The sequence below is a fragment of the Moraxella sp. 179-F 1C4 NHS genome (assembly GCF_045370505.1).
GTDB lineage: Bacteria > Pseudomonadota > Gammaproteobacteria > Pseudomonadales > Moraxellaceae > Faucicola > Faucicola tetraodonis.
Genome location: NZ_JBIQEC010000017.1, coordinates 1 through 56,567, shown reverse-complemented (window position 1 = coordinate 56,567; position 56,567 = coordinate 1). Strand labels below are relative to the sequence as shown.

General features: G+C 44.3%; 50 protein-coding genes and 2 pseudogenes. 20 read left to right on the top strand and 32 right to left on the bottom strand.

Going from position 1 to position 56,567, the window contains the following annotated elements; genetic code table 11:
• Positions 1 to 77 precede the first annotated feature (77 nt).
• A complete protein-coding gene (locus ACH0AB_RS08770) occupies positions 78 to 824 on the top strand; it encodes an NAD-binding protein (RefSeq protein WP_406877937.1) in 747 nt (248 codons plus the stop codon).
• 62 nt (positions 825 to 886) lie between these two features.
• Positions 887 to 1,414, top strand: a complete 528-nt coding sequence (locus ACH0AB_RS08765; protein WP_095355714.1) for an O-acetyl-ADP-ribose deacetylase — start codon at positions 887 to 889, stop codon at positions 1,412 to 1,414.
• A gap of 124 nt (positions 1,415 to 1,538) precedes the next feature.
• Here ACH0AB_RS08765 and ACH0AB_RS08760 read toward each other — a convergent pair.
• The 3 genes and pseudogenes from ACH0AB_RS08760 to ACH0AB_RS08750 all read right to left on the bottom strand — a co-directional run.
• Positions 1,539 to 1,625, bottom strand: a pseudogene (locus tag ACH0AB_RS08760) (hypothetical protein); the annotation flags it as partial.
• 86 nt (positions 1,626 to 1,711) lie between these two features.
• Positions 1,712 to 1,996 (bottom strand): YbdD/YjiX family protein, encoded by a 285-nt coding sequence (locus ACH0AB_RS08755; RefSeq protein WP_007115971.1) that lies wholly within the window; start codon positions 1,994 to 1,996, stop codon positions 1,712 to 1,714.
• A gap of 89 nt (positions 1,997 to 2,085) precedes the next feature.
• Positions 2,086 to 4,176, bottom strand: a complete 2,091-nt coding sequence (locus ACH0AB_RS08750) for a carbon starvation CstA family protein (RefSeq protein WP_406877939.1) — start codon at positions 4,174 to 4,176, stop codon at positions 2,086 to 2,088.
• Positions 4,177 to 4,683: 507 nt separating this feature from the next.
• Here ACH0AB_RS08750 and ACH0AB_RS08745 point away from each other — a divergent pair.
• The 6 genes from ACH0AB_RS08745 to scpB all read left to right on the top strand — a co-directional run bounded on the left by ACH0AB_RS08745 (position 4,684) and on the right by scpB (position 9,466).
• Positions 4,684 to 5,673: an LpxL/LpxP family acyltransferase gene (locus tag ACH0AB_RS08745; RefSeq protein ID WP_313421398.1), complete on the top strand. Its 990-nt coding sequence runs from the start codon at positions 4,684 to 4,686 to the stop codon at positions 5,671 to 5,673.
• A 127-nt stretch (positions 5,674 to 5,800) separates the two neighbouring features.
• Positions 5,801 to 6,880: a tryptophan--tRNA ligase gene (trpS, locus tag ACH0AB_RS08740; RefSeq protein ID WP_406877936.1), complete on the top strand. Its 1,080-nt coding sequence runs from the start codon at positions 5,801 to 5,803 to the stop codon at positions 6,878 to 6,880.
• 10 nt (positions 6,881 to 6,890) lie between these two features.
• On the top strand, positions 6,891 to 7,505 hold the full coding sequence (locus ACH0AB_RS08735) for an O-methyltransferase (RefSeq protein WP_406877935.1): 615 nt from the start codon (positions 6,891 to 6,893) through the stop codon (positions 7,503 to 7,505).
• 7 nt (positions 7,506 to 7,512) lie between these two features.
• The gene (locus ACH0AB_RS08730) at positions 7,513 to 8,139 is read left to right on the top strand and encodes a nuclease-related domain-containing protein (RefSeq protein ID WP_076774466.1); all 627 of its coding nucleotides are present in this window, start codon (positions 7,513 to 7,515) and stop codon (positions 8,137 to 8,139) included.
• On the top strand, positions 8,136 to 8,924 hold the full coding sequence (locus ACH0AB_RS08725) for a segregation and condensation protein A (protein WP_406877934.1): 789 nt from the start codon (positions 8,136 to 8,138) through the stop codon (positions 8,922 to 8,924). The genes ACH0AB_RS08730 and ACH0AB_RS08725 overlap by 4 nt, the downstream gene beginning before the upstream one ends.
• Positions 8,921 to 9,466 carry an SMC-Scp complex subunit ScpB gene (scpB, locus tag ACH0AB_RS08720; RefSeq protein WP_406877933.1) on the top strand — a complete coding sequence of 182 codons (546 nt, stop codon included), beginning with the start codon at positions 8,921 to 8,923 and terminating at the stop codon, positions 9,464 to 9,466. Before ACH0AB_RS08725 ends, scpB begins: the two co-directional genes overlap by 4 nt.
• 62 nt (positions 9,467 to 9,528) lie before the next feature.
• Here the strand turns inward: scpB and ACH0AB_RS08715 are convergent, their stop codons facing one another.
• Positions 9,529 to 10,227: a DUF805 domain-containing protein gene (locus tag ACH0AB_RS08715; protein WP_239741754.1), complete on the bottom strand. Its 699-nt coding sequence runs from the start codon at positions 10,225 to 10,227 to the stop codon at positions 9,529 to 9,531.
• Between the two features lie 234 nt (positions 10,228 to 10,461).
• On the opposite strand from ACH0AB_RS08715, the gene rluB reads away from it, so the two are divergent.
• Positions 10,462 to 11,325, top strand: a complete 864-nt coding sequence (rluB, locus tag ACH0AB_RS08710; RefSeq protein WP_036591148.1) for a 23S rRNA pseudouridine(2605) synthase RluB — start codon at positions 10,462 to 10,464, stop codon at positions 11,323 to 11,325.
• A gap of 97 nt (positions 11,326 to 11,422) precedes the next feature.
• Here the strand turns inward: rluB and ACH0AB_RS08705 are convergent, their stop codons facing one another.
• From ACH0AB_RS08705 to ACH0AB_RS08685, 5 genes are all read right to left on the bottom strand, one after another.
• Positions 11,423 to 12,145, bottom strand: a complete 723-nt coding sequence (locus tag ACH0AB_RS08705; RefSeq protein ID WP_406877932.1) for a hypothetical protein — start codon at positions 12,143 to 12,145, stop codon at positions 11,423 to 11,425.
• A 199-nt stretch (positions 12,146 to 12,344) separates the two neighbouring features.
• A complete protein-coding gene (locus tag ACH0AB_RS08700; protein ID WP_007115494.1) occupies positions 12,345 to 12,665 on the bottom strand; it encodes a hypothetical protein in 321 nt (106 codons plus the stop codon).
• Between the two features lie 96 nt (positions 12,666 to 12,761).
• Positions 12,762 to 13,070, bottom strand: a complete 309-nt coding sequence (locus ACH0AB_RS08695; protein ID WP_188875439.1) for a hypothetical protein — start codon at positions 13,068 to 13,070, stop codon at positions 12,762 to 12,764.
• 35 nt (positions 13,071 to 13,105) lie between these two features.
• Positions 13,106 to 13,858: a ribulose-phosphate 3-epimerase gene (gene rpe / locus ACH0AB_RS08690; protein ID WP_406877931.1), complete on the bottom strand. Its 753-nt coding sequence runs from the start codon at positions 13,856 to 13,858 to the stop codon at positions 13,106 to 13,108.
• A gap of 481 nt (positions 13,859 to 14,339) precedes the next feature.
• Positions 14,340 to 15,470: an endonuclease/exonuclease/phosphatase family protein gene (locus ACH0AB_RS08685; protein WP_406877930.1), complete on the bottom strand. Its 1,131-nt coding sequence runs from the start codon at positions 15,468 to 15,470 to the stop codon at positions 14,340 to 14,342.
• 312 nt (positions 15,471 to 15,782) lie between these two features.
• On the opposite strand from ACH0AB_RS08685, the gene asd reads away from it, so the two are divergent.
• The 4 genes from asd to ACH0AB_RS08665 all read left to right on the top strand — a co-directional run bounded on the left by asd (position 15,783) and on the right by ACH0AB_RS08665 (position 20,708).
• Positions 15,783 to 16,925: an aspartate-semialdehyde dehydrogenase gene (gene asd / locus ACH0AB_RS08680; RefSeq protein WP_406877929.1), complete on the top strand. Its 1,143-nt coding sequence runs from the start codon at positions 15,783 to 15,785 to the stop codon at positions 16,923 to 16,925.
• 102 nt (positions 16,926 to 17,027) lie between these two features.
• The gene (locus ACH0AB_RS08675) at positions 17,028 to 17,159 is read left to right on the top strand and encodes a hypothetical protein (RefSeq protein ID WP_406877928.1); all 132 of its coding nucleotides are present in this window, start codon (positions 17,028 to 17,030) and stop codon (positions 17,157 to 17,159) included.
• A 206-nt stretch (positions 17,160 to 17,365) separates the two neighbouring features.
• Entirely contained in the window at positions 17,366 to 18,817 is a 1,452-nt protein-coding gene (locus tag ACH0AB_RS08670) for a type IV pilus assembly protein FimV (protein WP_406877927.1), read from the top strand.
• A 145-nt stretch (positions 18,818 to 18,962) separates the two neighbouring features.
• The gene (locus ACH0AB_RS08665; RefSeq protein WP_406877926.1) at positions 18,963 to 20,708 is read left to right on the top strand and encodes a hypothetical protein; all 1,746 of its coding nucleotides are present in this window, start codon (positions 18,963 to 18,965) and stop codon (positions 20,706 to 20,708) included.
• 112 nt (positions 20,709 to 20,820) lie between these two features.
• Here the strand turns inward: ACH0AB_RS08665 and ACH0AB_RS08660 are convergent, their stop codons facing one another.
• From ACH0AB_RS08660 to ACH0AB_RS08645, 4 genes are all read right to left on the bottom strand, one after another.
• Positions 20,821 to 21,357: a gamma carbonic anhydrase family protein gene (locus ACH0AB_RS08660; RefSeq protein WP_099807751.1), complete on the bottom strand. Its 537-nt coding sequence runs from the start codon at positions 21,355 to 21,357 to the stop codon at positions 20,821 to 20,823.
• 104 nt (positions 21,358 to 21,461) lie between these two features.
• Positions 21,462 to 22,557, bottom strand: a protein-coding gene (prfB, locus tag ACH0AB_RS08655) for a peptide chain release factor 2 (protein WP_159374384.1) whose coding sequence is annotated in 2 segments (ribosomal slippage) — positions 21,462 to 22,484 and positions 22,486 to 22,557 — 1,095 coding nt in all. Because the reading frame shifts where the segments join, the coding sequence is not laid out codon by codon here.
• A 101-nt stretch (positions 22,558 to 22,658) separates the two neighbouring features.
• A complete protein-coding gene (locus tag ACH0AB_RS08650; RefSeq protein WP_138019195.1) occupies positions 22,659 to 23,363 on the bottom strand; it encodes an HAD family hydrolase in 705 nt (234 codons plus the stop codon).
• Positions 23,364 to 23,393: 30 nt separating this feature from the next.
• The gene (locus ACH0AB_RS08645; protein WP_406877925.1) at positions 23,394 to 24,230 is read right to left on the bottom strand and encodes an energy transducer TonB; all 837 of its coding nucleotides are present in this window, start codon (positions 24,228 to 24,230) and stop codon (positions 23,394 to 23,396) included.
• 392 nt (positions 24,231 to 24,622) lie between these two features.
• On the opposite strand from ACH0AB_RS08645, the gene ACH0AB_RS08640 reads away from it, so the two are divergent.
• Positions 24,623 to 25,339, top strand: coding sequence for a hypothetical protein (locus ACH0AB_RS08640; protein WP_219298900.1), 717 nt, complete (start codon positions 24,623 to 24,625; stop codon positions 25,337 to 25,339).
• A gap of 87 nt (positions 25,340 to 25,426) precedes the next feature.
• Here the strand turns inward: ACH0AB_RS08640 and ACH0AB_RS08635 are convergent, their stop codons facing one another.
• The 17 genes from ACH0AB_RS08635 to rplU form a co-directional block, all read right to left on the bottom strand.
• Entirely contained in the window at positions 25,427 to 26,266 is an 840-nt protein-coding gene (locus ACH0AB_RS08635) for a ferredoxin--NADP reductase (protein WP_201664515.1), read from the bottom strand.
• A gap of 94 nt (positions 26,267 to 26,360) precedes the next feature.
• Positions 26,361 to 27,881 carry an NADH-quinone oxidoreductase subunit N gene (locus ACH0AB_RS08630; protein WP_406877924.1) on the bottom strand — a complete coding sequence of 507 codons (1,521 nt, stop codon included), beginning with the start codon at positions 27,879 to 27,881 and terminating at the stop codon, positions 26,361 to 26,363.
• Positions 27,882 to 29,468, bottom strand: coding sequence for an NADH-quinone oxidoreductase subunit M (nuoM, locus tag ACH0AB_RS08625; protein WP_007115478.1), 1,587 nt, complete (start codon positions 29,466 to 29,468; stop codon positions 27,882 to 27,884). It lies immediately after the preceding gene.
• A gap of 5 nt (positions 29,469 to 29,473) precedes the next feature.
• Positions 29,474 to 31,375, bottom strand: coding sequence for an NADH-quinone oxidoreductase subunit L (nuoL, locus tag ACH0AB_RS08620; protein WP_007115477.1), 1,902 nt, complete (start codon positions 31,373 to 31,375; stop codon positions 29,474 to 29,476).
• Between the two features lie 7 nt (positions 31,376 to 31,382).
• Positions 31,383 to 31,706 carry an NADH-quinone oxidoreductase subunit NuoK gene (gene nuoK / locus ACH0AB_RS08615; protein ID WP_007115476.1) on the bottom strand — a complete coding sequence of 108 codons (324 nt, stop codon included), beginning with the start codon at positions 31,704 to 31,706 and terminating at the stop codon, positions 31,383 to 31,385.
• Positions 31,706 to 32,350, bottom strand: coding sequence for an NADH-quinone oxidoreductase subunit J (gene nuoJ, locus ACH0AB_RS08610; RefSeq protein WP_406877923.1), 645 nt, complete (start codon positions 32,348 to 32,350; stop codon positions 31,706 to 31,708). Before nuoJ ends, nuoK begins: the two co-directional genes overlap by 1 nt.
• Positions 32,347 to 32,898 carry an NADH-quinone oxidoreductase subunit NuoI gene (gene nuoI, locus ACH0AB_RS08605; protein WP_007115474.1) on the bottom strand — a complete coding sequence of 184 codons (552 nt, stop codon included), beginning with the start codon at positions 32,896 to 32,898 and terminating at the stop codon, positions 32,347 to 32,349. The genes nuoJ and nuoI overlap by 4 nt, the downstream gene beginning before the upstream one ends.
• A 15-nt stretch (positions 32,899 to 32,913) precedes the next feature.
• Positions 32,914 to 33,969: an NADH-quinone oxidoreductase subunit NuoH gene (nuoH, locus tag ACH0AB_RS08600; protein WP_007115473.1), complete on the bottom strand. Its 1,056-nt coding sequence runs from the start codon at positions 33,967 to 33,969 to the stop codon at positions 32,914 to 32,916.
• On the bottom strand, positions 33,969 to 36,971 hold the full coding sequence (gene nuoG, locus ACH0AB_RS08595; protein WP_406877922.1) for an NADH-quinone oxidoreductase subunit NuoG: 3,003 nt from the start codon (positions 36,969 to 36,971) through the stop codon (positions 33,969 to 33,971). Before nuoG ends, nuoH begins: the two co-directional genes overlap by 1 nt.
• 9 nt (positions 36,972 to 36,980) lie before the next feature.
• Positions 36,981 to 38,453 (bottom strand): NADH-quinone oxidoreductase subunit NuoF, encoded by a 1,473-nt coding sequence (gene nuoF / locus ACH0AB_RS08590; protein ID WP_138019187.1) that lies wholly within the window; start codon positions 38,451 to 38,453, stop codon positions 36,981 to 36,983.
• On the bottom strand, positions 38,450 to 38,959 hold the full coding sequence (nuoE, locus tag ACH0AB_RS08585; RefSeq protein WP_007115470.1) for an NADH-quinone oxidoreductase subunit NuoE: 510 nt from the start codon (positions 38,957 to 38,959) through the stop codon (positions 38,450 to 38,452). Before nuoE ends, nuoF begins: the two co-directional genes overlap by 4 nt.
• 13 nt (positions 38,960 to 38,972) lie before the next feature.
• Complete coding sequence (nuoC, locus tag ACH0AB_RS08580) at positions 38,973 to 40,775, bottom strand: NADH-quinone oxidoreductase subunit C/D (RefSeq protein ID WP_406877921.1); 1,803 nt, start codon at positions 40,773 to 40,775, stop codon at positions 38,973 to 38,975.
• A 127-nt stretch (positions 40,776 to 40,902) separates the two neighbouring features.
• Positions 40,903 to 41,565, bottom strand: a complete 663-nt coding sequence (locus tag ACH0AB_RS08575) for a NuoB/complex I 20 kDa subunit family protein (protein WP_406877920.1) — start codon at positions 41,563 to 41,565, stop codon at positions 40,903 to 40,905.
• Between the two features lie 93 nt (positions 41,566 to 41,658).
• Positions 41,659 to 42,192, bottom strand: a complete 534-nt coding sequence (gene ndhC, locus ACH0AB_RS08570) for an NADH-quinone oxidoreductase subunit A (RefSeq protein ID WP_135889006.1) — start codon at positions 42,190 to 42,192, stop codon at positions 41,659 to 41,661.
• A gap of 497 nt (positions 42,193 to 42,689) precedes the next feature.
• Positions 42,690 to 43,379, bottom strand: a complete 690-nt coding sequence (lolA, locus tag ACH0AB_RS08565) for an outer membrane lipoprotein periplasmic chaperone LolA (protein WP_406877919.1) — start codon at positions 43,377 to 43,379, stop codon at positions 42,690 to 42,692.
• Between the two features lie 359 nt (positions 43,380 to 43,738).
• Positions 43,739 to 44,002, bottom strand: a complete 264-nt coding sequence (gene rpmA / locus ACH0AB_RS08560) for a 50S ribosomal protein L27 (protein ID WP_036591251.1) — start codon at positions 44,000 to 44,002, stop codon at positions 43,739 to 43,741.
• A 40-nt stretch (positions 44,003 to 44,042) separates the two neighbouring features.
• Entirely contained in the window at positions 44,043 to 44,354 is a 312-nt protein-coding gene (gene rplU, locus ACH0AB_RS08555; RefSeq protein WP_007115464.1) for a 50S ribosomal protein L21, read from the bottom strand.
• Between the two features lie 440 nt (positions 44,355 to 44,794).
• Here rplU and ACH0AB_RS08550 point away from each other — a divergent pair, with 440 nt between their 5' ends.
• Both ACH0AB_RS08550 and ACH0AB_RS08545 read left to right on the top strand, forming a co-directional pair.
• The gene (locus tag ACH0AB_RS08550) at positions 44,795 to 45,715 is read left to right on the top strand and encodes a polyprenyl synthetase family protein (RefSeq protein WP_406877938.1); all 921 of its coding nucleotides are present in this window, start codon (positions 44,795 to 44,797) and stop codon (positions 45,713 to 45,715) included.
• Positions 45,716 to 45,905: 190 nt separating this feature from the next.
• Positions 45,906 to 47,015: an alpha/beta fold hydrolase gene (locus ACH0AB_RS08545; RefSeq protein ID WP_406877918.1), complete on the top strand. Its 1,110-nt coding sequence runs from the start codon at positions 45,906 to 45,908 to the stop codon at positions 47,013 to 47,015.
• On the opposite strand, the gene ACH0AB_RS08540 is transcribed toward ACH0AB_RS08545, so the two are convergent.
• Positions 47,012 to 47,590, bottom strand: a complete 579-nt coding sequence (locus ACH0AB_RS08540; RefSeq protein ID WP_406877917.1) for a TetR/AcrR family transcriptional regulator — start codon at positions 47,588 to 47,590, stop codon at positions 47,012 to 47,014. The genes ACH0AB_RS08545 and ACH0AB_RS08540 overlap by 4 nt on opposite strands.
• 287 nt (positions 47,591 to 47,877) lie before the next feature.
• Here ACH0AB_RS08540 and ACH0AB_RS08535 point away from each other — a divergent pair, with 287 nt between their 5' ends.
• The 3 genes and pseudogenes from ACH0AB_RS08535 (at position 47,878) to ACH0AB_RS08525 (ending at position 54,217) form a co-directional block, all read left to right on the top strand.
• The gene (locus ACH0AB_RS08535) at positions 47,878 to 49,260 is read left to right on the top strand and encodes an efflux RND transporter periplasmic adaptor subunit (RefSeq protein WP_216635099.1); all 1,383 of its coding nucleotides are present in this window, start codon (positions 47,878 to 47,880) and stop codon (positions 49,258 to 49,260) included.
• Positions 49,261 to 49,274: 14 nt separating this feature from the next.
• A pseudogene (locus ACH0AB_RS08530) lies at positions 49,275 to 52,548 on the top strand (efflux RND transporter permease subunit).
• 76 nt (positions 52,549 to 52,624) lie between these two features.
• Positions 52,625 to 54,217 (top strand): efflux transporter outer membrane subunit, encoded by a 1,593-nt coding sequence (locus ACH0AB_RS08525; RefSeq protein ID WP_406877916.1) that lies wholly within the window; start codon positions 52,625 to 52,627, stop codon positions 54,215 to 54,217.
• A 113-nt stretch (positions 54,218 to 54,330) separates the two neighbouring features.
• On the opposite strand, the gene ACH0AB_RS08520 is transcribed toward ACH0AB_RS08525, so the two are convergent.
• Complete coding sequence (locus ACH0AB_RS08520; protein WP_082168224.1) at positions 54,331 to 54,939, bottom strand: thioesterase family protein; 609 nt, start codon at positions 54,937 to 54,939, stop codon at positions 54,331 to 54,333.
• Positions 54,940 to 55,089: 150 nt separating this feature from the next.
• On the opposite strand from ACH0AB_RS08520, the gene hemB reads away from it, so the two are divergent.
• Positions 55,090 to 56,094: a porphobilinogen synthase gene (gene hemB, locus ACH0AB_RS08515; protein WP_278932168.1), complete on the top strand. Its 1,005-nt coding sequence runs from the start codon at positions 55,090 to 55,092 to the stop codon at positions 56,092 to 56,094.
• The last annotated feature ends 473 nt before the right edge of the window (positions 56,095 to 56,567 follow it).

Below are 56,567 nucleotides of genomic sequence, written 5' to 3'. Positions count from 1 at the left end.
GGATAATACTGTGCTTTATCAACCCAATTCTATCTTAATTTTATGATTATTTGGTCTAGACATTGGGGAGTACCTTAATGACACCACTGGCATTTTTATTACTGGAAAAAATTGGTAATCCGATATTTGCCAAAGCTAAGCCCAGTAAAGAATACGACAAAATACCCAACCATGAGCACGCAGTGGTGATTGCAGGATTTGGACGTGTCGGGCAAATCATCGGCCGTGTGCTACGCATGCACAATATTGAATTTACCGCGATTGAAAAATCTGCCAACCAAGTCGATTTCGTCCGCAAATTTGGTAACCAAGTATACTATGGCAATCCCCAAAATCCTGAAATCCTACGCGCAGCAGGGCTTCAACGAGCCAAAGTTTTTATTATTGCCATTGGCGATATTGAACTATCTGAGACGGTCGCCGATTATGCCGTACGCAATTATCCGCATCTGACCATCTTGGCACGTGCCAAAAACCGTGAGCATTATTATCGTTTGCGCGATGCGGGGGTTAAGTATATTTGGCGAGAAACCTACCTATCTTCGCTGGATATGTCACGCGAAACCTTGGAAGTATTGGGCATGGCACCACAAACTGCCCGAAAAACCGTGCAAATGTTCCGCGATTATGATGACGCGTTGATTGAACGGCAGCGCGCCATCTATGAAGATGAAGCAGAGATGATTGCCTCAGCACAATCAGCGATTCAAGAACTCGAAAGCTTATTTGATAGCGATATGACCACCGCGAAACATGAACTCAATAAAGAAAAAGAGCGGTTTGAAAAATTGGCCGAGGAATCCTACTCGCAAACAAAAAAATAACCCAAAAAAACCATCAAAAGAAACGAACATTTAAAATGTTAAAAATCATAAGGAGTACAAGCATGCAAATCCGTGTCGTACAACAAGATATTACGACCCTAGCTGTTGATGCGATTGTCAACGCTGCCAACAATTCATTGCTCGGTGGTGGCGGGGTTGATGGCGCTATTCACCGTAAAGCAGGCACGTCACTGCTTGCGGCTTGTCGAGTGATTCATGATGAGCAAGGCGGTTGTCCTACTGGCAAAGCCGTGATTACCCCTGCAGGGAATTTGCCCGCCAAATATGTGATTCACACCGTCGGACCTGTTTGGCATGGCGGACAGTCAAATGAGTCAGCGCTACTAGCAAGCTGTTACACCGAATCGCTGAAACTTGCTGAGCAAAACGGTGTTAAAACCATTGCTTTTCCCAATATTTCAACGGGTGTGTATCGTTTTCCAAAACAACAAGCCGCACAAATTGCGGTAAACACCGTAAAAGATTTCGTCAAGCAAAACGAAAATCATGAATTTGAAGACATTATCTTTGTCTGTTTTGATGCAGAAAATTATCAGCTTTATCTAAATTTAGTCCAACCCGAAAATTAAAATATGCAAATTTTACATGATGGCGAAGCCTTAACTATCGCAAAGCAGTATCTGAACGCAATGTCCAAATCCATGGGCGACTGCCAACTTGCAATCATGAAAAATGAAACAATAAACCGCCTTAAGGGTGCATGATATGAGAGCCTACACACACTGCCACCAGACCTGCCAACGGGCGATTGTGTATAAATCTTGGGTCATTTTTGCCGACAATCATTGGCCATATTTACAAAAATTAACAATTCAATTTTGATAAAAAACAGCCTAATTTTAGACTGTTTTTTTAATGTTTTTTGATTAACAAGGGCATCGCTTCATGCCACCGCCATTACTCGGGTAGCGCGCATCGACGCAGTAGCGAAAAAAGGTCTTTTCATCCATCGGCTCTAGATCAGGATGCTGCTCCTGCATATGGCTGACGTAGGTCGCATAATCAGGGACACCGACCATCAAACGAAAGCTTTGTTGCATCCGTTTGACCAGCGTGATTAGGCGGGTCATATTTTTTGGGCTAAAAATTACCTCCTTTTGCGCCTTTAAGGTCATTTTAATCAAGTTAGCGATTAACGCGTTATTACTCATGTGACTCTCCTTCTATCTGCCCAGCATGGTTTTGGTGAAATCAAAGCAATTGCACAATACAATATTGTGCAATTGCTGGTAATTTTTCACTAATGCGGTGCAGAAATATTCAAGGGTTTTGGATCTTCATAAATCGCCTCACCTTCAACCACGGTAGGTTTATCACTTGCCAAGGCTTTTGTTAATGCGCGAATCGTACCAACCATCATCACAATTAACACAATCATAAAGAAGCCACAAAGCACGGCATCCACATAGTTTGAGAATACGATGGTTTGCATCTCATCCAAGGTTTTGGCAGGTTTTAACACTTCACCTTTGGCAATCGCGGCACTGTATTTGTGCGCTTGCGCCAAGAAACCAATCGCTGGGTTTTCATGGAAGATTTTTTGCCAACCCGCTGTCAGACAGGTAATCAATAAGAAAACCGTGGGTGCCACAGTGACCCAAGCATATTTTTGTTTTTTCATTTTAAATAAAACTGCGGTACCTAGTGTCAATGCCATGGCTGCCAAGATTTGGTTACCGATGCCAAACAGTGGCCACAATGAGTTAATTCCCCCAAGCGGATCAATCACGCCTTGGTAGACAAAGAAGCCCCAAGCGGCTACTGCAATCAAGGTCGCAAGCAAATGCACGCCAAGATTGGTTGAACCACGTACCGATGGCACCACGATGCCGATAGTGTCTTGTACCATAAAACGACAAGCACGCGTCCCTGCATCGACTGCAGTCAAAATAAACAAGGCTTCAAATAAAATCGCAAAGTGATACCAAAAACCCATCATCGCCGTACTACCAAAGATAGACGATAGGATATGCGCCATCCCAATGGCAAAGGTCGGCGCGCCGCCTGTCCGTGAGATAATAGAGCTCTCACCCACTTGCTGCGCTAGTGTGGTAAGCGCATCGGGGGTAATCACAAACCCCAATTTTTGGATAGCGGCTGCCGCGGTCTCTGGTGTTGTACCTAAAAGTGCTGCTGGGGCATTAATCGCAAAATACATACCAGGGTCAAGAATGGTGGCACAGATCATTGCCATGATACCAACCATCGACTCCATGAGCATAGCACCATAACCAATGGCGCGAGTATCTACTTCATTATCTACAAGTTTTGGGGTCGTACCACTCGATACCAACGCGTGAAAACCAGAGATAGCACCACAAGCAATGGTAATAAACAAGAACGGAAATAACCCGCCTTTAAATACGGGGCCTGTACCATCGATAAATTTGGTAACCGCAGGCATTTTTAACTCTGGCATGGTAAAAATAATCGCCAGTGCCAAACCTACAATCACCCCTATTTTTAAAAAAGTTGATAAATAATCACGCGGCGCAAGCAGCAGCCACACAGGCAATACCGAGGCTACCACACCATAAATCATCAATGCCCAAGTCAGCTGGGTACCGCTCAAGGTAAACAATTCAGCCATCGCAGGGTCTTTGGCAATATCGCCACCAAATACAATTGCCGCCATCATCAACACAAAGCCAATGATAGACACCTCCATGATTTTACCCGGGCGTAAATAACGCATGTAGATGCCCATCAGTAGCGCAATTGGAATCGTTGCCGCGATGGTAAATAGCCCCCAAGGACTGTGCGCTAGCGCCTTCACCACCACCAGTGCCAGTACGGCAAGAATAATGACCATCACGCCGAGTGCACCGAGCATCACCGTAATACCCGTAAAAGTACCCAGCTCGTCTTTTGCCATTTCACCCAGTGATTTGCCATCACGGCGAGTGGACAAAAATAGCACAGTAAAATCTTGTACCGCACCTGCAAATACCACCCCAATGATGAGCCATAGCGTACCTGGCAAATAACCCATTTGTGCCGCTAAGATAGGACCGACTAAAGGACCTGCCCCAGCAATCGCAGCAAAGTGGTGACCAAATAAGACGTATTTATTGGTAGGAACATAATCTAAGCCATCTTTTAGGCGATGAGCCGGTGTCACGCGGCGGGGATTGAGTTCAAAGACTTTTTTGGCGATAAATAAACTATAGTAGCGATAAGCAATGCTATACGAACACACGGCAGCGGCGACGAGCCACACCGCATTGATACTTTCGCCGCGGTGCAGAGCGATTGTCCCTAATGCCACTGCGCCAATAATTGCAACAAGTAACCATACTATCTTTGATAGCATGGGGGAGTTACTTGTCATTGCGGAATTTGTCTGCATGTCAACTCCTTTTTATATAAGGTCATCCTGGGGTAGAGATAAAAGCAATTATCTTCAACTGAACTAAATTAACATGTAATTACGTTAAAGCATTATTGCTTCTTTTTTGTAATATTTTGCAAATTGTAACATGGATTGGTGGTCTTTCGTCATTGAAAGTATCACTGTTACCCAATATATACCAAATTTACTGGCTTTAGCCTGAGTCGTTGTTTGGTATAATGACCCAATCAGCTTAAAAGCCTGTAAATTCTAGCGTATATTTTTTGACCAGTTTTACAAATTTAATCGTCCAAGTCGCTGCTACAGCATTTATTTTTGCATTTTTATGTATTTTTTTATGCTTTTTTTAATGAAACATACCCTATGAAACCAACCCAAAATCATAAGCCTCAAATGTTTGACCCAGCAGCCAAAATGACTTCAGTTGATACTGCCAGTAATGCCGATGCCAAGCTGCTGCATCAGTCAACTGTAACACTTGAAGGCATGCCAAAGGTGAGCGAGTTGCAAAAACTGCAATCAGCGACCCGTACAGCGCGCAAGCCTTTTCAGTGGCAGTTTTTATTGCCGCAATATTGGGGGATTTGGCTTGGGGTCGCGCTGATTTTGCCATTGATTTATTTGCCGTTGCGCTATCAATTTAAAATCGGTCATTTTTTGGGGAAATTGTTATTTGGACTGATTAAAAGCCGCCGAGCCGATACTTTGACCAATCTGTCATTGGCGTTTCCAGAGCTCAGCGAAGATCAGCGTTTAGAGATGGCAGAGAAGATTTTTATCAATGCCGGTGTGGGTGTGTTTGAAAGCCTGTGTGCGTGGTATCGACCGGATGTATTTACCCGCTGCGTCACTGTATCAGGGCTGCAACATGTCAAAAACGCCCAATCGCAAGGTAAAGCGGTGATTTTACTCGGTATCCATTCGACTTTGCTCGATTTGGGTGGACGGCTGACCACCATGTTCACCCCGCTGGATGTGGTGTATCGACCGCAAAACAATGCGCTGCTTGATTGGTTCATTTTTAATGCTCGCTCAAAAGTTTATAGCGACCAAATCAGTCATCGCGATATGCGCCATTTTGCCAAAAACCTTAAAGATAATCATGTGGTATGGATCACCCCCGACCAAGATTTTGGGCTTAAACAAGGCGTGATGGCAGACTTTTTTGGGGTACCCGCTGCCACTTTGACTGCACCACGTCGTATGGCAAAACTGGGCAATAAAGCCAATCCGCCTGCCGTGATGATATTGCATTTCTATCGGGAAACCCCGGATGAGATGCCAAAAGGTCGCAAACCGCATTATCACATCATCTTCTCGCCTGTCATTGAGAACTACCCAACCGAAGATGAATTAGCGGATGCCAATCGCATCAATCAGCTATTAGAAAATTATATCCGTATCGACCCGACCCAATACATGTGGTTTCATCGGCGCTATAAAACTCAGCCTACTGGTATCCGCTATTACCGCTAATATTACTCATTTGGCTCATGGGGCTTAGCCAATTTTTGGCATGAATTTGTAGTCAAAAACCGCTATACTAACGGACAATTTTTTTGCCTATTTTGTACTTTTTTTGCTTTTGTTTGGAATTTTGAACATGAATGATAAAACAGCCGCGCCGCGCCGCATTTTAACCGGTATCACCACCAGTGGTATTCCCCATCTTGGCAACTATGTCGGTGCCATTCGCCCAGCCATACAATCGGCGATACAAGGCGCCAGTATGGGAGAAAGCGACGCTTATTTTTTCTTGGCGGATTTGCACGCACTCATCAAATGCCATGACCCTGAGGCGATTCATGCATCGACCAAGGCAATTGCCGCGACGTGGCTTGCGTGTGGTCTCGACCCTGAGCGAGTGGTGTTTTACCGCCAGTCGGATATTATCGAAATTCCAGAGCTAACTTGGGTACTCAACTGTAACTGTGCTAAAGGTTTGATGAACCGTGCGCATGCCTACAAAGCCGCCGTAGATGCTAACCGTGAAACGCCAGACACTGACCCTGATTTTGGCATTTCGATGGGATTATTTAGTTATCCTGTGTTAATGGCTGCGGATATTTTGATGTTCAATGCCACCCATGTCCCTGTGGGGAAAGACCAAATCCAGCATATCGAGATGGCACGTGATATCGCAGGTACTTTTAACTTCCGCTATTGCGACCCAGAAAAACCGATTTTTGTATTGCCCGAAGCCATGGTAGATGATGACACGCCGCTACTGACGGGGCTTGATGGTCGTAAAATGTCAAAAAGCTATGGCAATACCATTCCGTTATTTGGCGACGACCCACAAATAGATGGTGAAAAAGCGCTGCGAAAAGCCATCATGCGTATTGTCACCAATTCACAATTGCCAGAAGAACCCAAAAACCCCGATGAATCCACGATTTTTGAGATTTATCGTGCATTCGCTAGCGCGGAAGAACAACAACTACTGCGTCAACGTTTTGAGCAAGGTATCGCTTGGGGGGATGCCAAAGAAGTGTTGTTTGAAAAAATCAACAGCGAAATTGCCCCTTTCCGGGCTCGTTACAATGAATTGATGGCGAATCCAAAAGAATTGGAAGAAATCCTACAAATGGGCGCAGAAAAAGCCCGCCGTGACGCGCGCAAACGCCTAGAAAAAGTACGAAAAGCCATTGGTATCAAACCCCTTGCCAAACTCAAAAAATAACGAGTCACTCATGACATTTGCACACTTTAAAGCCTATACCGATAGGCTTTATCAAACCGATAAAGCCTTTGACGATGCGCAGCCCAACCGTCTTAACCGACATCGCCACCTTGAGCCTGATTCAGCCGAGTTTCTTGCCAGTCTGGTTATCAGCAAACGGGCTAAAAATATGTTAGAAATTGGTACATCAACGGGCTATTCTACGCTATGGCTAGGCTATGCGTTAGCCCAAATCAATCGAGCCAATACCGCGGATAGTGCCACATTGACCTCAATTGATATCGATGAATGGCGATTACTAACTGCTCGCAATCACCTGCGTACCTTGCAGTTTGACCACAATATCACGCTACAACAAGTCGATGCGAAGGATTTTTTACGTCAGTCGACCGCCCATTTTGATGTGATTTTCTTGGATGCAGAGCGTAGGTTTTATGGCGACTATGTGGCTGACTTTAAGCGGTTACTGACCTTTGGCGATATGCTGATTGTCGATAATGTCATTTCTCATGCCGATGAAGTAGCAGCGTTTTTGTCAGCCTTTGAACAGGACAACAACTATCTGTGCTCTACCCTATCAATTGGGGCAGGATTGTTTTTAGCAGTTAAACAATCAAAGGATTAAAAACAAAATGCTATGGGAATTATTAAAACAAATTTGGTGGTTAATTCCTCTTTTCCTTATCATTAGTTTTTTAAAATCGCCTACTTTTAAAGGTTGGTTTGGCGAAAAAATGGTTGAAAAAGCTGCTAATCGCAAGCTGCCACATGATAGCTACCATGATTTGCAAAACGTCACTTTAGCAACTGATGAAGGTTCTACGCAAATTGACCATATTTATGTGTCGCGTTTTGGTATTTTCGTAGTTGAAACTAAAAACTATAAAGGGTGGATTTATGGTAAAGTCAAAGATGCCAAATGGACGCAAAACATTTATGGCAAAAAACATCTTTTCCAAAATCCGTTACGACAAAATTATAAACATATCAAAACATTAGAGAATTTATTAGAGTTACCGAATGACGTTTTTCATTCAGTTATTGTATTTACAGGTGAATGTGAATTAAAAAGTAATTTTCCAGCCAATATTTGCCGCTTGGGAAACTTCACAGATTATATTTTGTCATTTGACCAACAAAAACTCAGCGACATACAAGTTCAGCGAATCTGCCAATTATTGGCTAAAAATCGTCTTGATAATACGCTTAAAACTCGCCATCAGCATATTCAAAACCTAAAAAAACAACATCACAAATGACCAATTTAGCCATTCGAATTTTTGAGACGCCTGTTCAAAGTCTGCCCGAAGACCTCTATATTCCGCCTGAAGCCTTTGCCATTTGGCTGGAGCAGTTTGAAGGCCCGCTGGATTTTTTGCTGTACTTAGTCAAAAAAAATAACTTTGATATCACCACCACAGCGATTTTGCCGATTACCGAGCAGTACCTGACTTATATTGAGGAATTGGATGACAATCATTTTGAGTTGGCAGGTGATTATTTGCTGATGGCAAGTACCTTGATTGCTATTAAAAGCGAATTGTTACTACCAAGCCCGCAACGGCCAGAGGATGAAAAAAACCCCACCAAGCAGCTGATTGACAGACTTGAACAATACGCCCAAATCAAACACGCCAGTCAGCGTATCGATGCATTAATGCGGCTTGAGCGCGATGTGTTTTTGGCATACGCCAGTTTGCCAAACCCTGATATATTAGCCAAAGAGATGGCACCCTATCCTGCCACCATGCTTGCCGACAGTTTAATCAAAATGCAGCTAAAGCCCGATTACCAAATGCACCACGTCAAAGCCGATATCGTGCCTTTGGCAGAGCGTATGGCAAGTATTAGTCGTATATTGGCAAGTCGGGGTCAAGGCACTTTCCACGACATATTAGATAAATCACAAGGCAAACTGGGTGTGGTGGTGAGTTTTGTCGCCATTTTGGAATTAGCAAAACAGCGGATGCTAAAGTTTGTCGCAAAAGAGGATGACAACGCTTCTGATGTAAGCGAACTAACCTTGATATGGGCATCGTCATGACCGATTTTAACCAACAACATCAGCTTGCCCAGCAGCATAGCAAATCTATTGAAGCGATTTTACATGCTTCAGAAACCCCGATTACTGCCAAGCAGCTGTGTCACTGGCTATCGATTAATCCAAACCAACTGAGCATGGCGCTCACGGTCTTGCAGCAGCGTCTATCACAAGGCGCGTTAACCTTAGCGGATACCGCAAGCGGCTACCGATTGCAAATCGCCAATGACTTTAGCCCACTTATTCAGCAAGTTTTTCCCCAGCGTCAAGAAACCTTAAGCCAAGCGTTATTAGAAACGTTAAGTGTGATTGCTTACAAACAACCAGTGACGCGTGGCGATATTGAGCAAATTCGTGGTGTGACTGTATCGAGCAATATCTTACGGCAACTATTTGATAAAGGCTGGATTATTGAGCAAGGCTTTCGCGATACGCTGGGACGTCCTGCACTACTGCATACCACCGCAGCGTTTTTAGCCGCCTTTGGGCTTAAAAGCTTGCAAGATTTACCAAAGCTAGCTGATGTGCAACAGCTTGAGCTATAAAAAAGCTACCGACTGGGCAGCTTTTTAAAGAACCTGTTTAAAGACCCTGCATCAAGAATGTATTAAGGCAAGCGGCGAGCAGGGACGCCCCACTGGTTGACATTTGGCTTGGTATCTGTGCAATACCACACCAGCAGCACAATTCCGCCAATGATGGGGATAAAGGCAATCAGCATCCACCAACCTGATTTATTAACATCATGTAAACGGCGAACAGCTACTGCGATATTGGGAATCACCAACGCCAAAGCAATAAGCCCCGCCACAATGCCATCGGTGCCAATCATATAATCAATGATTGCCCCACCCAGATACAACATGAGCCACGCCAAATAAAAATACCAATATTCTTTACGTCTAGCGCGCCCTTTAAAATTGGCATAATTGCTGAGACTTTTTTTGACCCAATCAAAAAAACCATAATTTTCTTCAATTGCCCATGCTGGATTGACAGTATTCATGCCCGCTGTGTGAGTAACTTGACCATAGTTGGCAGTTGTAGGGTTGTCTGTATAGCCGTGAGGGATGGGCGCAATTGTGCTATCTATCGGTTTGTTCAGATTAATAGCATTGCCTGTGGCAAGACCGACAACTGCCACTGCATTACCCTGCGCATCGACACTAAATTCTACTTGTTGTCCTGCCATCGGTGCCGTGGCTTGTTGCCATTGTTGACTAGTAAATGGGTAATTTTTGCCGTCCTCCGCCATGATGATACCTTGGCCATGTTGCGGCGAGAAATTGGCTATTTGCCCTTTCATTGTTATTATTCCTTATAGTTGTATTAATTTACTTATGTCGATGATTATAACCTAAAATAATTTTTACAATGTGACATTATTTATGTTAACTTTTTGGCTAAAATACTGGTTAAAATTTAGCCACATGACTTTATACTAGCATTCAACCATCGCTTGTCCTACAATAGGCACAAGCATGAAGTTTCATGCTAGCACAACATTGTGAAATGTTGCTACCTATTAAAGGATTATTGAATGAAAGACGAAAAACTGCAAAAAGCGCTCGCCCGTCTAGGCTTAGGTTCGCGCCGCCAAATGGAAGATGTGATTCGCGAAGGTCGCGTCAGTGTTAACGGGACTGTCGCTACCATTGGTGACCGTGTCGGACAGGGCGATGAAATCCGAGTCGATGGACGTTTGCTACGCTATACCGCAGAAAACGAAAAACGCCGCCGTATATTGATGTATTACAAGCCAGAAGGCGAAATTTGCTCAGCCCATGACCCAGAAGGTCGTCCCACGGTGTTTGAGCGCCTGCCACCACTGAACCATGACCGCTGGGTAATGGTGGGTCGGTTGGACATCAACTCAACAGGTTTATTGCTATTTACCAATGATGGTGAACTGGCTCACCGTCTGATGCACCCATCAAATGAAATAGAGCGCGAATACGCGGTGCGTGTGATGGGCGAAGTCACCCCTGAGATTATCTTAAATCTCAAACGTGGTGTCATGCTAGAAGATGGTATGGCACAATTTGATGACATCGTTGAAAAAGGCGGTGAAGGTATCAACAAATGGTACCAAGTCAAACTCAAAGAAGGTCGCAATCGTGAAGTACGCCGCTTATTTGAATCACAAGGCTTAAAAGTAAGCCGATTACTGCGTATCCGTTACGGCTCTGTCAGTCTGCCAAGGGAACTTCGCACGGGTCGTTATCTTGAGCTAGATCGCCGTGAGATTGACACCTTAGCAGGACTTGTCAACATTCGCCCGCGCCAAGGCACAGGGCTTTACGGCATTGCCAAACGCCGCCAAGAACGCTTTGAGAAAAAACCGCTAAAAGCGCGTCGTGGTGGTCATCACTTACGCCGCGATAAAGAAAAAAGAAGCAGCTAACCGCTATAAAATTTACACAAAAAGCAACTTACAAAAAAAGCGTATCAATTTGATACGCTTTTTTCATTTTAATATACCAATGTTAATCTACCATCGACTACGTTCGATTTTTGACATAGCGGTAAGTTGACGCAAATTGCTGGCTGACTTCATAAAACATCTCATTGAGCAATTCATCTAATTGCAGATTGACCCGAGCCAATACCTCAATGAGCATATCGCCTGCGGTCATCTCCCCCTGAATTTTTTGATTGAGCTGACTGGGATGATATTTGGCAATTTGGTCATACTGGTGTACAGCTTCAGGAATCGTCTGCTCAATTAAGCGATTGACCACAAACTTATTTTCAGTCAACCATTGGGTTTGCGGGTGGTCTGGTTGGTTGACTGACTGACTTTGGTCGCGTTGCCACTCCTGATAACGAATGAGTTTGTCATGGATGGTGTCAAGCAGCATTACGGCAGCTGTTGGCATACGTTCAATTGATGCGCCATCAATACCCAAAATCGAAGGTGAAGATAATCGCGGTTGTTGATTTTTTGCTTTAAACCATTTTTTATTGCTTGCATGTTTGCTAGCACGTGGCATTAAGTTAAAACGGCTATCACTACCGAAGGTATTGGGAATTGGCAGGTTTGATTGGTACGCCAAGCGCATGGTTTCTGGTTTTGCCGGCGATGCTGTGGGCGGCACAGAATATTGAGACATACCGACCTCAATATCTGCCATGTCATGTAGTTTATACCAAGCCAACCTTATCCATCGATACACCAAAAAGCTTATCAATACAGTTAACAATATACCGAGCAAAATATTCATCTATACGCCCTAACAGCTTGTCTATCAATAACAGCCTGCCTATAAAAAGCAAATATAGCACTACTATGATTGCAACTGTTTAAAAATTCAAGCATGTTAGCGTTGGCTAAGCCTAAAAATTCATCGGTCAAAAAAAAGTATTGCCCAGAAATTTTAGCGATTACTTTTAGCTATTAACTATTGTCCTAAATCGTCATGTTCACATGGTATGCCAATAGCGAAGTTTATTGATTTCAAATAAGAATGCCACAAACATGCCGAGATAATACGCCAATTTAAGCTCAAAGCTGTCATCCCGCAACTTAAAAGGTAATGCGCAAAGGGTGACGGCAAGCGGAATCCACAATAGCATAAACACCCAATTTTCGATGACATTGAGCCAGCCTTGCATTCCCTTGCTACTGCGTAAAGCCGCCAAGCCTAACAGCAAGCAAGCAACGATCAGTGTGTTGATTAAGCCTTTTGGAAGATTGCTGGGATAAATCGATAATTCTTGCTTAGTATAATGTGGCAATGCCATTCAATAAATTCCTAAATAATTACTAAGGATTGGTGTTATGTGTAGCATCAATTTGTGACGTTAATGTCTTGGGGTGCCGACTCGCCGAACGAACCGTTACGAATATGCCGCCATCATCCATAGCATCGCCACACAGCTAAATAACAAACCCAAGGTTAACGCATTGCGATTTTGAATCGGTGCACGCCCTGAGTAGCGATTTAACACCTTTGAGCCCACGACAAAAGCCAGTGGAATACCGAGCCAAAAAATAGCAATGGTACTTACCAGTGAGGGCAGCATTGATGATAAACTATCGCCAAACATCAACCTAAACCCAAAACCTGCCAACCCTAGCAACACCGCAAATATTGCCAGTCCAATTGTCAGCCCTTTGGGTACTAAAGACGGGGATTGAACGTCCATACCAATTTCCTTGTGTATCATTCCTTGTGGCGCATTTACGCTGGCACGTGACCAACCAAAGCCAGTTCAGCACGCATTGCATCAATCGCTTGGCGATAATCAGGTTGATTAAATATCGCTGAACCTGCGACAAACATATCAGCCCCTGCTTCGGCAACCGCACGAATATTACTGGCTTTGATACCGCCATCGACTTCAAGGCGAATATCGCGACCCGATAGCCTAATCATTTCGCGCACCGCTTCAATTTTTTTGAGGGTGCCATCAATAAATGCTTGCCCACCAAACCCTGGGTTGACACTCATCAATAAAATCTGGTCAACTTTATCCATCACATAGTCTAGATAGTGTAGCGGCGTGGCAGGATTCAGCACCAGTCCACAATCAGCGCCCCCATCTTTGATGAGTTGTAACGAGCGATCGACATGTTGCGTGGCTTCTGGGTGAAAGGTAATGATGCTAGCGCCCGCCTTTAAGAACTGCTCAATCATACTATCAACCGGTGATACCATCAAATGCACATCTATCGGCGCAGTTACCCCATAATTACGCAGCGCCTGACAAATCATGCTCCCAAAGGTCAAATTTGGGACATAATGATTGTCCATCACGTCAAAATGCACTACATCTGCACCTGCGGCGATAACCTTCTCGACGTCCTCGCCTAGACGGGCAAAATCTGCCGACAAAATCGAAGGGGCAATCAAAAATTGGCTATCATTGTTGGGATGGGCAAATTTATTAGGGGCTTGTTTAAGTGAGTCTTCAAGAATTTCAGACTGGTTCATCATCATTATCCGTCAGCTTTGATTAAAAGTTGCGGATATTTTAGCAAAGATTATTTTAAAAAACTTCGACTATTTGGTGACTATTACTTGGTGGCTATAATTTGTTAACTGGGACTATTGAAAGCGACTATTTGCTGCCCGTGAAAATAAACACCGCCATAAGGCTTGTAGAATTTGTATTTATTAAATAGTCAAAACAAGGTAGCTAGACTATGCTAGATTATGATTAATAAGTACCAAAAAAGATAAAACCCAAGTCTTAGGGCAATAGACTTGGGTTTTAGGGCACTTCATGTCAACTATGTTATTATTATTGGCTTTCCATGATATTACTCATCCTGAGCGTCTCAACACTACCATTCCTTGGTATCATCCTTGTGTTGATGAGTTCATTGTAGTTTGTTGCACGGTTGGTTACTAGCCGCAAAAGGCGGAATCTGTTGTAAGCAAATGCTTACATGCGGTTTTAGATTGCCCGCTGTTAGCTTTCTAATGCGCCTTTCAATAATTTGCTAGCATCACTAGCGCTATCACGCTGAGCTTCCGATAGCTTCTCACCTTCTGTGACCCCTTCTTTGATGGTTTCTTTCGCCTCTTGGTGATCGGCGATGCTTGGCAAAGGTTCAGGCTGCTCATCCATGACTTCAGGTTCATATTGTAAAGTAGTGAGCACGGGAAAATGGTCGGAGCCAATGTTCGGCATACGCGCCATCGATACCAGGGTGAAGTGATTGCTGTGAAAAACATGGTCAAGCGCCCAGCGCAAAAATGGGTAGCTGGCATGAAAGGTATTGATGAATTTTCGCCCAATGCGGGGGTCTAGTAGCCCTGAGATACGCTGGAACATGCGGGTGGTATGCGACCAAGCCACATCGTTAAGATCACCTGCAACAATCACCGTCAAATCGTTGGCGTTGATGTGTTTGCCTACCATTAACAGCTCAGCATCCCGTGTCACCGATTTATCGGCTTCGGTTGGACTCGGTGGCATGGGGTGCAAGCAGTATAGCCAAACGACCTTCCCCATGGCTAGACGAACTTGGGTATGAATCGATGGAATATCATCGACCACCAGATATTTTACTTGGGGATTGATAAGCTCAAGCTTTGAGTACAAATGCATACCATACAAGTTATCGAGTGGCACTTTTACATTAAATGGATAGTCAGCCTCAATGGGGCTTAAAGCGTCTTGCCATGCTTGGTCAGTTTCGAGTGTCAATACAATATCGGGTTGATGGGTATGGATAAGGTCAATCAAAGCTTGTTTATTTGGATTGGTCGTCAACACATTGGCAACCAACAATTTCACTTGATAATCGCGTGATTTTGGCTGTGCCGTTTGCACTTGTTTCTTCCACAAAAACGTATAAGGCAACACCATGTACGCTTGCATAGCCAGCGCAATAAGCAGCAGCAAAATCAATCCAATTTGCCAACGACTGTCAAAAGCGCCCAGCCAAAGTAAGCCAATGAGCGCCACCACCCCCAAAAAAATCAATTGATTTCTGGGAAAATCAGCAACCCTAAACCACCATTCAAACCTAGGGATGGTTGCCCAAAAAGTTGCAAAAACCACAAAACCTGCTAGCAACTGTAACAACAGCGTCATTGTCTATCCTTTCATGTTATATTGCGGTTCACGTTGGTCAATATTAGCTTGTTATCATTATCTTGTGATCATTAGTATGGCGATATAGTAGCCGCAAAAATACGGCTGATAAATTGCAGTTGTGTTGCCAAACGCTATTTTTCACCGTGACATCGCTATCAGCATATTACCTATAGCCAAATAGATGCCCCATCTAAAAAAAAATTCACTTGCAAAATCTTACAAATACAGGCAAGGTAACAGGTTACTAATTGAAAAATCAATGTGGATTTTCTGCACTATTTATTTTGTTTACAGTAAGGAAGGGTTATCATGAGTCAGCTACGCGTAGGTTTGGTCGGATGGCGTGGAATGGTCGGTTCGGTATTAATTCAACGTATGATAGATGAAAACGACTTTGAAGGGATTACCCCCGTGTTTTTCTCTACCAGTAATGCCGGTGGCGATGCCCCTACCCCAAATGGCATTGCCCCTAGCAAGCTTGAAGATGCGCATGACTTAGCGGCTTTAGCGGCTTGTGATGCCATTATTACCTGTCAAGGCGGTGACTATACTAAAGAAGTCCATCAGCCGCTACGTGATAAAGGCTGGACCGGTTATTGGATTGATGCAGCAAGCACCCTGCGTATGACTGAAAATAGCATCATCGTCCTAGACCCGGTCAACCGCAATGTCATTGATGACGCTATCAAAAATGGTCAAAAAGACTTTATCGGTGGTAACTGTACGGTATCCTTGATGTTGATGGCGATTGGCGAGTTGTTCAAACGTGATTGGGTTGAATGGGTATCTGCGATGACTTACCAAGCGGCAAGTGGTGCGGGCGCCAACAACATGCGTGAGCTTATCAAAGGCATGGGCTACATCCATGATGGCGTCGCAGACGAACTCAATAACCCCGCAGGCGCAATTTTAGAGATTGACCGTAAAGTAGCCGAATTACAACGTAGCAGTGAGTTCCCAAAACAATACTTTGGTGCGCCGCTTGCTGGTAGCTTAATTCCTTACATTGATGTACAACTAGAAAACGGTCAATCAAAAGAAGAATGGAAAGGCTGTGTTGAAACCAACAAAATCTTAGGCAATGATGCAGACAAGACTAATGCCAACATTGTGCCGATTGATGGTATCTGCGTGCGTATCGGTGCTATGCGTTGTCACTCACAAGGCTTGACCATCAAACTAAAAAAAGACATCCCTCTAGAAGAAATTGAAGCTGCGCTTCGTAACAGTGGCAATGAGTGGCTAGATGTGGTAGAAAATGACAAAGCAGCAAGCGTTGAGCGTTTAACCCCTGTGGCGGTCACTGGCACCCTTAAAGTTGCCGTAGGTCGTCTTCGTAAGATGAATCTAGGTGGCGAATATTTATCCGCCTTTACCGTGGGCGATCAGTTGTTATGGGGCGCGGCAGAGCCATTACGCCGCACACTTGCGATTATCCGCAATCAATTATAAGCCCAAGGTTTTATAAAAAACACGCTGACTAGGGCGTGTTTTTTTATGCCTGAGTAGATAAACCTGATAGTGTTAATCCCTTATTTATCCCTAAAAAACGCCATGACCAGTAAACAGGGATTGCCGTTATCAGGGTATTATCAGGGTATTGTCAGGGTATTGATAGTACAGCGTCATTATCCAAGCATCAATCCACGCTCAAATTGCTATCAACAGCGGGCTTTATGCCAATAATAAGCGAGCCAGACTATTGAGAGTTTTGGACAAAAAGTGTAAAGTTGAGCAGATAATTTGACTGAAACTTTTGTCAAGTTGTTGGACTATCGATTAATTTGATATTTGAATATTGCCTGTCGGTATATTGACTACCATGCGATCACACAAGTAGGCATTTTTTAACACCCATAACTATACTGTGATACCTTCAGCAAGGATTTTTTATGTCTTGGCAAAAATACTCTGTACAATTGGTATTGGGTTTTCCCTTATCGCTTCCCATTGTCGCTTATGCCGTCAATATTGGCGATACTTATGTACAAACCCAACAAAACCAACCTTTAAACGCCAGTATTAATGTCAGTGATATCAATCCAAGAACTTTTTCTGTCACAGTCGCCCAAGCTGATGTGTATCGCCAGCTAGGCTTGTCAAAAGATGCCGATATTCAAATCAAATTTCTCCCAACCAGTAGCAATGGCGGTCAGATTGTATTGACCACCAAACGTGCGATTAATGCCCCATTTACCGATGTGGTGCTCAATATCACGGAAAATGGCGTGACCAAAACACTGCCAAAAACCTTGTTGATGCCCATCGACAGCGCGCAAAAAATCACCACGCAAGCCAATACCACGGCTTTGCAATCACCTGCGCAAAACATCGTCATAGGTTCGGCTAATCCTGTGCAGTTGCCTGTTATGTCGCCCGACCCTATACCCATGCAGCCGATAACGTTGCCATCAACTACCATCAACCAGCTGCCTAATTTACCTACAACTGGTATGCCCGCTGGCGCCGCCCCAATGACGCAAGCTAGCGAAAACAGTGACTACCTGCGTATTCAAGAGACGCGAACGGTTCGATCTGTTCAGCCAAATGGCGCTGTCTATACGCAAGCCGTGCCACAAACGCAAAACCCTATCCAAACAAACGCCGCTGATAATCAATTGCCAAGCCCAGCAGCTAGTTATGGCAATCAACCTTTAGACAAATCTAAGTCCAAGTATAGCGCCAAAAACCGACAAATCATTGGCGAGACAACCACTTATACACTACAGCGCAATGACAACCTTTGGACCATCGCCAGTAATATCGCAGCGGCAAACCGCAAAGATGTCGACCAAGTGATGGCAGATATCATGGCAGCCAACCCGACCGCGTTCCCCGGTAATGACCCAACTAAACTTGTCGCCAATACCCAATTACAAATCCCAAAATACAAAGTAGTCCCTTCACAAATTGGGATAAAATCAGCCAATAAAGCGCGACAACAATATCGTCAAAACAAAAAACGTATCGCAAGCAAAAAATTTGTCATCGCAGCAAAATCTGCTGCTAAGCAACCAGCCACCCTAAAAACGACAAAAAAGACACTTAAAGCACAAAAAACACCGCGGCCATATACAGCGACTAAAAAATCTGAAATGACCATCATCGCACCTAATCATACCAATGGTTCAGTACAAGGTCAGAGTACCAAGAACAAGGTAGGCAAAGGGATGTCATCCCAAGTAGCGGCTCAAGTGCAGCAAAAACGCCAAGCCACCGCCCAGCAAGCCACTAAAGTTAACAAACTCAATCAAGACTTAGTGGGCGCTGAAAATCGCTTGAAAATACAAAACACCAAGCTTGCCCAATTAGAAAAACGCTTAAAAGAGTTAAACAAAAAATAATACAGCGCGTGGATGATATTGCCTATGTGCTGTATCATTTCATACTGTACAACAAATTTGTGGTGATTCATTAGTCGCATAAAGCGGTAGCTTATATCTTGCTATGCCCTAATGATCACTATCTACCGTAACGATGAGGTGAAAGATGGATCCGATAATGATGGGTATCGCAGCAGTAGTGATTTTGGTGATTATTGCTGGCGTTTTCTTGATGAAAAAAGGTAAGAGCCAGACAACGGTTGATACTCAGACCCAAGTCAAACGTCCAAAAACCTTGGCTGAGCAGCAGCGCGAACTAGAACTTCAACGTCAATCGCAGATGCCAAGCCCAGCTGCCCCTGACATATTGCAAACGACTTTGCAGACTGCTCAAACCCTCAATACCGCCGAGAGTGCGCAGCATGAGTTACAAGCGGCTGAGCAATTGATTCAAACCCAAGACTATGATGGCGCTATCACAACGTTACGTCGTGCGCTAAAAAATCACCCCTCACATAGCGGGTTGAATTTTACTTTACTTAATAGCTATGCCTTGGCTAAAGATTATCAGCACTTTAATAACTTCTACACAGAGGTATTGGCACTGAACGATGCTGATCTCACTACCCAAGCCAATAACCTAAAAATGCTGGTAGATGAAGAACAATCGATAACTGCACGCAGCACAGCGATGACCCATACCGCTGAAGCGGTTGAATCAGATGGACTTGATTTTGATTTGCCAGGCTTTAAACAAGACAATGATAAGCCAGCCGTCAACATCACCTCACAGGTTACCATGCCGAGCGTCACTGAAGTGGCACAGCCAGCACCCCCGGTTGATAGTGTTAGCAGCAATGCCGATAATGAATTAGATTTTGACTTTGCACTCGATGTGCCTGAAACCAAAATTGCACCTGTCCCGCCTGCAACTAAGCCTACTACCGAGACTACAGCGGCGCAATCACAATCAAATGAGTTTACTTTTGCCGATTTTGATTTTGATCTACCTAGCAAAGAGCCCGCGACCGCTGAGACTGTCGCTGCCCCTGTCCTAGAATCACCTACCGAAATTGTTGCGCCGATAGATGAACCTGTAACCACCACTTCGGCAAGTAACGTCAATAACGAGGCTATTAGCGACAGCGATTTTGATTTTGACTTTAGTTTACCAGAGACGCAATCAACACCTACCGCTACGGCTGCAGAACCAATGATAACGACCCCAACGGCTGCACCGAGCGCTGACAACAATATCGCAGATGATTTTGATTTCGACTTTGATTTGAACGCTGAGCCAGCAGTTGCCCCAACCAATGACGCTACTACAGAAGCCGACTTAAGCTTTGACGCGTCAGATATTAAAGCATCTAGCAATCTAACTTCTGATGCGGTGACTTCTGTACCGGTTGCCAGTGATGAAGCCACAGATATTGCATCGTTTGCTTTGGATGATGAATTACTACGCCAAGCAGAAGCGGCTTCACTAGCCAAGCCTGCTACCCCATCGGTCGCTGAGCCTGTCGTTGACTTGGCAGAAGTCAACGCCCCTAAACCATCTGATTCGCTACTTATCTCAGATGACATGTTTGATTTGTCTTTTGATGACTCAACTACTCAGGCAGCCACTCCAGCAAATACACAAACAACTACGACCCCAACCGCTAGTCCTGAAACAACATCGATTGCAGATAAGGCAAGCCTAAAGACTGCGCCAGTTGTTGAAGATTTATCAGCGATTCTCGATGTCATTAAGGATATCGACACGGATACGTTAAACGTAGATTTGGCAGAACAGTATGTGAATTTAGGGGAATACGACAGTGCCAAACGCTTGCTTGATGAAATCAAAGACAGCAACAACACGGCGTTGGTAGAACGTGCTACAGCGTTAAGACAACGTATTGCTTAATAGTCAAGTAACAGGAATAACAGGGCATAAAGCAACACGGCATAAAAAAGGAGCGTGCATTCACTATCCTTTTTTTGCACTAATCTGTATGCTCCAATAACTGCTATCAAACTTAATACACTATCGCTAGAGGCTTAAGTCCTGCTTTAAAAGCATGGGCTTTATCAACATAATGTAAAGCTGATTGTTGAAGCATCACTTCGCGCTCTTTTGGTAACATTTTGACCACTTTAGCTGGGCTTCCCATCACGATGGAATTATCTGGGATTTGCATATTTTCGGTGACAAGCGCATTGGCACCGATGATGCAGTTTTTGCCGATTTGGGCATTATTGAGCACAATCGCACCGATACCAATCAAGCTATTATCACCAACAGTGCAGCCGTGTAGCATCGCCAAATGCCCAATCGTCACGCCTTCGCCAATGGTGACGGCGATACCTTCATCAGTGTGTATCACACTGTTTTCTTGCACATTACTATTTTTGCCCAAATAAATCGGTGCATTGTCCGCGCGTATCACCGCGCCAAACCACACACTGACGTTATCAGCTAAATGCACATCGCCGATGACTTCAGCCGAGTCTGCGACCCAGCCTGTGAAGGGTGCCTGATAGGTGGGTTTTTTGTCTTGCCATTGGTACAGCATATCAAATCCTTATGAAAAAAAGAGCGTCAACTAAAAAATTGACTCTCTAATTTTAGCAAGTGCGGATAAATTAGCAATGGGTTATTGTAGGCAACGCAGTTAAATCAAAGCCCTGCTTTTAGGCTCGCTTCGATAAATTTATCAAGGTCGCCATCTAGCACCGCTTGGGTATTGGAAGTTTCCACCCCTGTACGCAAATCCTTAATCCGCGAGTCATCGAGCACATACGAGCGAATTTGACTACCCCAACCGATATCCGATTTGGTGTCTTCTAGCGCTTGTTGCTTTTCCATGCGCTGCATCATTTCACGCTCGTACAGTTTGGCGCGTAGCATTTTCATTGCCGTGTCTTTGTTGGCATGTTGGCTACGTTCATTTTGACACGCTACCACAATTCCTGTCGGTTGGTGGGTGATACGTACCGCAGAGTCGGTGGTATTAACGTGCTGACCGCCTGCACCGCTTGAGCGATAAGTATCGATACGTAAATCGGCAGGGTTGATATCAATCTCAATATTATCATCAATCTCAGGCGATACAAACACCGCCGCAAACGACGTGTGGCGACCGTTGTTGCTATCAAACGGTGATTTTCTTACCAAACGATGCACGCCGATTTCGGTACGTAACCAGCCAAACGCATAGTCACCTTTGACATGAATCGATGCGCTTTTAATCCCTGCGACACCACCTGCTGATAGTTCCATGATTTCGGCTTTAAAGCCATGTGATTCACACCAACGTAAATACATCCGCAGCAGCATCTCTGCCCAGTCTTGGGCTTCGGTACCGCCTGAGCCTGACTGGATATCAACATAGCAGTTGTTGCCATCCATCTCACCGCTAAACATACGTTTAAATTCTAAATCTGCGACTTTGGCTTCGGCCTCATCGAGTTCCGCTTGTACGTCTGCCAATAGCGTCGCATCATCGGCTTCCACCGCTAAGTCAATCATGGCTTTGGCGTCTTCTAACTTGTCATCTAAAGCGGTAATCACGCCAATGACATTATCAAGCTGCGATTTTTCTTTACTGATTTTGGTGGCACGCTCTGGGTCGTTCCACAATTCTGGGTTTTCAAGCTCTAAATTGACTTCTTCCAAACGCTCTTGCTTGGCTTCGATGTCAAAGATACCCCCGAAGCTGGTTGCCACGGTCAGTTAAGTCTTTGATATGCTCTAAATACGGGTTGATTTCCATGCGAGGTTACCTTAACGTGTTACTATGAAAAATGCGCTATTATACCTGAATCTGTCACTGGATTCATATTAGCTGTCGCCATTCATCTTAGCTGTTGCCTACTACGCCTGTGTTTTTATCGACCAATCTTCCACTGCCCAATGATGCGCTAAGGCATGCGCGTGTAGGGTATCATCGGGGCAGACCGCAATCGCTACATCCGCCCATTCTAATAACGGCAAATCATTTTTTGAATCCGAATAGGCGTAGGTTTTGGTATAAGTAATACCTCGCGCATTTTTTTGGGCAATCCAATTTTTTAAATGAATGATTTTGCCTTCTTTAAAGTTTGGCTGTCCTGCGACTTTACCTGTGTACCCCTGCTCGGTGACTTCTAGTTCAGTGGCTAAAATATTATCTTCCTCTACCAAAAATAATTTGTTAGCAATCGCTTTGACCACAAAGGCATTGGTGGCGGAAATCACTACTACATCGTGCCCTGCTTGTAAATGCGATTGGATAGCGTTAACCGCTTTTGGACGCACTTTTGGTGCGATTTCATCTTGCAAATATTGCTCACGCCATTCGTGTAATTGGGCTAAGGTATGCTGTTTTAAAAAGCCTGCCACAAACTCATTATAGACGACCGCATCGAGCGTTCCTGCGATATAGTGCTCATAAAACTCCCGATTTTTAGCACGATACAGCGATTCTTCTACCAGATGATGTTTGACCAAAAACTCGCCCCACATATAGTCACTATCGGTATCAATGAGGGTGTTATCGAGGTCAAATAGCGCCAATTCTTTGTGTAGTACGGTTGACATAGGATAGCCTTTAGCATGGTTAGTGAAAAGTTAAATTGCGGGGTTTTGGTCATCGACGGTTAAGGTATCACCAAATCGCCAAGTACGGATAATGCGCAGCTCCAAATAATCTTGCATTTGTTTTGAGAACTTACCAAATGGCGCGGCTTTACGCACCGAATTTTTTGCTGCTTCATCCAAGATGGTAGCGCCTGATGACTGTAACACTTTGATAGATTTGACTTGCCCGTTAGGCTCGATAATCACCATCAGCATGACATCGCCTTTGATGCCTTTGGCGCGGGCTTCTTGGGGATATTGCTGGTTACCAATATGATAGGCTTGTTGGCGAAAATTCTCGATATAGCGCGCGGCTTCACCCGTGGTGGTGGAGTTGCTGCTGATAGTTTTGACCGCAGATTTTTTGGCTAGTAATTGGCGGTTACTGCTGATTTTGGTTTCAAGGGTGGCAATTTGTGCCTGTACTCGCTGTTCTTGCGCGGCTAGATTTTCGCTATCATCTTGTTTTTTATTATTATTTTCTCTGCGGATTTTTTCAAAGCTTAACGTGGTACGTAGATAACTTTCTTGAAACGCTTCTTGGCGCGTTTGGCGTTCTTGACTCACGATATCATCGGTTTCATTGATTGCCTCGTCTTCTAAAGGGCTCATGGTATTGTTTTCAAGCCGTAGCTTTTCGTTGGACTCACCGCCACCTTGCTGGCCTGCATTGGCGATAAAATCGGCTTTTTCATTCTTTTGCAGATTTTCGGTCAACACCGTGGTGACTTCTTGCACCGCTGCGGTTGGTGAGCTTTTATCTTCAAATTGGATACCAAAAATAACAGCCGCATGAATTGCCACCGCCATAATGGTAGCAAATAGCATGGCGCTGTCTTTGCAAGCCGTAGTATGTGGCATTAACTTTTGAAAAACATAACTGTGGCTGTCTTTGCTATACAACAAAATATAACCCTTTGAACGATGACGACGCTATCTCCACAACCTTGCTAAAAAAATACAAATCACTCATGTATTATAACGCGCAGATATTATAGATTAAATCAAACCTTGGCTGAAGCTAAATTCATACGCCATTAGCAATGAGTGGTTAGTAATCAATAAGTAGCAATCAATGTTTACCAATTACTGGTACAAGATTTTTTGTAGACGGGTCAGCGACTTTATGATTAATGACTTTATGATTAGCAACTTTACAATGCCCAAAAACTGACTACAATAATAGCTTTCAATACAAATATAAAAAATGAGAAACGATCGTGATAACGAGCAAAACGCAACTGGATGAATTTTTTGCCACCCATTCTGAAGAAATCGCACGTGAACTGATGCAAAAATCGCAAACGTGGTATGAGAAAATCGAAGATTTTGCCGGTCAAGAGTTTATCGTGCCCGCCACCGAAAAACAGCTAAACGAGGCCATTCAAAAATTTGTGGTTGAAAAAGTCAAAGCGATATTGAGTATGCATCTGGAGATTCATGAAGGCTGGCTTCGACTGTATGCAACGATTAACTATAAAGGCATTTTCGCTGACCTTGCTGTCAATTTAGGTGTGGTACATGCCCAATTTGACCGTTATCGCCAGCGCTTGGTATTTCAGCAATTGACTGACACCGATGTCATTGCCTTGTATTCAGATTCCTATGTGAAATCAAAAGCGATTCATGCGGCGCTTTGGTTTTTTAAACGGGTGTTAAAGAAAGACCCGCTCGGCATGATTTTGGAGAAAATCAATTTGGTGCACCAAAAAGATGATATCTTGTATCTCGATATTGGTCGCTGGCTGAAGAAAAACGAAAAAATCATGGCAACGCTGCGCAAGGTGCAGGTAAATCACGGTTATCTTGCTGAACAGCAACTACTGCTGAGAGCCAATGCCAACGTCGGTGAAATTCTCAACATAGGTAGTAATGACCAATTGATTACTGAAGCGGATAATCCTGCAATAACAGCAAACGCAACTAAAGCGGCTTAGAATTTTTCATGGGTATCAAACCTCATCCTTTACCGCTTTTGCTCTACTGATTTTTTACCGATTGTGCTTTGCCAATTAACGAGGTGCTTACCAATAGTTTTCAACGGCGATATTGCCTTCGCCGCGGCGATTCATGGTCAATCCAAGCGATTTTAAGGCTTCTTTGGTATCTTCGACCATTTGTGGATTACCACACAACATCACATGACTGCGCTCTTTATCCAGTTTTTGCCCTACCAACTGGGTTAACTTGCCCGACAATATCAGATTGGGAACCCGAGCTTTTTCCCCCGTATAATCCGCTTCTCGCGTGACAATGGGCAAAAATACAAACGCTGCCCCATTGTCGCCATAGATTGACTTAATCGAGCCAATTTCCGCTTGATAAGCAAGCTCTTGCGAGGTGCGTGCGCTGTACACCAAAATAATGCGCTGATATTGCTGCCATACCTCGATGGTCTTTAAAATCGATAAAAATGGGGCTAAACCCGTGCCTGTTGCCAGCAACCATAAATCATTGGGTAGGGGTAACTGGTAGCGGGCTAAGGTCAAGTAGCCAAATGGCGTGGTATTAAGCAATAAACTATCGCCCACTTGGATATGATTAACCTTACTGGTGAATTCCCCGTGAGGAATGACCACCGAGAAAAATTCAATAAATTCATCATAGGGCGAAGATGCGACGGAATACGCGCGAAACACATAGCCATCAAGGTCAATGGGCTTATCTTGCGTCTCAGAAGTTATTAATTTGGTCTCATGGTTTTGTGCAAAATATTGTAAATCTTTGCCATGGATACCGAGCCTAACAAATTGCCCTGCGGTAAATTTAAAGCCATCGGGGCGCGTGACTTTAAAACTTAGCAAGGTGGGCGCCCAACGGGTCACTTCAATCACTTTAACGCGAATACTTTTATCATCTGACATATTATCTTGACCATTTTTTTGCATCATTATAAACAAAAAAGCGTACCTTAATGAACTAAGATACGCTTTTTTATGTCGCAGTACTAAAATTGGATTAATATATGCGAACTAGCGTGATAATTTTTGATAATGTTTCGGGGAAAATACCGAAGTACAATACCGCTAACGTCACCAACAACACCATGATGCCGCCTGCTTGAATACCCCAATGATTGACCGCATCGTGCGGCTGTACTTCTTGGGGACGTCTAAACAAGGTGACCATAAGATTTAGATAGTAATACAAGCTAATTGCACTACCCACGATAATCATGGCAGTGAGCCACCAACTTTGCGCTGAAACCGTAGCAAAAATCGCAAAGAATTTGCTGATAAACCCGGCGGTCAATGGAATACCTGCCAATGATAATAGCATCACAGTCAATACGGCAGTTAGCACAGGACGTTGCCAAAAAATCCCTTGGAAGTTTTCAACTAACTCTGCTTCACCTTGACGTTTGTACGGGCTTGACATGATAGTCACGACACCGAACGCACCAATGGTGGTAAACGCATACACTGCCATGTAAAGGCTGACAAAACCTGCTGATTCAACTTTCACTGCGCTGATAATCGCTAACACATAGCCGATGTGCGCAATAGATGAATAGGCTAACAGACGTTTTATATTGTGCTGACGAAGCGCCAGTACGTTACCGATAATCATCGATAAACTGGCAATCGCCACAATCAAGGTATTGATTGCTGGCAAGGCTAAGGTCGCCGTAGACAATAAGAAACGTAATCCTAGCGCCATCATAGCTACTTTGGAAACACTGCCTAAGAAAGTCGCCACAGGCGCAGGCGCACCTTGGTAAACATCTGGCGTCCAAGTATGGAATGGTACTGCTGAGAGTTTAAAGGCAATACCAAATAACATTAATGCAGTCCCCACCACCAAAATCGGCATAATCATACCATTTTGAAACATGGGTACGATTGCCATACCAATTTGACGGAAGGATAAAGTACCTGTGTTTGAGTAGATTAATGCCATACCCATCAACATGGTAGCAGAGGCTGTCGCCGATAAAATGAGGTATTTAAAACCCGCTTCTAACGATTTACCACGCGCATAAGTATAAGCCAACATACCATATAGCGGTACCGACAATAACTCTAAGCTGACAAAGAAAGAAGCTAAGTTATCAGCGCATACCATAAACAGCGCGCCCAATGTTGAGATAAGCAGTAGCAAATACAACTCTTCTTTATTATCGCGATAGCCTCCAATGTAACCATACGCCAAGGTAAAGCACGCAAGCGAGCTGATTAAAATAATCACCATATTGAACTGGGCAAAGCTATCCACTACAAATAAGGGAGCAATCAAGCCTTGCGATGGCGTAAATAATTCATACAGACCATGCAACATGCTATCAGGATTGCCACCCAATAATTGTATAAGGACAACAAACAAGGCGGCATTAAGGCCAATCACACTGATGGTACCTGCCACAAAATTTGAACGCTTCATGGCGATGGCAATCATCACCACCACCGTGGTGATTGAAATTAAAATCATTGGAAACAATGGCATGAGCACATTGCTAGCAAATGGAATAATAGGATTCATCTATTTTACCTCCATATGAGCAAATGGCTCTTGAGCAGTAGGTGCAACTTGCTGGACATGATATGCCTGACTAATCCAGTGCATACTATGGTCAGAGGTATCTAAGAATGATTGGGGATATAGACCTAACCATAATAAACCAAACCCAAGCACCAACAAGATTGCCGCTTCACGCGCATTGATATCACGCATCGGTGACATTTTCTCAATCGTCGCTGTTGGCGTACCAAATAATGCTTTATAAATCATAATTAATGCGTATAAACCGGCAACGACTAAGCTAAAGGTAGCAAACACCACTGCCACAGGATGCGAGGCGAAAGAACCTAACAGAATTAAGAACTCACCAATAAAGTTACCGGTACCTGGAATACCTAATAATGCCGCGGCAAAGAACATAAGTAACGGTGGGTAATAACGCATTTGACCCCACATACCACCCATTTGGCTCAAATCACGGGTATGTAGACGCTCATAAAGCTGACCACTCATGATAAATAATGCCGCTGAGCTAAGACCATGTGCCAACATTTGAATCATCAAGCCTTGGAAACTAATTAACGTACCGGCATACAACGCAAGTACCACAAAACCCATGTGTGAAATACTGGTATAAGCCAGTAACCGCTTGATATCTTGCTGCATAAACGCAAGCCAAGCCCCGTAGAAAATACCAATACCCCCCAAAGTAATCGCAATCGGTGCAAACTGAGCACTGGCTTCTGGGAATAGTGGTAGGACAAACCGCAATAAACCATACGCCGCAGTTTTAATCAAAATACCAGCCAAATCCACCGAGCCTGCAGTCGGTGCTTGTGCGTGCGCATCGGGTAACCAGCCATGCAGTGGGAAAATTGGTAATTTAACCGCAAAGCCAATAAAGAACATCAGCATGATTGGATATTGCCATTTGCCAAGATCTGTACCTAGCAAGTCCATATAGTTAAAAGTTATTTGACCTGTGGTTGATGCATGAATCATCACCAAAATCAAAATACCAATCAACATAATCAGACCCGATGCTTGGGTATAAATAAAGAATTTGGTTGCGGCATATTCTTTGGTTTTACCGCCAATCGCATTGTGTCCCCAGATTGCAATCAAGAAATAAATAGGAACTAACATCATCTCCCAAAAGAAGAAGAACAAGAACATATCGATTGCTAGGAAAACACCAATAACACCGCCCAAGCTCCAAAGTAGATTAAGATGGAAGAAGCCCACACGGCGAGTAATCTCCCCCCATGAACACGCCACCGCCATCATACCTAAGAAGGCTGTTAGGCTCACCATCAACAGCGATAACCCATCAATGGCTAGATGGAAACTGACCCCCAATGAGGGCATCCAAGGTAATTGAAACTCTGCCAACCAAGTCGGTTTAGCAGTCACCTCAGCAATGGTTTGTGCTGAACCAATAAAGTTACCGTTTTGCCAAATAGCTACCGTAATCAAAAACGTTAATAGCATGCCAAGGAACGCAATCCAACGAGGTAAACGTTCATCAACTTTTTCAACCAACCAGCACAGAAAACCTGCAATGATTGGAATAAATATCAAGGCGGGTAATAAGAGATTATTTTGCATAACTGTTACTTCCCTATCATCATCATTACCAACACCAACAATACTGCCATGCCAAGACCGAAGCTAGCAGCATACCCACGAATCGAGCCAGATTGGAACCATGTCGCCACTCGGTTACCTGCCAGCGATAGGGCTGGTAAAATATTCCAAGTACGGTCAATCGGGTCAATTTTAATTAATTTACCAATCAATAAGAATGGTTTAACAAATACAATGTCATACAAAGCATCAAAACCTAAACCATGATAGCACCAATAGTTAAGCGCACGGCCCAAACCTGTTTGGTTAAACTTACTCACAATGCGACCTTTATCTAGGGCAAACAAGAAAGCACCCACAATCAAACCCGCCAACATCGCAGCCATCACAATCATTTCTGCCGTGTGCTTACCATGTTCTACCTCAGGATGAATCACGCTAAAACTCTGTGGCAATACGCCTGCTAATGGTGGATGAATCATCGCCCCCACCGCAGTTGATAACACTAGCAACACCGCAAGCGGCAGCCAGTATGTCCAACCTTTAAGATCGTGAATAGGCGTTTTTTCTTCACCAAAGAACACAATCCAAATCATACGAAACGTATAAATCGAGGTTAAAAACGCACCTACCACTGCCATCCAAAATAAATTCATATGACCTGATGCAAAGGCTTCCCAAATAATTTCATCTTTTGAGTAATAACCCACTGTAATCCAAGGAATCGCAGCAAGTGCCCCACCCCCAATCGCAAACACCGCAAATAGGAATTTATTTTTATAAAACAACCCACCCATTTTAAAGATGTTTTGCTCATGATGGTAAGCCAAGATAACAGCACCTGACCCTAGGAATAATAAAGCTTTAAAGAACGCATGGGTCATCAAGTGGAAAATCGCAACTTGCCAAGCGCCTACACCTAATGCCAAGAACATATAACCGATTTGACTCATGGTGGAATAAGCTAAGATACGTTTGATATCGGTCTGTGCCAGCGCACAGAAACCAGCAACCAACAATGTTGTTGCCCCAACGATACCCACCCAACTTGCCAATACATCAGGGGTCAATAAGAACACAGGATGTAAACGGGCAATTAAATACACACCTGCGGTAACCATCGTTGCCGCATGAATCAAGGCTGAAACAGGCGTAGGACCTGCCATCGCATCGGCAAGCCAAGAATGCAGCGGAATCTGTGCAGATTTACCCATCGCACCCAGCACTAGCATCACAGCCGCAACTTTGATGGTAGGATAGCTATGACCAAAAATCGTCACCGTTGACCCTGCCGATGTTAGCATTTGCGATACATTGGCATTGATATCTGAGATATTTAACGTACCCAATTCACGGAACAATAAAAATAAGCCAAACGCTAAAAACACATCACCCACACGGGTTACGGTAAAGGCTTTCATCGCAGCACGGCCATTGGCGCGCTCGTGATAATAAAAACCAATCAATAAGTAAGAACAGATACCAACGCCTTCCCAACCTAAGTACAACAGCACTAAATTGTCAGCAAGCACAAGTAACAACATACTTGCGACAAACAGGTTCATATAGCTAAAAAATCTTGCGTAGCCTGTTTCACCGCGCATATACCATGACGCAAAAATATGAATTAGAAAACCGACACCGGTAATGACGCCCATCATGGTCACGCCCAAACCATCCAACATGAGACCAAATTTTGGGGCAAAACTACCGACTTGCATCCACGTCCACAACGGCTGATTAATGACAGCGCCTTGTGGATGGTTCATTAAAAAATCACTGCCTGCCATCAAGGCACACAAAGCAGCCAAACCCATACTGCCGACACCGACCACTGCGGCTGCGTTTTCGCTTAAGCGGTCACGCATGGTCGCTAAAATCAGAAATCCAATCAGCGGCAGCATAAAGGTTAAAGGTAACATACTCATTTTGATTTCACCCTTTCATCTCATTTGCCGTATCGACATCTAAATGACCACGCTTATGATAAAACTGTAAAAGAATAGCCAACCCAATTGCGACTTCAGCGGCTGCCAAAGTTAGCACCAAAATAAACATAATTTGTCCGTCAGGACTGACCCAGCGACTACCTGCCACCACAAATGCTAAGGCAGCAGCATTCATCATAATCTCAAGACTCATCAACATAAACAAAAAATTACGTCGTACCATCACACCACAAAAACCAATGGCAAACAAAATCGCTGACAAGATTAGACCGTGCTCTAATGGCACATGCTCTAATGGAAAGTGTCCCATTATGCCTTCTCCTCCTGAACTTCGCGTAACACAGCCGGTTGGCTGGGCTCTTTATCAATAAAATTCGTTAAGGCTGGTTGTACGGTATTACCAAGCTCACTGTTATGACTTTCGTTTTCATCATCCAAGGCAGATTTTGCCAAATGATAAGCCGCTACCAAACCCGCCAGTAATAAAAATCCTGCAATTTCGACCAATAATAAATATTCGGTAAATAATTTGGCACCGATCATTTTTGCCGTAACTGGCTCCACCCCGATAAACGCTGGCATAACTCCTTCAAACCCATGTTTCATGCCAATCAAACTAAACAAGGTCAAACCCACAATAAATGCAAGTCCTGTAGGCACTGCCCAAGCTGAGGATGATAACCAGCTTTCTTCTTCTAAGGTGCTTTGGGTGCCTAAGTTCAGCATCATCACCACAAAGACAAACAGGACCATAATCGCCCCGGCATAAACGATGATTTCAAGCGCACCGGCAAATGGCGCACCTAAAGCAAAGAAAATACCTGATAACGCCAGCAGCGTGACAATCATGTTTAATAATGCATGCACAGGATTGGTACGAGTAATCACGCGCAAACTAGCCAAAATAGCGACAATCGCTAATAAATAAAACCCTATCGTTGCTCCGGTTATCATGGCAATAAACTCCGTAAATCAATCGGTGCAGACTCATTTTGGTGTGCCCCTTTAGGTTTATCTTTGGTCGCCATCCCAGTCACACGGTAATAATTATAGTCAGGAAATTTACCCGGACCTGAAATTAACAAATGCTCTTTTTCATACACCAAGTTTTGACGGTTGTATTCACCTAGCTCAAAATCTGGCGTCATCTGAATAGCCGTTGTCGGGCACGCTTCTTCACACATACCACAAAAGATACAACGCGAAAAATTAATACGGAAAAACTCTGGATACCAGCGTCCGTCTTCACGTTCCGCTTTTTGCAGTGAAATACAACCCACCGGACAAGCGACAGCACATAAGTTACAGGCCACGCAGCGCTCATCCCCATCTGGGTCACGTGTCAGTACAATACGCCCCCGAAAACGCGGCGGTACAGGGACAGGTTGTTCTGGGTATAAAATCGTATCACGTTTACGGGTCGCATGACTTGCGACCATGATTAGGGTGCGCAGAATTGAGCCAAAACCCGTAATCGTGTTTTTTACCATAGTCAAATACATACGTTAATCTCCACCTTACCCTACACCATGGGTGCGCCATAATACATAGGCCGCCGTCGCGAGTAAATTAATCAAGGTAATGGGCAGACAAATTTTCCAGCCAAAGTTCATTACTTGGTCATAACGTGGACGCATCAACGCCCCACGCGCCAATACAAACATGGTCATGAAAAATAGCGTTTTTAACATGAACCAAATAATCGGCGGGATAAAACTCAGTCCATCAAATAATGGCAACCAACCACCAAAGAATAAAATAGTAATCAGCGATGATACCAACACGATATTCACATACTCACCGACAAAGAACATACCAAATTTCATACCTGAGTATTCAACATGGTAACCTTCTGCCAATTCTTGCTCTGCTTCTGGCTGGTCAAATGGGAAACGGTGGGTGACTGCCACACCTGCGACCATAAAGGTTAAAAACCCTAAAATTTGACCAAATACATTCCAGTGCCAAAAACCACCGGCTTGTGAGTATACGATATCGCGTAAGTTAAATGACCCTGCCAATGCCACCACACCCATTAGCGATAATCCTAGAAAGACTTCATAACTAATGGTTTGGGCAGCAGAGCGTAGACCACCGAGCAAGGCATATTTATTGGCTGATGCCCAGCCACCAAACATCACGGCATAAACTGCCAACCCTGCCATCGCAAAAAAGAACAAAATACCGATACTCCAGTCTGCGCCACCGAGTGATGGCGTAACTGGTACAATGATATAAGCGGCTAAAGCGGTAAACAATGAAATCGCAGGCGCCAAGACAAAGATAAATTTATCGGCAAATTTGGGGGTCCAGTCTTCTTTAAAGAAGATTTTGAGCATATCCGCGGCAACTTGTAGTGAACCTTGCCAACCTACACGGTTTGGACCATAACGATCTTGCCACAGTGCCAACATGCGACGTTCATAAGGAATCATCAACGCAGCAAAAATTACCACCGCCAAGAAAATAACAATTGATTGCACTGCCAAAAATACAATTGACCAAGCTTCAGGGGACATTACCCCAGCCAGCCATGCAGGTAAATCGGGCATCTGTCTAACAGAATAATCCATTATACCCCCTCCCCTGGAGTTACTTGAGCTATCACGCCACCATTATTAGCTGGTGATACCGCTTGGGTGACAATGTTGGTAGTTGCTGATTTTACGATACTGATGTCCGTATAGGGCTGCGCTAGCAAGGCTTCTAATTCACCCGCCTGACCCACAGGATAGCCCACACAGCTTTCGGCTAAGTAATCGACAAGCTGCACAGGTAAGGTGGTCGCTACACCCTTCACTGTGACCGTTAACATATCACCTGATTGCAGCTGCCATTTATCCGCATCATCCGTTGATACACTAAAGGCAGCTGGCAGCAATTGTGAGGCAACCACGTCACTACGGGCAGTGAGTTCATCACTAGCAAAAATATTATATACCGGCACTAGCTGGGTAGAACCTTGTTGGCTAGCTGCCGCAGGCGCAATATACTCACGTTTTGGCAATGGTGTTAACGCATCAAAAATACGCACCCCTGGATCGCCATGTTTTAGATGACCACCCACTTTATCTTGGTATTTATTCCAAGCTTGCGGTGAGTTCCAACCTGCTGACCAAGCAAATGGGATCATTGATGAATCCGTTTGGGTGCCCACATAACCTTCTTGTGAGAAGGTTAGGCCCGTATCGATATCTTTCGGCTGCTCTGGCTCATGCACAGAAATCGGTGCACGCATCGCTGTACGACCGGAATAACGGCGTGGCTCACGCGCGACTTTTAGACCAGTAATACGGTAATCGGCTGATGGCGCTGCTTGTCTGATTGCGGCTAATTGTGGATTGGTGTCTGCGACCGCAGTAATCACATCATCAAGCTGCGTCCAGTCAATCGCACGGCCATTGAGCTCAGACTCTACTGCATGTAACCAACGCCAGCTTTCTTTTACCATGCTTTGTGGGCGATAGTAAACAGGATCATAAACTTGGAAGAAACGCTGTGCACGACCTTCTGCTGAGATTAGTGTACCGTCCGCTTCTGCAAAAGTTGCTACAGGCACCATCACGTCTGCATGGTTATGCCATTGGTAAGCTTCATGATCGAGTACAATCAATGATTTATTGATTAGCAATTGGTTCATTTGCTCAGCGGTTAGGCGGCGGCTGATGTCATTTTCCATGACAATCACCACATCGGCATCATCATCTAATTCATCAATCGCTTTACCACCGAGTAAGTTAACGCCTATGCTATTGGCAGCAGGTACTGACAAGTACAAGCCCGCTTTTTCTTGATAGCCTTTGGTCGGGTTCATACGGCTTGGGCGTTTAACCTGCTTAGCTTGTTCAGCAAATGCCGCTTCATCCATCTCTTGTTTGAGCTTGGCTTGTTCTGCATCGATTTTGGCAATCTCTGCATCCACTTGGACGTTGTGGGCGTCAACCACGCCTTTTTCATAGATGACCACTTCACCGCGTTTTTGCTCAGCGATATTGGCAATTTGTGCCGCCGCTTCTATGATGGCGGTGTGGTACAGTGACGAGCCTGAGATGATAAGGGGCTTGGTTGCTTTAAGCAGCGTCTGCGCGATATGTTTAGCAAATGCTTGCATATCAGCATTATCGTCTTCATCGATGACCAAATCTTTTGGTAATTGTGAGGTAGCTAACGTTTTCATTTGCTCAGCGATGCTAAAGCCTAATTCAGCGATATCGCTTGGGGTGGCTACGCAGCTTACTTTGGCGATATCATCAAGGCGTGTATCTTTGACATCCACAATAAAGATTGGGCTGTAGTCTTTTTGACCGATACGAGCCACAGGCTCTGCCAAGAAATCTGGTGTTTTTAGCGCATCTGCCATTTGTTTGGCGCGATTTTTTGCCGCTTGGCGTACTGCCAGTGCAATACGTGGACTGGTTTGGGTAATATCTTCACCTAAAATCAATACCGCATCATAATCCTCAATCTCACGCATACTTGGATTATGGATATTTTCTGTGGTCAATACATCGATACATTTTTGTACCACAGTTTTTTCTTGATTGGTAATACCAATGCTAAAATTTTCGGCACCGACTAAGCGTTTTAGGGCATAGTTTGATTCAAGGCTGGCAACGGGTGAACCAATACCGATGGCTTTTTTACCTTGCAACCGGTTTTTGATGGCATCGATAGTATGGTCAATGCTCAAATTGGTTTGTTTACCGCTTAGTGTTTCAATCGCTTGAATTGGGCGGTCTTGGCGGTTGACATAGCCATAGCCGAAACGACCACGGTCACACAGGAAGTAAGCGTTGACTTCACCGTTAAAACGGTTTTCGATACGGCGCAATTCACCATAGCGCTCACCCGCTGAGATATTACAACCTGCCGAACAGCCATGACAAATGCTTGGGGCATATTGCATGTCCCATTTGCGATTGTAGCGCTCTGAGTGAGTTTTGTCGGTAAATACCCCAGTTGGACAAACTTCGGTAAGGTTACCTGAGAATTCACTTTCAAACTGACCGTCTTTATCCCGACCAAAGTACACACGACTTGCTGATGCGTAAACGCCCAAATCTTCACCACCCGCATAGTCTTTGTAATAACGCACGCAGCGATAACACGCGATACAGCGGTTCATCTCATGATTGATAAATGGACCCAAGTCTTGGTTTTGGTGGGTACGTTTAGTAAAGCGGTATTTACGATGATTGTGACCTGACATGTAGGTCATATCTTGCAAGTGACAATGACCGCCCTCTTCACAGGTTGGACAGTCATGGGGGTGGTTAGTCATTAAGAACTCAACCAAGCTTTTACGGAAGTTTTTCACTTCTGCATCCGTCACTGAGATCCACATGTCTGGGGTCGGGTTGACCATACAGGACATGACCAAACGACCACGACCCGCTTCATAATCTTCTTTGTTATTATATTGCTTGACGGCACACTGGCGGCAAGAACCCACCGAGCCCAATGCAGGGTGATAACAAAAATAAGGGATATCGATGCCAAGCGATAAACAAGCTTGTAGCAAGTTATCGGCACCATCAACTTCGACGTCTTGACCGTCTATATGAATAATTGCCATGCTAATTCCTTACACTGATTGTCCATTGGTGGCCTTAACCGGTTGATACACTTCAACTTTTTCGCTGTTTGCGAATGAAGGCACGCCCGTTGGGGACAATTGTTCTTCAGGCACCACATTGTTACCAATTTTGGCTTCAAATTCTGGTAAAAAGTATTTTAACGCACTTTGTAATGGCTCAACCGCACCCGGTGCGTGGGCGCAGAAGGTTTTACCTAACCATAAATCTTTGGTCAATTGGCGCAATACGTCAATATCGACAGGTTGACCATTGCCTGTATCGATGGCATGCAAGGTTTTGACCCCCCATGGCAACCCATCACGGCAAGGCGTACACCAACCGCAGGATTCACGGGCAAAGAATTTTTGCAAATTGAGTGACAATGACACCATATCTTGCGCTTCATCTACGACCATAATCAAGCAGGTACCTAAACGGCTACCCGCTTTCATGATGGGTTCAAAGTCCATTGGCAGGTCTAAATGCTCATCACTGGCGGTTAAGAAGTCAGTTGACGCACCGCCTGGCAACCAAGCTTTTAGTTTACGGCCGTCTTTCATGCCTTTGGCATAATCAAAAATAATTTCGCGAGCGGTAGTACCAAATGGCAGTTCCCATAGACCGGGCTCATTGACTAGACCTGAACAACCCATGATTTTGGTGCCGGGGTTTTCTGATTTGCCTTGTGCAAGGCCTTTATACCATTCTACGCCATGCAGCATGATGCCCGGCATGTTGTTTAAAGACTCGACGTTATTGACCACAGTGGGACGACCCCATGCCCCTGATACTTGTGGGAAGGGTGGCTTAGTACGTGGATTGGCACGGCGACCTTCAAGCGAGTTAATAAGCGCAGTTTCTTCGCCACAGATATAACGACCTGCACCGGTATGCACATGTATATCAAAGCTATAGCCTGAACCTAAGATGTTATCACCTAAATACCCTTTGGCACGGCATTCATCCAATGCATTATTTAGACGTTTAGCGGCTTCAATGTACTCACCACGGATAAAAATATACCCTGCGGTTGCGCCAATGGCATAGCCTGAGATAATCATCCCTTCAATCAGCTGAAATGGTAGGCGCTCCATCAATAGACGGTCTTTAAACGTGCCTGGCTCCATCTCATCTGCGTTACAAATCAAGTAACGGGGTCCACCATCGGGTGGCGTCATAAAGGTCCATTTAAGACCTGCATTAAAGCCTGCACCACCACGTCCACGCACGTTGGCATCTTTAATCATGTTGCCCACTTCTTTGGCAGATTTAGCCAAGGCATTTTTTAGCCCTTCAAACCCTTTTAGGCTTTCATAGGTTGCCAAATCTAGCACTGAGTCATAATGCGCCAAACGCCAAGTCAGGGGCTTGGTCTCACTGGTGGCTGTCGCTTTATCACCATAAATAGGAATGCTTTGCTCGCCCAATTGACTGGGTGATTTGCCAATTTTTCGATTGTTAATTTGACGGGTTATATTCATGCGTATTGCTCCAGCAATTCAGCAATCTCTTCAATTTGGACAGGACCGTAAGTATCTTCATCAATCAAAACCGCTGGACCTTTATCACAGTTACCCAAACAACAAATGGGTAACAAGGTAAAACGATTGTCTGGGGTAGTTTGACCAAAACTAATACCTAAAGTGCGCTCAAAAGCTTGACCTAAATTCTCTGCACCTACCAAATAACAACCAATCGAGTCACAGACCAAAATCACATGACGACCAACTGGTGAACGGTAGATACGGTTATAAAACGTGGCAACCCCTTCCACATCGGTGACTGGGATTTTTAAGATATTAGCAATCGCGTTGACTTGTGCATCATCCACCCAGCCGTTACGGCGCTGGACAATTTTTAGCGCATCAAGTGATGCCGCGCGGCTTTGTGGGTAGTGATGCATAAATTCATGAATGTCGTGAATTTCTGCTTCGGTTAGAATGCTTGCGACATCCACCTTTGGGGTTTTATCAGTTACAATCTTCATCGGTGGTTTTCTCCTAACGGTCAACGTCTGCCATAACAACGTCAATCGACGCTAGATAAATAATTAAGTCAGAAACCAAGCTACCATTAATCACTGACGGCATTTGCTGTAAGTGCGCAAAGGTCGGTGTACGAATACGGGTACGGTAACTCATGGTTGAGCGATCAGACGTAATATAATAGTTGGTAATACCTTTCACTGCTTCCACCATAAAGGAGGACTCGCCTTCTGGCATGACAGGACCCCACGATACTGAGATAAAGTGGTTAATCAAAGTCTCAATGTCATTTAAGGTGCGGTCTTTGGGCGGTGGTACAGCCAGTGGGTGATCGGCTTTGTATGCGCCCATTGGCATGTTGTTAAGGCATTGCTCAATGATACGCAGTGACTGACGAATCTCTTCAATTTTGACCAAACAGCGGTCATACGCATCGCCATTAAACTCAATTGGCACTTCAAAATCAAAATTTTCATAGCCAAGATAAGGACGCGCTTTACGTACATCGTAAGGGATACCTGTGGCACGAAGTCCATGACCTGATACACCCCAAGCAAGGGCAGATTTAGCATCATATTGGGCAACGTTTTGGGTACGCAGTTGTAGTACTTTGTTTTTCATGGTGGCTTTGACGTATTCATCGATACGTTTTGGCATCCAATCTAAGAATTCACGAACCAGTTTGTGCCAGCCGTTTGGCAAATCCATCGCGGTACCGCCGATACGAAACCACGCTGGGTGCATACGATAACCGGTTACCGCTTCAATCACATCATACGCTTTTTGACGGTCGGCGAACATATAAAATACTGGCGTCATACCGCCCGCATCCTGAATGAAGGTGCCCCAGTACAGCAAATTATTGGTGATACGGAAGAACTCACTCATCATGATACGAATGGTATTTGCGCGATCCGGCACCGTGATGCCTGCCAGTTTTTCCACTGACATGATGTAGGGCAACTCATTCATCACCCCACCAAGATAATCGATACGGTCAGTGTAAGGAATAAATGAATGCCAAGTTTGGCGTTCGGCGATTTTTTCAGCGCCGCGATGGTGATAACCAATGTCTGGGATACAGTCAATGACTTCCTCGCCATCTAGCTGAAGCACAACGCGAAAGGCACCGTGCGCAGAAGGGTGGTTAGGACCCAAGTTTAGGAACATAAAGTCTTCGTCACGGCCACTACGTTTCATGCCCCACTCTTCTGGAACAAATCGTAAGTTCTCCTGCTCAAACATCTGCTTGCCTTTATCGAGATAATAAGGCGGTACTTCAGTCGCACGAGAGGCGTATTCTTTACGCAGTGGATGACCTTCCCAGTATTTTGGCAATAAAATACGGGTTAAATGTGGGTGGCCATCAAAGGTAATGCCAAACATATCCCACGCTTCGCGCTCATACCAGTTGGCATTGGGCCAAATACGGGTTGCCGTTGGGACATGTAAATCAGCTTCTTTGAGCGCCACTTTGATACGGATGTCCGTATTGCGCTCTAACGACATTAGATGATAGAACACGGTGAAATCACTGTCAGGCAAGGGATTGCCATCCCTGTCTTTACGATGCTGGCGTAAGCGCTCATCAATCGCTGAGATATCCAGTAACATCACGTAAGGCTGTGGCAATGTGCGAAGGTACATGAGTACTTCGATGACCTGTTCACGGCTGACCCAAATAGTGGGAAAAGCGTCAAAGGTTTTTTGTACAACAAACTGCCCTTCAAACTTGCGATTTAATTCTGCAATCACTGCTGGGACATCAGTTTGTGCTTGATTATCAGTTACCGTTACCATGAGTGGCACTTTCCTCATTCACAATTATTAAGAAGGTAATAGAATACCTTTTTTGTTTTGAACGCAATTCGCTAAGCTTCTACTTAGCGAAAATTCATCCTAAATCCATCCAGAGACTTACTCTAGCATTAATCAATCTCTAGCATTAATCAATGTTATCTGGGCTGCGTAGATTTTTGACCGCGATACGCTCGGCTTGTTTACGGTCACGTTCTGGCTGCATGACAGGTTGGTAGATACCTTGGTCATTGACATGAATACCGAGTGGACGACGTTCTTTGGTAATCGATTCTTGCAGCAGCATGATGGCTTGAATCAAAGCTTCTGGACGTGGTGGGCAACCAGGGACATACACATCGACGGGAATGATTTTATCAACGCCTTGCACCACTGAATACACATCGTACATGCCGCCTGAGTTGGCACAGGCACCCATTGAGATGACCCATTTAGGCTCCAGCATTTGCTCGTAGAGACGCTGAATAACAGGCGCCATCTTCATAAAGCAAGTACCTGCCACAATCATCACGTCAGCTTGACGTGGTGACGCGCGAATAACCTCAGCGCCAAAGCGAGACAAGTCGTGCACGCCTGTCAATGTCGTTGCGTACTCCACATAACAGCACGAGGTACCAAAGTTAAATGGCCACAATGAATGCTTACGACCCCAGTTTGCAAGGCTATGGGTCAAATCTTCTAATCGCGTCATGACGACGTTTTTATTGACTTCCTCTTCGTCAATAATTTGACGGGTTTGGTCTGGAAATCTGTCGGCATCTGGATTGGCTTTGGTTAATGTATATTTCATAATGCTCGATCACCTTGATTTTTAAAGCAGGATTTCGCTCTATGTCACTACAAATGCAAAAGACCTTGCAACATAGATTGCAAAGTCGGGTTATTATTTTACCGCGTTATTGTTTGGGTTTTGGTTCATTGCGCCAGACAACTGGGCAGGAATTTTACCAGTAGGGTCTACTTCTAACTCTTCAATACCATTAAAACGGGTAATATCCGCCAGATTAAAGCCCGCGGGCGCCGCAGCCAAACGTTTTGGTTTTGGCTTTTTGTCTGCAGGTGACCAGTTAAGTGCCCCTAGTTTGAGCAGATAATATAGACCGATTAACAGCTCTACCACAAACAGCACAACGGTCCAAAATCCCAGCCAACCTGCTTCTTTGACCGATACCGCATAGGTATATAGGTATAATGCTTCTAAGTCAAAAATAACAAAGAAGATAGCGACGATATAGAATTTTGCAGATAAACGGATTCTAGCAGAACCAGCACTGACCACGCCCGACTCGAAATTTTCTTGCTTTTGAAAGCCTTTAGAAGTACCACCTAACAATCTTGGTACAACAAGCATGAAAATACAAAGTCCTATGGCTGCCAAAATAAATACAATTGCAGACCAATCAATGACTGGAATCATGAGGATACTCCTGGGCAATACGACTAACCGTTACGTGGGTTAAGCAATTCAAGTTGGGACGATATTTTTGATACTTCCACCAAGCCCGTCTGGCTCAAGCGCAATATCAGAAAGACGATGGCAGATAACTTCTTAAGAACTATTTTGCTTAAGATTACCTCGTACCAGCTAACAAGGCTGCACATCCATTGACCATTATTGTAATCGGTGAGTGATTGGCTAGTTACTAAACAGGCTAGTTAGAGATATTGCTAAAACCACGATGAAACTCTAATATAAAGCAGCATTACATCACTTTATAAAAATGCGTATTTTAACAAAAGTAACTATATATTGCTGTTAACTGGCTAAAACACGGATAGTTTACTCATTTTATGTAAAAAATGCTAGTAGCAGGGTTCAATCTTCAATTAAATACAAACACTTTAAAAAAAAGACCCTGCTGTTTGCAGGGTCTGTTAGCCAAAAATCATTCAAAAAATTCATGCAAATAATTGTTACTGGTTAATCACGTCAACGCCTTTAGGAGGCGTGAAGCTAAATTGATTACTGGCAATTGAAGCATTGCGTTTCACATTGTTGAATCGAATAGTGGTGGTTTGTCCCAAATTATCATTTAATACCATCATGACAGGATTACCGCTATTAAAAGCGATACCTAAGCTTTTAAAGTTGGCATTGCCATTTTTTGGATACAGCACATAATAGTTTTTTGAGGCAATCGGCTGGGTCACATTAAAACTATTGGCGATTTTGCTGGGATCACCTGACAAAATCAGTGCTGGGGTATCCCCTACTTGATTGCTCACGCTTTGCTTGGTCGCTTGATTTAAGTCTTTATCGTACACCCAAAGCGTATTGCCATTGGCAACAATCAGTTGCGATGCCGTACCATCAATCTGCCAACGAAACTGGTTTGGACGTTGCACAGCCATAGTACCTGAGAAATTCTTTGATGCTTTACTTAAGCCCTTGCCACCTGTGCCAGAGGTGGTTTGACTAAAATTGGCGGTCATGCTTTTGACATTTTTAAGTAGGTTATTTAAGTTTTTTGCCGCGCTTGCTGAGTTGGCAACAGCGGCATTGGCTGATTGCATGGCGACTGTCATCGGCATGCTAGTAATCAATAGTGCTGATAATGTACCGGTGGCTAATTTATTGATAATTTTATTAGTAGATGTTGTCATGGTAGGTTCCTCATTCAATAAAAATTGTTAAAAGTTTAGAAAAAGTATTCAAAAATAATATCAGCCCAACAGGCTAATCAATAAATTATAAATTAACAAGTTAAGCTAAATTTGCTGACAGATATTGTCGCTAAATTTTTCTTACCCAACTAGACGCCCCATGCAATGATTGTTGTTTAAGTTGTAACAAATGTAACAATAGCTGAGTGATAAGAAAGAAAGTTTTGACTAGATAATAACTAACCAGTGCCAAGCCATTCAAGACTATCCAAAACCCGTTAAGACGCTTGGCTATAAGCAATAAAAAACCCAATAAGTGAAAATTATTGGGTTAATTTGTTTAACAACAAGCTGAGTGATTATTCAGCTGCGCCTTCAACAAATACGTAGCGACGATTGAATTTACCTTTAACAGCAAATTTTACCACGCCGTCAGTTAAAGCAAATAATGTATGGTCACGACCCATACCTACACCTTCACCTGCGTGAAATTCTGTACCACGTTGACGTACAATGATGTTACCAGCAACAACTTGTTGACCGCCAAAGATTTTTACGCCAAGCATTTTTGGGTTTGAATCACGACCGTTACGGGTAGAACCTGCGGCTTTTTTATGTGCCATGTCGATGTCTCCTAGAGATTAATGTGTTTGAAATAGTCAATTAAGCAGTGATTGCTTTGATTTTTAACAAAGTATACCATTGACGGTGACCTTGTTCTTTATGGTAGTGTTTACGACGTTTGTGTTTTACAATACGTACTTTCTCGCCACGACCATGTTCTACTACTTCAGCTTCGACCACTGCACCGGCAACCACAGGTTGACCAATTTTGATATCGCTGCCATCAACGACCATTAAAACGTCTTCAATTTTGATGGTATCGCCTTTTTCAGCTTTTAGCAATTCAACTTTTAAATATTCATCTTGAACGACGCGATGTTGTTTACCACCACTTTTGATTACTGCATACATCTTGGTTGCTCCAATAAACCCGTACACCGTGGCTACCAAGGGCGATAACACTTCTACGACGGATACACAGGGAAATATAAGGTCGCGATTTTAACGTTTTTATTGTTTAAAATCAAGAAAAACTTCACGGATGCGGGTGCGATTTTGGCTGATAAATTATTGCGCGTTTCTCAACGTAATACCTGCTCAGTAATACAAGTCGCCAATAAAAATACACAGCTATAACTTACACAAAAAACGGCAGTATGGTATGATTTTGCCGACTTTCACCACAAGCCAAATTTCACGAATTTTCACTCCAAGCTTTGAGCCAACCTATGCTAGACAATCAACAATCAAATCCTACATCCACTGCTATCAATGCTGTTACCAAAGACAGTAACAGCACGCCTGTCACCTATCAGCAGATTCAATCTATTATCGCTGACGATTTCGAGATTATGGATAAGCAGGTGTATGGCAGTCTAAGCTCCAAAGTCAAACTGGTCATGTCGGTGAGTCAGCATGTCATCAACGCAGGCGGCAAGCGTATGCGCCCGCTCATTTCGCTGCTTTGCTCACGCATTTGTAACGACCAGCCCTCACAAGCTGCCATGCATTTGGGCGCTATCACTGAGATGCTGCATACCGCAACGTTAGTACACGACGATGTGATTGATGAGTCAGGTATGCGCCGCGGTAAGCCGACCGCGAATGCAACGTGGGATAATGCAACGGCTGTACTGGTCGGTGACTATCTAATTGCCCGTTCATTCAATCTTTTGGTAGGCTTTGGCTCGTTGCCGTTATTGCAGTTATTCTCAGATGGCACCTGTGATATCGCTGAAGGGGAAGTATTGCAGCTACAACATCAGCATGATCCTAAAGCCACCGAAGCTGATTATATGAAAATCATCGATGGCAAAACCTCTCGGCTATTTATGATGGCAAGTCAAGGCGTGGCTATTTTGGAAAATCGCCCTGAATACAATGACGCCTTCGCCAAATTTGGTCAGCACTTTGGTAATGCCTTTCAAATCATTGATGACGTGCTCGATTTTGTCGGTGATAGTAAGGTGCTCGGCAAAAACGTGGGTGATGATATCGCTGAAGGCAAGCCAACCCTACCCTTGATTAAAGCATTGGAAATGACCACGGGTGATACGCATGAAAAATTGCGGATTGCCATTCAGACAGGTCAAGTAAACGATACCCACGAAATTATTGAGATTGTCAAAACCAGTGGTGCACTGGCATATTGCCGTGACAAAGCGATGCAAGAAAGCGAGATTGCTAGACAAGCCGTACTGACCTTGCCTGATTCACGATACCGCCAAGGCCTACTCGATTTGATTACGCTTGCCAGCCAACGGCTTTATTAATTGTTAATTTTTAATCAGGGCTGGGTGGTAATTAGTTTGATGTCCAATTCGATGCGCGGTAAACCCTACGTCATTAAATCGTCATACAAGTTTGCTAATTTTTTGATAGTTTTTTGATTGATACTTTTATCATTAATAATTTTGTGGTTGATGGCTTTTTGATGGTTAGCTTTTTAATTATGGATGCTATATGTCTGATGTTATGCCCACTTCATTACCCGATATCAAACAACAACTTATCAAAGAAAAAACCAAAGAAACTCAAGCGCAATCGGCATTAGACACTATTCAATCACTTGCCACCATCGACCCTGCTAACCCTGCCACCATCGACATTAAATTTCGACCTTCCAAACACGCGGATTTTATGCAAGCCGCCAAGGTGCATACCCCAAAGTATAAGTTCTATGTTGAAGTCGGTGGCGACCCTACCCACCCTACCATCGTACTGATTATGGGGTTAGGGGCGCAAAGCTTGGTATGGCCCAATGAATTTTGCTATGCATTAATCAATGCTGGGTTTCAGGTCGTACGATTTGACAATCGCGACATTGGCAAATCCAGCAAGCTGAAGCACAAAAAACTGACTCCCGCTCATGATTCGCCCATTTATAAAGCCAAATTGCTAGGCAGATTCGGACTGGGTTTACCGCTTAAAAACCTGCAAACACCGTATGATTTGTACGACATGGCAGAAGATGCCTATCAACTGCTCAAAATGTTGGGCATCAAAAAATACTTTGTGATTGGTCAATCGATGGGCGGTATGATTGCGCAAATCATGGCGGTGCGTTATCCACACCAAGTAGAAAAATTGGGACTATTATCCACCAGTAACAATCGCCCCTTTTCGCGCCCACCCGCTATTGAAGCCATCAAGGCCTTTACCCAGCCACTACCCAAAAGCCAAGATGCTGACGCATTGACCCAGCAGTTTGTGCAAACCATCAAGACCATCGCCAGCCCCGATTACTTTGATGAACAAGCGGCGCTTAGCAAAGCTAAAAAACTGTTTAAACGGCGTTTTTACCCAAAAGGCACGCAGCGGCAGTTACTGGCAATTTTGGCGACGGGGTCATTGGTCGACATTGACAAACAAATCCACCAACCCACCCTCATCATTCATGGCAAACAAGACAAACTCATTCCATTTAGTCATGCGTATTCGCTTGCCAAGCATATTGCGCACAATCAACTGATACTCATTGACGAACTCGGTCACGATATGCCCGTGGCACTGGTCGAGGTATTAGCAAGTTATTTTATTAATCATTTTCGTTATGATAGCCAACTGGGCTAGCTTTTTATGATGTCCAGCATTTGTTGCCAATCCACTGGCAAGTTCTTCGGTAATGGCAAATCTTTTTCAAAATAGTATTTAAAACTTGCCATAAAGATAGTTGCCATCATGGTGGCTTGGTAATCAATCGCCTCCGCGGTTAAATAATCTGTCGCCTTTTGTTTTTTAGCCAGTTCAATAAAATTTTGTTTACCCATCAAAAACATATCATGATAAAGATTGTGGTGTTGGGTACAGATTTTCCACAGGGCAAGCATCTGTTGGCGGCGTTCAAACAGCTTTTGTGAATGATTTTCCATAATCATTTGTAGCATTTGACTATCGGCATTGAGCCTATCTTGAAATAGCTGGCTGACTTCCTGCTTGAAATCATCAATCATTTGACCTGCCAAATCACCCTTGCCGCTGTAGTATTTATAAAAAGTAGCGCGATTGACTTTGGCGCGATCCAAAATTGCTTGGATAGCGATATCGTTGTACTCCTGCTCGAACAACAACATAATAAAGGCTTCACGGATGGCTTTATGGGTTTTGACAACACGTAAATCAGGTGACTTGTTACGACTTAAAGTCATGCGCAAATACTTCCTTATTAAAAAAATCTATCAATGGCTTTGACATTTTAACATTTTTTTACATACAAATAGGCAAAAATTGTTGCTTAAACACTTACTTTGTTTAATATTGTCGGTTTCCCAATTGCAGATTTTTTTTTAAAATAACCGCTGCCGATAACTGGTAGTAATTTAGCTATCCTTTAGTTATCCTAAAGTTTTGTATCTTATCGTAAATATTGCGACAACAATGTCGCATTTATTTTATAATATTTTTTTTAAAATTCCCTATTTTTTATGAGGTTGGTATGAGATACCCAGTGTTGTTCATGGTGTCATTAGCGAGTTGTAGCTTATTAATCGGGTGTAATAAGTCAGACACAGCAGCCCAGCAACAAAGTGGCGGCGGTGCAGGAGCACAGGCGCAAATGCCACCCACAATAGTCAATGTACAGCCTGTAACATTCCAGACGATTCCACTTACCAAAGAGTTATCAGGTAAAGTTGTCGCCTATCAACAAGCCACCGTTACGCCGCAAGTGTCAGGTATTATTGACCGCCAGTTGTTTCGCGAAGGCACTTTTGTCAAACAAAATCAGCCGTTATATCAAATCAATACCGATAGCTACACCAGTGTACTTGCCGGTAGTCGCGCAAGCCTTGACCAAAGCCTTGCCAGTGTCAATACCGCAAAAGCCAACTATAATAATGCCTTAGCGGTGCTAGAAACCCGCCAAGCCGAACTTGCGCTGGCTCAAACCAATTTAAACCGTCTAAAACAGCTACGTGGTACTGAGGCTATCTCAAGTCAAGAATATGACCAAGGGGCAACCGCCGTGCGTACCGCTCAAGCAGCGGTTAAAAATGCGCAGGCGCAAGTCGGGGTGGCACAAGCCAATATTGATGCTGCCCAAGCAGCGGCTCGCGGCGCACAACAATCAGTGAATAGCAACCAGCTCACCATGAGCCGTACTGTGGTTAAAGCGCCTATTAGTGGTATCACCAGTCGCTCAAATGTCAATGTCGGTGCGCTTGCCACCGCGGGCACGACGCAGATGGTAACCGTCTCGCAGCTTAATCCAATTTATGTCGATATCAGTCAGTCAGCCGCCGAGTTATTGGCGCTTCGTCAGCAATTTGCGGCTGGTAAACTTAGCACACCGCGTACCGCACAGGTTCAGTTAAAGCTCGCTGATGGCTCAACCTACCCGATGGTGGGGCAACTTCGCTTCGAAGAAGCTAAAGTGGATAGTACCACAGGCACGGTTAATCTGCGTGCGGTATTTAGCAATGATAACTTTGTGTTGTTGCCCGGGATGATGGTGAATGCCCAGTTGATTCAAGGTATTATCAATAATGCGGTATTATTGCCACAAAGTGCCATTAATCGTACAGCCAAAGGTGAATCAACCGTGTATGTGGTTGACGCCAATAATAAAATCCAAGTACGCCCAGTTACGGTTCAAGGTACCCACCAAGGTCAATGGATTGTCACTAGCGGTCTAAAACAAGGTGAGCAAGTGGTGATGGTTGGTGGCGCCAAAGTCAAACCAGATCAGCAAGTCAAAGCCATGCCTTATGTGGCATCGCAGCCAGCCTCAACCGCGGTACCGACCAATGCTTCTACCACGACGACGACCAAAACGACCGTAACAAATAGCTCAACTACCGCCAAAACTGCGCAACCATAAGCACGGGAGATATCATGTCACGCTTTTTTATTGATAGACCCATCTTTGCTTGGGTGATTGCCATGCTCATCATGCTGATGGGTATCTTAGCAATTTTTAAATTACCGATTGAGCAGTATCCACGTATTGCCCCACCTACCATTAGTATCTCAGCAACTTATCCAGGTGCCGCTGCCCAAACCATTGAAGACTCCGTCACTCAGGTGATTGAGCAAAAAATGAAAGGGCTTGATGGATTGATGTATATGTCCTCAAGTTCATCATCAAGTGGCGCTGCGCAAATTACCTTGACCTTTGAGAACGGGACAGATCCCGATACGGCACAAGTCCAAGTCCAAAACAAACTGCAATCTGCCATGAGTTCGCTGCCAGAGATGGTGCAGCGCATGGGGGGTCAACGTCAATAAGTCCACGAGTGGCTTCTTGATGGTACTGGCGATGACATCTGAAGATGGCAGTATGGATCGTGCCGATATTGCCGATTATCTCAACTCCAACGTGGTTGACCAGATCAGCCGTGTCGAGGGTGTGGGTAACGTCAACGTGTTTGGCTCTGCGTATGCCATGCGTATTTGGTTAGACCCTGAAAAACTGCGTACCTATGGTTTAATACCCTCGGATATCACCAGCGCAATTCAAGCGCAAAACGCGCAAGTATCAGCCGGTCAGCTAGGACAAACGCCGACTGACGAAGCCCGTCAAGCCATTAATGCCACAGTGACCGTGCAAAGTTACTTACAAACCCCAGAGCAATTTCGTAATATTTTGCTTAAAAGTAACACAAATGGCGCGCAAATTCGCTTGGGCGATGTCGCCAAAGTGGAAATTGGTAGTGAAAGCTACAGCGAGATTGCCCGCTACAATGGCAAAGATGCGGCAGGTATCGGTATCTCACTGTCATCTGGCGCCAATGCTTTAAGCACACGTGATGCCGTAGAAGCCAAACTCAAAGAGCTTGAACCTAATTTTCCTGCGGGCTTAAAAGCCTCAGTTGCCTATGACACCACGCCATTTGTACGTTTGTCGATTGAGGAAGTAGTCAGAACACTTGCTGAAGCGATTGCGCTGGTATTCTTAGTGATGTTCTTGTTTTTACAAAGCTGGCGCGCAACGATTATTCCTACGTTGGCAGTACCTGTGGTAATACTGGGTACGTTTGGTATTTTGTACGCATTTGGCTATACCATCAATGTGTTGACGCTGTTTGCCATGGTGTTATCCATCGGTCTGTTAGTCGATGACGCGATTGTCGTGGTCGAAAACGTTGAGCGTTTGCTGGAAGAAAATCCAGACATGACGCCACTGGAAGCCACCCGTGAATCGATGCGCGAAATCAGTAAAGTGGTGATTGGTATTGCCTTGATTTTGTCGGCGGTATTTTTACCGATGGCATTCTTTGGCGGCTCAACTGGGGTGATTTATCGACAGTTCTCCGTGACGCTTATCAGCAGCATGGTACTATCTGCCCTAGTTGCCTTGATTTTCACCCCTGCCCTATGTGTGACTATCCTCAAACGCACTAAAGCCCATGACAAACACAGCGGGCATCAGACCGGTTTCTTTGGCGCATTTAACCGTATGTTTATGCGTCTTAGTAAAGGCTATGAAAGCTTTGTGGGTCGCAGTATCAAAATGCGCTGGCTATATATGATTCCTTATGCCTTGGTGATTGCGGCATTGGTGTTCTTATTTACCCGTATTCCAAGTTCATTTATTCCCGAAGAAGACCAAGGTGTGCTGTTGACATTGGTGCAACTGCCTGCCGGTAGTACCCAAAATCAAACGCAAGCGGTTATCGAAAAGGTCAACGCCTATTATAAAACCCAAGAAAAAGACCTTGTGCAGTCTGTATTTACGGTCAATGGCTTTAGTTTTGCCGGTCAAGGGCAAAATATGGGATTGGCATTTGTACGCTTAAAAGATTGGGATGAGCGCCCTGGTAAAGAAAATACCGCGCAATCGATTGCCAAACGTGCCATGGGTTATTTTATGACCCAAGTGAATGAAGCCCAAGTATATGCCATTTCACCGCCTGCTATTCAAGGTTTGGGTACGGCAACGGGTTTTGATCTGCAGCTACAAGACTCCGGCAACTTAGGTCACGAAGGCTTGCTGCAAGCCCGTAACATGCTACTGGGCATGGCGGCGCAAAATAAACAAGTCAGTGGCGTGCGTCCAAATGGACAAGAAGATTCACCCCAATATAAAGTCAACGTCAACTATGATGCTGCTGCGGCTATGGGTGTCGCGCCGAGCGTGATTAACAGTGTTCTTAGTACCGCTTGGGGTAGTAGCTACGTCAATGACTTTATGGATCGTGGTCGTATCAAAAAAGTGTATATGCAAGGTGAAGCTGAGAGCCGTACCACCCCAGAGGACATCAACAAGTGGTATGTACGCAACAGTGACAATCAGATGATTCCGTTTAGCTCATTTGCTACCGGTGAATGGCAGTATGGTTCGCCTACGCTAACGCGTTATAACAGCTTGTCATCGATGAACTTGCAAGGTAACGCAGCGCCAGGACTTAGTACCGGTCAAGCGATGACGGCGATGGAACAAATGATTGCCAAACTGCCAAAAGGTATCAGTTATGAATGGACAGGTTTATCATTGGAAGAGAAAAAATCGGGCGCCCAAGCACCTATGCTGTACGCGATTTCGATTTTAGTGGTGTTCTTATGTTTAGCCGCGCTGTATGAAAGCTGGTCAATTCCCTTTGCAGTGCTGCTTGTTGTGCCACTTGGGGTATTGGGTGCTGCGCTGTTTACCGGTTTACGCGGGCTTTCAAACGATATTTATCTGCAAGTGGGTCTGCTGACCGTTGTCGGTTTATCTGCCAAAAATGCGATTTTGATTATTGAATTTGCCAAAGAACGACAAGATTTGGGACATAGTCTATATGACTCGGTTACTGTCGCTGCTCGACAACGCTTACGCCCGATTATTATGACATCATTGGCGTTTGGTATTGGTGTGGTGCCCTTATTCTTGGCAACGGGCGCAGGCTCAGGTAGCCAAAATGCGATTGGTACAAGTGTATTAGGCGGCGTGGTCAGTGCGACTATCCTAGGGGTGTTCTTTATCCCAATGTTCTATGTGTGGATACGCTCACTGATTAAAGGTAACAAACCGCACCACCCCAATGATGGCAATGACGGCAACGTTGGTGATTTACAACCCGTATCACCCTACTCACCTAATCCTGCTGAACCTGTCGCTGTCACACAGCCCACACAGGTGAGTATCTATAAGCCTGATGACAGTTCACAATCAAACCATCAATAAGACATAAATGGGTAAACATTTTACCCATTTAATCTTTTACAATAACAAAGACATTATGTTTATACAGGTAAGTTATATGAATTCTACCTTTCGCCTCGTACCCCTGACCGCTATAGTAGCCACCCTACTATCGCTCAGCGCTTGTCAAACCATTCCAAAAGCCAAAACTGAGCCTGTCGTGGCGCAGCCGCATATCGCAATTAATCAGCCTTATGAAACCTACGACAGTCAGACCGTCAGCGGTACCAATCAGCCGAGCATCGCGTCTCAGCGTTGGCAGGATTTTTATAGTGATGCCAAGCTAAAACAACTGATTCAATTGGGGTTAGACAATAATAAAGACATCAGTGCCACGATTTTGGCGATTCAAAAAGCCCGCGCACAGTACCAAATCCAAGACATCGCCGATGTGCCTACTATCAATAGTTCTGGCTCATATTCTTACGGTGCAACAAATTCAAGAGATGCGAATCCTAGTAGTACTTACAATGTCGGTTTGGCAATGTCAAGTTACGAGTTTGACTTTTGGGGACGTATTGCGAGCCTCAAAGATGCCGCCTTACAAAACTACCTTGCGACTACCGCTGCCAAAGATGCCGCGCAAATTAGCTTGATTAGTAACATTGCGCAAAGCTATGTGGCATACAGCTATAATCTGGCACAACTGCAACTTGCCAAACAAACCTTAGCCACGCGCCAAGATTCACTTCGCATTAACCAGCTGCGTTTTAAAGCAGGTCTTGATTCGCAGCTAACTAGCGTACAAGCCCAAGCGGCGGTTGAAGCCGCCAAAGTGTCTATCGCCCAAGCACAAACCGATTTGTTGACCAACCAAAATGCCCTACGCTACCTAGTAGGCGCCCCGGTGGATAATAGCCTACTACCCGCAGCGGGCATTAGTAGCATCACTAATAATCGTATTTTTGGCACGGGCTTACCCAGTGATTTATTATTGTATCGTCCTGATTTGCGTCAAGCGGAATATAATTTAAAAGCCGCAGGCGCAAATATTAACGCCGCGCGCGCGGCGTTTTATCCAACCATTAGCCTATCCGGCAATGTGGGTGCTGCCAGTTCAAGCTTAGGCGATTTGTTTAAAACAGGCGCGTTTAGCTGGGGTTTCGGACCGAGTGTGAGCTTGCCGATTTTTGATGCAGGTCTACGTAAAGCCAATTACCAAGTGAGTGAAATCGAGCAACAACAAGCGCTAAATACTTATGAAAAAGCGATTCAAACCGCTTTTAAAGAAGTCAATGACGTATTTGCCAATCGCGCAACGTTAAATCAGCAGTTGACCGCGTACAACCAGTCGCTCGCTGCCAACCAAAAATACTATCAAATTGTTCAAGCGCGCTTCAAGGCAGGTCTGGACAATTATTTGGGCGTATTAGATGCACAGCGTTCGATTTATAGCAGCCAACAAAGTATTCTAAATACCAAGCAGTCGCAATTGCTCAGTCAAATTCAGCTATACCAAGTTTTAGGTGGCGGCGTGAGTCGCGATGTACCGCTCGAAACACCCACAGAAAAACATACGAATTTCAGCACCAAGTTGTCACAGGTTGCCAACAATGCCCAGCAAAAAATTACTGATGCAGCCCATCAGCCTGCCCAAGTGACTACTAAAACAACCTCAACAACGACCACCACAACCACAGTCCAACCCTAATACATTAGACCTAGCTCATTAGAGCTAGTGCATTAGATTAGCCGTAAGCTGTTATAGTAAAAAACCCACATCACTGTGGGTTTTTTATGGGTTTTTTACTATAAATGGCTGTTTTAAAATGCATAACTGGCGATGCCATGCGCGATGAGCTTTCCTTCATCATTGACCAACATCATCCGCGTGGTACAGCCTTTGCGTCCCATACGAATTACTTCGGCTGTGACCATAAACTCATGCCCCCGCCCAGGGGCTAGATAATCAACACGCAAATCGACGGTTGCCATGCGTTTGATTTTTTTGGTCTGCTCTTCAAACGTGCCTTGGTCACGACGATAGATTTCCAGCATGCCTTCAAGCCCGCCAATGGTATCTAATAGCGTCGCCGTCATACCGCCATGCAGAATCTCAAAATTTGGATTACCGATGAGGGCGGGATTGGACTTGACCTTACCATATACTCTGCCATCTTCATAATGATAGGTAGTAAAGGTATGCGCCACAAATGGGCTTTGGGACATGATGTTGGCGAGCTGCTGCCCTAGCACATCAATACTAGGTTTGCTGATAGCGTGATGCTCACTGTCTTCATTGAGCTGCAGTTGCGACTCGTTTGCCAAATCAGAATGCTCATCATTTTCTTTAGACGTCGTGTCAGTCATGTTAGTGCTATCAGTCGATGACTGAGCGGCTAATTGATTGGCATTTACAGGGTTTAAACTCACGGCGCCCTCCATGCGTAAGTAGATTGTGGTAAGATAGCTTTTTAAAAAATTATCATTCTAGCAAATTTTGCTTATTTAGCCTTATACAATTTCTGCGTTACTTGATAACGTTACTTAATAATAAGTATCACTCGATAATAAGAGGTTTTTATGAGTTATATTTTTAACCGTTCATTCCCCAATACTCGCTTACGTCGACTACGTTACAACGACAATATCCGCGCCATGGTGCAAGAAACCAGCATTGAACCCAAGCATCTGATTGCGCCCGTGTTTGTCATTGAGGGTAAACAGCAGCGCCAAGCTGTGGCAAGCATGCCAGGCGTTGAGCGTTTGAGCGTGGACTTGCTAATTGAGTATGCCAAGCAACTACTCAGTCTAGGCGTCACCACCATTGATTTGTTCCCTGTCATTAGCCCAAGCCTCAAATCGCTACAGGCTGAACACGCCTATGATGAGAACGGTCTTGCCTGCACTGCTATCAAAGCAATTAAGGACGCCCTACCTGAGATGGTGGTGATGACCGATGTGGCACTTGACCCCTATACCACCCATGGTCAAGACGGTATTGTCGATGACAATGGCTACGTACTCAATGACATTACCGTTGACATCCTCGCCAAACAAGCCTTAAGCCATGCCCGTGCAGGCGCAGACATCATCTCACCAAGCGATATGATGGATGGGCGTATTGCCGCGCTTCGTCAAGCATTGGATGGAGAAAATTTTATTAACACGGCGATTATGGCGTATTCTGCCAAATACGCGTCTGCGTATTATGGACCGTTTCGGGATGCCGTCGGTAGCGCAGGCAACCTTAAAGGCGGACACAAAAAACAATACCAAATGGATTTTGGCAATCGCGCTGAAGCCCTGCATGAAGTCGCCCTTGACATCCAAGAAGGCGCGGACATGGTAATGGTGAAGCCAGGTCAACCTTACCTTGATTTGGTACGCGAAGTCAAAGACACGTTTGGCGTGCCGACTTATGCGTATCAAGTATCAGGTGAATATGCCATGCACATGGCGGCGATACAAAACGGCTGGTTAAGCGAGGACGTTATTTTGGAATCACTGTTAGGGTTTCGCCGTGCAGGTGCCGACGGCATCTTAACTTATTTTGCAATGACAGCTGCCCAAAAGCTCAATCAATAATATCTTAAAATTTGAGTAAAACTAAAGGTGACACTGGCTTATCAATCCGTGTCGCCTTTTTTGATGTTACATTTATTAACTTAAAAGCATCGAGCGCTATAACGAGCCCTATAAAAAATTACTTAATGTCATAGAGAATAACAAATCTGTTAACTTTAATTATTTTTTTACCCATTTATTTACTAAATAGAAACTTAGTTTATCCCTCAATCTCATGCACAATAAGCTAAAGCAAAAATACACACTCTTATTTACCCCTATTGGCTAAGCTTACTAATTTTGGCTTACTAATTTTGGACGAGCCTTTTTTGGCGTCACTTTTAGCGTTTTGTAATAATTGATTACTTTTTGGCATTATATTTTTGAAAAAAATAAGCAGATAATGGGGTTAATAACTAAGGTACTCCCCAATGTCTAGACCAAATAATCATAAAATTAAGATAGAATTGGGTTGATAAAGCACAGTATTATCC

What these genes read in the sequence shown, in the direction of transcription:
- ACH0AB_RS08770 (WP_406877937.1), top strand. Translation starts at nt 78, where the DNA reads ATGACACCACTGGCATTTTTATTACTGGAAAAAATTGGTAATCCGATA.
- ACH0AB_RS08765 (WP_095355714.1), top strand. Translation starts at nt 887, where the DNA reads ATGCAAATCCGTGTCGTACAACAAGATATTACGACCCTAGCTGTTGAT.
- ACH0AB_RS08755 (WP_007115971.1), bottom strand. Translation starts at nt 1,996, where the DNA reads ATGAGTAATAACGCGTTAATCGCTAACTTGATTAAAATGACCTTAAAG.
- ACH0AB_RS08750 (WP_406877939.1), bottom strand. Translation starts at nt 4,176, where the DNA reads ATGACAAGTAACTCCCCCATGCTATCAAAGATAGTATGGTTACTTGTT.
- ACH0AB_RS08745 (WP_313421398.1), top strand. Translation starts at nt 4,684, where the DNA reads ATGCCAAAGGTGAGCGAGTTGCAAAAACTGCAATCAGCGACCCGTACA.
- trpS (WP_406877936.1), top strand. Translation starts at nt 5,801, where the DNA reads ATGAATGATAAAACAGCCGCGCCGCGCCGCATTTTAACCGGTATCACC.
- ACH0AB_RS08735 (WP_406877935.1), top strand. Translation starts at nt 6,891, where the DNA reads ATGACATTTGCACACTTTAAAGCCTATACCGATAGGCTTTATCAAACC.
- ACH0AB_RS08730 (WP_076774466.1), top strand. Translation starts at nt 7,513, where the DNA reads ATGCTATGGGAATTATTAAAACAAATTTGGTGGTTAATTCCTCTTTTC.
- ACH0AB_RS08725 (WP_406877934.1), top strand. Translation starts at nt 8,136, where the DNA reads ATGACCAATTTAGCCATTCGAATTTTTGAGACGCCTGTTCAAAGTCTG.
- scpB (WP_406877933.1), top strand. Translation starts at nt 8,921, where the DNA reads ATGACCGATTTTAACCAACAACATCAGCTTGCCCAGCAGCATAGCAAA.
- ACH0AB_RS08715 (WP_239741754.1), bottom strand. Translation starts at nt 10,227, where the DNA reads ATGAAAGGGCAAATAGCCAATTTCTCGCCGCAACATGGCCAAGGTATC.
- rluB (WP_036591148.1), top strand. Translation starts at nt 10,462, where the DNA reads ATGAAAGACGAAAAACTGCAAAAAGCGCTCGCCCGTCTAGGCTTAGGT.
- ACH0AB_RS08705 (WP_406877932.1), bottom strand. Translation starts at nt 12,145, where the DNA reads ATGAATATTTTGCTCGGTATATTGTTAACTGTATTGATAAGCTTTTTG.
- ACH0AB_RS08700 (WP_007115494.1), bottom strand. Translation starts at nt 12,665, where the DNA reads ATGGCATTGCCACATTATACTAAGCAAGAATTATCGATTTATCCCAGC.
- ACH0AB_RS08695 (WP_188875439.1), bottom strand. Translation starts at nt 13,070, where the DNA reads ATGGACGTTCAATCCCCGTCTTTAGTACCCAAAGGGCTGACAATTGGA.
- rpe (WP_406877931.1), bottom strand. Translation starts at nt 13,858, where the DNA reads ATGAACCAGTCTGAAATTCTTGAAGACTCACTTAAACAAGCCCCTAAT.
- ACH0AB_RS08685 (WP_406877930.1), bottom strand. Translation starts at nt 15,470, where the DNA reads ATGACGCTGTTGTTACAGTTGCTAGCAGGTTTTGTGGTTTTTGCAACT.
- asd (WP_406877929.1), top strand. Translation starts at nt 15,783, where the DNA reads ATGAGTCAGCTACGCGTAGGTTTGGTCGGATGGCGTGGAATGGTCGGT.
- ACH0AB_RS08675 (WP_406877928.1), top strand. Translation starts at nt 17,028, where the DNA reads ATGACCAGTAAACAGGGATTGCCGTTATCAGGGTATTATCAGGGTATT.
- ACH0AB_RS08670 (WP_406877927.1), top strand. Translation starts at nt 17,366, where the DNA reads ATGTCTTGGCAAAAATACTCTGTACAATTGGTATTGGGTTTTCCCTTA.
- ACH0AB_RS08665 (WP_406877926.1), top strand. Translation starts at nt 18,963, where the DNA reads ATGGATCCGATAATGATGGGTATCGCAGCAGTAGTGATTTTGGTGATT.
- ACH0AB_RS08660 (WP_099807751.1), bottom strand. Translation starts at nt 21,357, where the DNA reads ATGCTGTACCAATGGCAAGACAAAAAACCCACCTATCAGGCACCCTTC.
- ACH0AB_RS08650 (WP_138019195.1), bottom strand. Translation starts at nt 23,363, where the DNA reads ATGTCAACCGTACTACACAAAGAATTGGCGCTATTTGACCTCGATAAC.
- ACH0AB_RS08645 (WP_406877925.1), bottom strand. Translation starts at nt 24,230, where the DNA reads ATGCTATTTGCTACCATTATGGCGGTGGCAATTCATGCGGCTGTTATT.
- ACH0AB_RS08635 (WP_201664515.1), bottom strand. Translation starts at nt 26,266, where the DNA reads ATGTCAGATGATAAAAGTATTCGCGTTAAAGTGATTGAAGTGACCCGT.
- ACH0AB_RS08630 (WP_406877924.1), bottom strand. Translation starts at nt 27,881, where the DNA reads ATGAATCCTATTATTCCATTTGCTAGCAATGTGCTCATGCCATTGTTT.
- nuoM (WP_007115478.1), bottom strand. Translation starts at nt 29,468, where the DNA reads ATGCAAAATAATCTCTTATTACCCGCCTTGATATTTATTCCAATCATT.
- nuoL (WP_007115477.1), bottom strand. Translation starts at nt 31,375, where the DNA reads ATGAGTATGTTACCTTTAACCTTTATGCTGCCGCTGATTGGATTTCTG.
- nuoK (WP_007115476.1), bottom strand. Translation starts at nt 31,706, where the DNA reads ATGGGACACTTTCCATTAGAGCATGTGCCATTAGAGCACGGTCTAATC.
- nuoJ (WP_406877923.1), bottom strand. Translation starts at nt 32,350, where the DNA reads ATGATAACCGGAGCAACGATAGGGTTTTATTTATTAGCGATTGTCGCT.
- nuoI (WP_007115474.1), bottom strand. Translation starts at nt 32,898, where the DNA reads ATGTATTTGACTATGGTAAAAAACACGATTACGGGTTTTGGCTCAATT.
- nuoH (WP_007115473.1), bottom strand. Translation starts at nt 33,969, where the DNA reads ATGGATTATTCTGTTAGACAGATGCCCGATTTACCTGCATGGCTGGCT.
- nuoG (WP_406877922.1), bottom strand. Translation starts at nt 36,971, where the DNA reads ATGGCAATTATTCATATAGACGGTCAAGACGTCGAAGTTGATGGTGCC.
- nuoF (WP_138019187.1), bottom strand. Translation starts at nt 38,453, where the DNA reads ATGAATATAACCCGTCAAATTAACAATCGAAAAATTGGCAAATCACCC.
- nuoE (WP_007115470.1), bottom strand. Translation starts at nt 38,959, where the DNA reads ATGAAGATTGTAACTGATAAAACCCCAAAGGTGGATGTCGCAAGCATT.
- nuoC (WP_406877921.1), bottom strand. Translation starts at nt 40,775, where the DNA reads ATGAGGAAAGTGCCACTCATGGTAACGGTAACTGATAATCAAGCACAA.
- ACH0AB_RS08575 (WP_406877920.1), bottom strand. Translation starts at nt 41,565, where the DNA reads ATGAAATATACATTAACCAAAGCCAATCCAGATGCCGACAGATTTCCA.
- ndhC (WP_135889006.1), bottom strand. Translation starts at nt 42,192, where the DNA reads ATGATTCCAGTCATTGATTGGTCTGCAATTGTATTTATTTTGGCAGCC.
- lolA (WP_406877919.1), bottom strand. Translation starts at nt 43,379, where the DNA reads ATGACAACATCTACTAATAAAATTATCAATAAATTAGCCACCGGTACA.
- rpmA (WP_036591251.1), bottom strand. Translation starts at nt 44,002, where the DNA reads ATGGCACATAAAAAAGCCGCAGGTTCTACCCGTAACGGTCGTGATTCA.
- rplU (WP_007115464.1), bottom strand. Translation starts at nt 44,354, where the DNA reads ATGTATGCAGTAATCAAAAGTGGTGGTAAACAACATCGCGTCGTTCAA.
- ACH0AB_RS08550 (WP_406877938.1), top strand. Translation starts at nt 44,795, where the DNA reads ATGGATAAGCAGGTGTATGGCAGTCTAAGCTCCAAAGTCAAACTGGTC.
- ACH0AB_RS08545 (WP_406877918.1), top strand. Translation starts at nt 45,906, where the DNA reads ATGTCTGATGTTATGCCCACTTCATTACCCGATATCAAACAACAACTT.
- ACH0AB_RS08540 (WP_406877917.1), bottom strand. Translation starts at nt 47,590, where the DNA reads ATGACTTTAAGTCGTAACAAGTCACCTGATTTACGTGTTGTCAAAACC.
- ACH0AB_RS08535 (WP_216635099.1), top strand. Translation starts at nt 47,878, where the DNA reads ATGAGATACCCAGTGTTGTTCATGGTGTCATTAGCGAGTTGTAGCTTA.
- ACH0AB_RS08525 (WP_406877916.1), top strand. Translation starts at nt 52,625, where the DNA reads ATGAATTCTACCTTTCGCCTCGTACCCCTGACCGCTATAGTAGCCACC.
- hemB (WP_278932168.1), top strand. Translation starts at nt 55,090, where the DNA reads ATGAGTTATATTTTTAACCGTTCATTCCCCAATACTCGCTTACGTCGA.